The 56,147-nt window shown below is 72.2% G+C and carries 56 protein-coding genes (1 of these 56 running past the window's edge); 44 read left to right on the top strand and 12 right to left on the bottom strand.

From position 1 onward, the window contains the following. The 11 genes from RBH18_RS05745 to RBH18_RS05695 form a co-directional block, all read left to right on the top strand. Positions 1-601: the end of a sugar transferase gene (locus RBH18_RS05745; protein ID WP_306204928.1), read on the top strand. The gene continues 959 nt to the left of window position 1, outside the view; the window shows 601 of its 1,560 coding nt (coding positions 960-1,560); the start codon falls outside the window, past its left edge; the stop codon is at positions 599-601. A 32-nt stretch (positions 602-633) separates the two neighbouring features. Further along, on the top strand, positions 634-1,851 hold the full coding sequence (locus tag RBH18_RS05740; protein ID WP_306204881.1) for a sensor histidine kinase: 1,218 nt from the start codon (positions 634-636) through the stop codon (positions 1,849-1,851). Next, positions 1,848-2,591, top strand: a complete 744-nt coding sequence (locus RBH18_RS05735) for a LytR/AlgR family response regulator transcription factor (protein WP_306204880.1) — start codon at positions 1,848-1,850, stop codon at positions 2,589-2,591. Before RBH18_RS05740 ends, RBH18_RS05735 begins: the two co-directional genes overlap by 4 nt. A 194-nt stretch (positions 2,592-2,785) precedes the next feature. After that, positions 2,786-3,484, top strand: a complete 699-nt coding sequence (locus RBH18_RS05730) for a response regulator transcription factor (protein WP_306204879.1) — start codon at positions 2,786-2,788, stop codon at positions 3,482-3,484. A 29-nt stretch (positions 3,485-3,513) separates the two neighbouring features. Beyond that, complete coding sequence (locus RBH18_RS05725; RefSeq protein ID WP_306204927.1) at positions 3,514-4,644, top strand: HAMP domain-containing sensor histidine kinase; 1,131 nt, start codon at positions 3,514-3,516, stop codon at positions 4,642-4,644. Between the two features lie 133 nt (positions 4,645-4,777). After that, complete coding sequence (locus tag RBH18_RS05720; RefSeq protein WP_306204878.1) at positions 4,778-6,457, top strand: DUF4153 domain-containing protein; 1,680 nt, start codon at positions 4,778-4,780, stop codon at positions 6,455-6,457. 45 nt (positions 6,458-6,502) lie between these two features. Then, positions 6,503-7,015 (top strand): DUF485 domain-containing protein, encoded by a 513-nt coding sequence (locus RBH18_RS05715; RefSeq protein WP_306204877.1) that lies wholly within the window; start codon positions 6,503-6,505, stop codon positions 7,013-7,015. Then, entirely contained in the window at positions 7,012-8,637 is a 1,626-nt protein-coding gene (locus tag RBH18_RS05710) for a sodium/solute symporter (protein WP_306204876.1), read from the top strand. Before RBH18_RS05715 ends, RBH18_RS05710 begins: the two co-directional genes overlap by 4 nt. Before the next feature lie 104 nt (positions 8,638-8,741). Further along, positions 8,742-9,362 (top strand): RlpA-like double-psi beta-barrel domain-containing protein, encoded by a 621-nt coding sequence (locus RBH18_RS05705; RefSeq protein WP_306204875.1) that lies wholly within the window; start codon positions 8,742-8,744, stop codon positions 9,360-9,362. Positions 9,363-9,408: 46 nt separating this feature from the next. Beyond that, positions 9,409-10,185, top strand: coding sequence for an ABC transporter ATP-binding protein (locus RBH18_RS05700; RefSeq protein ID WP_306204874.1), 777 nt, complete (start codon positions 9,409-9,411; stop codon positions 10,183-10,185). Beyond that, complete coding sequence (locus tag RBH18_RS05695; protein ID WP_306204873.1) at positions 10,176-11,750, top strand: ABC transporter permease; 1,575 nt, start codon at positions 10,176-10,178, stop codon at positions 11,748-11,750. The genes RBH18_RS05700 and RBH18_RS05695 overlap by 10 nt, the downstream gene beginning before the upstream one ends. On the opposite strand, the gene trpS is transcribed toward RBH18_RS05695, so the two are convergent. Beyond that, on the bottom strand, positions 11,747-12,724 hold the full coding sequence (gene trpS, locus RBH18_RS05690) for a tryptophan--tRNA ligase (RefSeq protein WP_306204872.1): 978 nt from the start codon (positions 12,722-12,724) through the stop codon (positions 11,747-11,749). The genes RBH18_RS05695 and trpS overlap by 4 nt on opposite strands. Before the next feature lie 159 nt (positions 12,725-12,883). On the opposite strand from trpS, the gene RBH18_RS05685 reads away from it, so the two are divergent. From RBH18_RS05685 to RBH18_RS05640, 10 genes are all read left to right on the top strand, one after another. Then, a complete protein-coding gene (locus RBH18_RS05685) occupies positions 12,884-13,411 on the top strand; it encodes a flavin reductase family protein (protein WP_306204871.1) in 528 nt (175 codons plus the stop codon). A 106-nt stretch (positions 13,412-13,517) separates the two neighbouring features. Continuing rightward, the gene (locus tag RBH18_RS05680) at positions 13,518-13,853 is read left to right on the top strand and encodes a DUF485 domain-containing protein (protein ID WP_306204870.1); all 336 of its coding nucleotides are present in this window, start codon (positions 13,518-13,520) and stop codon (positions 13,851-13,853) included. After that, entirely contained in the window at positions 13,853-15,517 is a 1,665-nt protein-coding gene (locus RBH18_RS05675; RefSeq protein WP_306204926.1) for a solute symporter family protein, read from the top strand. The genes RBH18_RS05680 and RBH18_RS05675 overlap by 1 nt, the downstream gene beginning before the upstream one ends. Before the next feature lie 47 nt (positions 15,518-15,564). Next, positions 15,565-16,530 (top strand): NAD-dependent epimerase/dehydratase family protein, encoded by a 966-nt coding sequence (locus RBH18_RS05670; protein ID WP_306204869.1) that lies wholly within the window; start codon positions 15,565-15,567, stop codon positions 16,528-16,530. Between the two features lie 109 nt (positions 16,531-16,639). Then, entirely contained in the window at positions 16,640-17,926 is a 1,287-nt protein-coding gene (locus RBH18_RS05665) for an LCP family protein (protein ID WP_372338871.1), read from the top strand. A gap of 128 nt (positions 17,927-18,054) precedes the next feature. Then, positions 18,055-19,245, top strand: coding sequence for an LCP family protein (locus tag RBH18_RS05660; RefSeq protein WP_306204867.1), 1,191 nt, complete (start codon positions 18,055-18,057; stop codon positions 19,243-19,245). Positions 19,246-19,260: 15 nt separating this feature from the next. Then, entirely contained in the window at positions 19,261-19,596 is a 336-nt protein-coding gene (locus RBH18_RS05655; protein WP_306204866.1) for a rhodanese-like domain-containing protein, read from the top strand. Continuing rightward, positions 19,593-20,390, top strand: coding sequence for a glycerophosphodiester phosphodiesterase (locus tag RBH18_RS05650; protein ID WP_306204865.1), 798 nt, complete (start codon positions 19,593-19,595; stop codon positions 20,388-20,390). The genes RBH18_RS05655 and RBH18_RS05650 overlap by 4 nt, the downstream gene beginning before the upstream one ends. Positions 20,391-20,474: 84 nt before the next feature. Then, complete coding sequence (locus RBH18_RS05645) at positions 20,475-21,623, top strand: sensor histidine kinase (protein ID WP_306204864.1); 1,149 nt, start codon at positions 20,475-20,477, stop codon at positions 21,621-21,623. Between the two features lie 158 nt (positions 21,624-21,781). Then, entirely contained in the window at positions 21,782-22,666 is an 885-nt protein-coding gene (locus RBH18_RS05640) for a DUF5926 family protein (protein ID WP_306204863.1), read from the top strand. A 266-nt stretch (positions 22,667-22,932) separates the two neighbouring features. Here RBH18_RS05640 and RBH18_RS05635 read toward each other — a convergent pair whose 3' ends face one another. Further along, a complete protein-coding gene (locus RBH18_RS05635) occupies positions 22,933-24,147 on the bottom strand; it encodes an arginine deiminase (RefSeq protein ID WP_306204862.1) in 1,215 nt (404 codons plus the stop codon). Between the two features lie 332 nt (positions 24,148-24,479). On the opposite strand from RBH18_RS05635, the gene RBH18_RS05630 reads away from it, so the two are divergent. The 6 genes from RBH18_RS05630 (at position 24,480) to RBH18_RS05605 (ending at position 29,141) form a co-directional block, all read left to right on the top strand. Beyond that, positions 24,480-25,205 (top strand): hypothetical protein, encoded by a 726-nt coding sequence (locus tag RBH18_RS05630; protein WP_306204925.1) that lies wholly within the window; start codon positions 24,480-24,482, stop codon positions 25,203-25,205. A 147-nt stretch (positions 25,206-25,352) separates the two neighbouring features. Further along, a complete protein-coding gene (locus RBH18_RS05625; RefSeq protein WP_306204861.1) occupies positions 25,353-25,820 on the top strand; it encodes a transcriptional regulator in 468 nt (155 codons plus the stop codon). A 218-nt stretch (positions 25,821-26,038) separates the two neighbouring features. After that, positions 26,039-26,428, top strand: a complete 390-nt coding sequence (locus RBH18_RS05620; RefSeq protein ID WP_306204860.1) for an ACT domain-containing protein — start codon at positions 26,039-26,041, stop codon at positions 26,426-26,428. A 166-nt stretch (positions 26,429-26,594) separates the two neighbouring features. After that, on the top strand, positions 26,595-27,218 hold the full coding sequence (locus tag RBH18_RS05615; RefSeq protein WP_306204859.1) for a hypothetical protein: 624 nt from the start codon (positions 26,595-26,597) through the stop codon (positions 27,216-27,218). Positions 27,219-27,244: 26 nt separating this feature from the next. After that, entirely contained in the window at positions 27,245-28,198 is a 954-nt protein-coding gene (gene pheA, locus RBH18_RS05610) for a prephenate dehydratase (RefSeq protein ID WP_306204858.1), read from the top strand. Between the two features lie 211 nt (positions 28,199-28,409). Then, on the top strand, positions 28,410-29,141 hold the full coding sequence (locus RBH18_RS05605) for an AIM24 family protein (protein WP_306204857.1): 732 nt from the start codon (positions 28,410-28,412) through the stop codon (positions 29,139-29,141). Positions 29,142-29,313: 172 nt separating this feature from the next. On the opposite strand, the gene RBH18_RS05600 is transcribed toward RBH18_RS05605, so the two are convergent. Next, positions 29,314-29,655, bottom strand: coding sequence for a metallopeptidase family protein (locus tag RBH18_RS05600; protein ID WP_306204924.1), 342 nt, complete (start codon positions 29,653-29,655; stop codon positions 29,314-29,316). A gap of 244 nt (positions 29,656-29,899) precedes the next feature. Then, entirely contained in the window at positions 29,900-30,328 is a 429-nt protein-coding gene (locus RBH18_RS05595; RefSeq protein WP_306204856.1) for an OsmC family protein, read from the bottom strand. A 66-nt stretch (positions 30,329-30,394) separates the two neighbouring features. On the opposite strand from RBH18_RS05595, the gene RBH18_RS05590 reads away from it, so the two are divergent. The 4 genes from RBH18_RS05590 to RBH18_RS05575 all read left to right on the top strand — a co-directional run bounded on the left by RBH18_RS05590 (position 30,395) and on the right by RBH18_RS05575 (position 34,167). Next, a complete protein-coding gene (locus RBH18_RS05590) occupies positions 30,395-31,129 on the top strand; it encodes a hypothetical protein (protein WP_306204855.1) in 735 nt (244 codons plus the stop codon). A 34-nt stretch (positions 31,130-31,163) separates the two neighbouring features. Then, positions 31,164-32,444 carry a serine--tRNA ligase gene (serS, locus tag RBH18_RS05585; protein ID WP_306204854.1) on the top strand — a complete coding sequence of 427 codons (1,281 nt, stop codon included), beginning with the start codon at positions 31,164-31,166 and terminating at the stop codon, positions 32,442-32,444. Between the two features lie 101 nt (positions 32,445-32,545). After that, complete coding sequence (locus RBH18_RS05580; RefSeq protein WP_306204853.1) at positions 32,546-33,358, top strand: HAD family hydrolase; 813 nt, start codon at positions 32,546-32,548, stop codon at positions 33,356-33,358. Beyond that, positions 33,358-34,167, top strand: a complete 810-nt coding sequence (locus RBH18_RS05575; protein ID WP_306204852.1) for a Cof-type HAD-IIB family hydrolase — start codon at positions 33,358-33,360, stop codon at positions 34,165-34,167. The genes RBH18_RS05580 and RBH18_RS05575 overlap by 1 nt, the downstream gene beginning before the upstream one ends. Here the strand turns inward: RBH18_RS05575 and RBH18_RS05570 are convergent. Together RBH18_RS05570 and ddaH are read right to left on the bottom strand one after the other, a co-directional pair. Continuing rightward, on the bottom strand, positions 34,164-34,721 hold the full coding sequence (locus RBH18_RS05570) for a bacterial proteasome activator family protein (protein ID WP_306204851.1): 558 nt from the start codon (positions 34,719-34,721) through the stop codon (positions 34,164-34,166). The genes RBH18_RS05575 and RBH18_RS05570 overlap by 4 nt on opposite strands. Positions 34,722-34,768: 47 nt before the next feature. Beyond that, a complete protein-coding gene (ddaH, locus tag RBH18_RS05565; RefSeq protein ID WP_306204850.1) occupies positions 34,769-35,596 on the bottom strand; it encodes a dimethylargininase in 828 nt (275 codons plus the stop codon). Positions 35,597-35,663: 67 nt separating this feature from the next. Here ddaH and RBH18_RS05560 point away from each other — a divergent pair, with 67 nt between their 5' ends. Together RBH18_RS05560 and RBH18_RS05555 are read left to right on the top strand one after the other, a co-directional pair. Continuing rightward, complete coding sequence (locus RBH18_RS05560) at positions 35,664-36,122, top strand: Lrp/AsnC family transcriptional regulator (RefSeq protein WP_306204849.1); 459 nt, start codon at positions 35,664-35,666, stop codon at positions 36,120-36,122. A 36-nt stretch (positions 36,123-36,158) separates the two neighbouring features. Continuing rightward, on the top strand, positions 36,159-37,988 hold the full coding sequence (locus RBH18_RS05555) for a beta-propeller domain-containing protein (protein WP_306204848.1): 1,830 nt from the start codon (positions 36,159-36,161) through the stop codon (positions 37,986-37,988). On the opposite strand, the gene RBH18_RS05550 is transcribed toward RBH18_RS05555, so the two are convergent. The 3 genes from RBH18_RS05550 to mobA all read right to left on the bottom strand — a co-directional run bounded on the left by RBH18_RS05550 (position 37,985) and on the right by mobA (position 40,231). Further along, on the bottom strand, positions 37,985-39,070 hold the full coding sequence (locus RBH18_RS05550; RefSeq protein WP_306204847.1) for a T3SS (YopN, CesT) and YbjN peptide-binding chaperone 1: 1,086 nt from the start codon (positions 39,068-39,070) through the stop codon (positions 37,985-37,987). The two genes, RBH18_RS05555 and RBH18_RS05550, sit on opposite strands and share 4 nt — an antisense overlap. Positions 39,071-39,350: 280 nt before the next feature. Continuing rightward, positions 39,351-39,632 carry a DUF6457 domain-containing protein gene (locus RBH18_RS05545; protein WP_306204846.1) on the bottom strand — a complete coding sequence of 94 codons (282 nt, stop codon included), beginning with the start codon at positions 39,630-39,632 and terminating at the stop codon, positions 39,351-39,353. After that, positions 39,629-40,231 carry a molybdenum cofactor guanylyltransferase gene (gene mobA, locus RBH18_RS05540; RefSeq protein WP_306204845.1) on the bottom strand — a complete coding sequence of 201 codons (603 nt, stop codon included), beginning with the start codon at positions 40,229-40,231 and terminating at the stop codon, positions 39,629-39,631. Before mobA ends, RBH18_RS05545 begins: the two co-directional genes overlap by 4 nt. Positions 40,232-40,441: 210 nt before the next feature. Here mobA and fdhD point away from each other — a divergent pair, with 210 nt between their 5' ends. Further along, the gene (gene fdhD / locus RBH18_RS05535; RefSeq protein WP_306204844.1) at positions 40,442-41,269 is read left to right on the top strand and encodes a formate dehydrogenase accessory sulfurtransferase FdhD; all 828 of its coding nucleotides are present in this window, start codon (positions 40,442-40,444) and stop codon (positions 41,267-41,269) included. A gap of 104 nt (positions 41,270-41,373) precedes the next feature. Beyond that, positions 41,374-43,047, top strand: coding sequence for an alkaline phosphatase D family protein (locus tag RBH18_RS05530; protein WP_306204843.1), 1,674 nt, complete (start codon positions 41,374-41,376; stop codon positions 43,045-43,047). Here the strand turns inward: RBH18_RS05530 and RBH18_RS05525 are convergent. Both RBH18_RS05525 and RBH18_RS05520 read right to left on the bottom strand, forming a co-directional pair. After that, entirely contained in the window at positions 43,026-44,321 is a 1,296-nt protein-coding gene (locus RBH18_RS05525; protein WP_306204842.1) for a DUF4192 domain-containing protein, read from the bottom strand. The two genes, RBH18_RS05530 and RBH18_RS05525, sit on opposite strands and share 22 nt — an antisense overlap. 138 nt (positions 44,322-44,459) lie before the next feature. Next, positions 44,460-44,963 carry a GNAT family N-acetyltransferase gene (locus tag RBH18_RS05520; RefSeq protein ID WP_306204841.1) on the bottom strand — a complete coding sequence of 168 codons (504 nt, stop codon included), beginning with the start codon at positions 44,961-44,963 and terminating at the stop codon, positions 44,460-44,462. A gap of 56 nt (positions 44,964-45,019) precedes the next feature. Between RBH18_RS05520 and RBH18_RS05515 the strand changes: the two genes are divergently transcribed. From RBH18_RS05515 to RBH18_RS05495, 5 genes are all read left to right on the top strand, one after another. Next, complete coding sequence (locus RBH18_RS05515) at positions 45,020-45,901, top strand: fructosamine kinase family protein (protein ID WP_306204840.1); 882 nt, start codon at positions 45,020-45,022, stop codon at positions 45,899-45,901. Positions 45,902-46,095: 194 nt separating this feature from the next. After that, a complete protein-coding gene (gene moaA / locus RBH18_RS05510; protein ID WP_306204923.1) occupies positions 46,096-47,121 on the top strand; it encodes a GTP 3',8-cyclase MoaA in 1,026 nt (341 codons plus the stop codon). Further along, the gene (locus RBH18_RS05505; RefSeq protein WP_306204839.1) at positions 47,118-47,366 is read left to right on the top strand and encodes a MoaD/ThiS family protein; all 249 of its coding nucleotides are present in this window, start codon (positions 47,118-47,120) and stop codon (positions 47,364-47,366) included. The genes moaA and RBH18_RS05505 overlap by 4 nt, the downstream gene beginning before the upstream one ends. Positions 47,367-47,422: 56 nt before the next feature. Next, complete coding sequence (locus tag RBH18_RS05500; protein WP_372338873.1) at positions 47,423-48,766, top strand: metallophosphoesterase; 1,344 nt, start codon at positions 47,423-47,425, stop codon at positions 48,764-48,766. Between the two features lie 77 nt (positions 48,767-48,843). Next, positions 48,844-52,047 (top strand): UvrD-helicase domain-containing protein, encoded by a 3,204-nt coding sequence (locus RBH18_RS05495; RefSeq protein ID WP_372338870.1) that lies wholly within the window; start codon positions 48,844-48,846, stop codon positions 52,045-52,047. Positions 52,048-52,066: 19 nt separating this feature from the next. Here the strand turns inward: RBH18_RS05495 and RBH18_RS05490 are convergent, their stop codons facing one another. Further along, the gene (locus tag RBH18_RS05490) at positions 52,067-52,741 is read right to left on the bottom strand and encodes a prepilin peptidase (RefSeq protein WP_306204836.1); all 675 of its coding nucleotides are present in this window, start codon (positions 52,739-52,741) and stop codon (positions 52,067-52,069) included. A gap of 155 nt (positions 52,742-52,896) precedes the next feature. Between RBH18_RS05490 and RBH18_RS05485 the strand changes: the two genes are divergently transcribed. The 4 genes from RBH18_RS05485 to RBH18_RS05470 all read left to right on the top strand — a co-directional run. Then, the gene (locus RBH18_RS05485) at positions 52,897-53,628 is read left to right on the top strand and encodes an LppU/SCO3897 family protein (protein WP_306204835.1); all 732 of its coding nucleotides are present in this window, start codon (positions 52,897-52,899) and stop codon (positions 53,626-53,628) included. Positions 53,629-53,709: 81 nt separating this feature from the next. Then, positions 53,710-54,912 (top strand): ATP-binding protein, encoded by a 1,203-nt coding sequence (locus RBH18_RS05480; RefSeq protein WP_306204834.1) that lies wholly within the window; start codon positions 53,710-53,712, stop codon positions 54,910-54,912. 28 nt (positions 54,913-54,940) lie between these two features. Next, positions 54,941-55,483 carry a DoxX family protein gene (locus RBH18_RS05475; RefSeq protein ID WP_306204833.1) on the top strand — a complete coding sequence of 181 codons (543 nt, stop codon included), beginning with the start codon at positions 54,941-54,943 and terminating at the stop codon, positions 55,481-55,483. Positions 55,484-55,566: 83 nt separating this feature from the next. Beyond that, positions 55,567-56,147, top strand: a 581-nt coding sequence (locus RBH18_RS05470; RefSeq protein ID WP_306204832.1) for a glycosyltransferase 87 family protein, incomplete at its 3' end; no start/stop codon positions are given.

Raw genomic sequence — 56,147 nt, 5'->3', positions numbered from 1 at the left:
CGGCCCCGGCTGGCTGGTCAAGAACCTCATCGACCGCGTGGTCGCCTTCTTCGGGCTGCTGTTCCTCTCGCCGGTGCTCGCGGTCATCGCGATCGGCATCCGGCTCTCCGACCCCGGCCCGGTGTTCTTCCGCCAGCCGCGCGTCGGTCACGAGGGCCGCACGTTCCGGGTCTGGAAGTTCCGGACCATGTACGTGGACGCCGAAGAGCGCAAGGCCAGCCTCGAGGAGCTCAACGACTCCGACGGCATGCTCTTCAAGATGAAGAACGACCCGCGCATCTTCGCCTTCGGCAGCAAGCTGCGGAACACCTCGCTCGACGAGCTGCCGCAGCTGATCAACGTGCTCAAGGGCGAGATGTCGCTGGTCGGGCCGCGGCCGCTACCCGCCGACGACGGCGACTATCTGGGCGACGTGCGGCGGCGGCTGCTGGTGCGCCCCGGCATCACCGGCCTGTGGCAGGTGTCCGGCCGCTCCGACCTGTCGTGGGACGAGGCCGTGCGGCTCGACCTGTACTACGTCGACAACTGGTCGCTCACGTACGACCTGGGCATTCTCTGGCGTACGGTCGGGGTGGTCCTCAAGCAGAAGGGCGCTTACTAGCGCTTTGCCGCCGTTGCCGTCAGGATCTCCGCATGGGCGGACAGATCGGCAGCGCGGTCGCCGTCGTCGCCGTCCTGGTCGCGCTCGGCGGGGCGGTGGTGGCGGTGCTGCGGCTGCGGGCCCGGCGCGGGGTCGCGACGGCGGAGCAGCGGGCGACCTATGACGTGCTGCACTCGGCGTCGCTGGCTGCGGAGCCCTTGCGTACGGGCCTGACCGCCGCGACCGCCGGCAAGGCGGCCCGGCACCTGCGCCGGCTGGTCGGCGCGCCGGGGCTGACCGTCGCCGACGCGGAGCGGTGCCTGGCCTTCGACGGGCGGGGAAGCCACCACGGCGACCAGTTCGCCGAGGCGGCCCGGCGGGTCGTCACCGGCAACCGGTCGATCGTGCTGAGCGCCGGTGACCTGCCCTGCGACCGGGTCGACTGCATCGTGCGCGGCGCGGTGGTCGCGCCGCTGACCGGCGCGGACGGGCAGGCGCTGGGTGCGCTCGTCGCGGTCGCCGACAGTCATCCGGCGCCCGGGCTGGTCCAGGCGACCATGGAGACGGCCCGGTGGGCGGGCTCGCAGCTGGCGCTGGCCGAGCTCGATTCCTCCCGCGAGCGGCTGGCCCGGGCGGAGGTGCGCGCGCTGCGGGCCCAGATCAGCCCGCACTTCATCTACAACGCGCTGACCGCGATCGCCTCGTTCGTCCGCACCGATCCCGAGCGGGCGCGGGAGCTGATCCTGGAGTTCGCCGAGTTCACCCGCTACTCGTTCCGCGCGCACGGCGAGTTCACCACGCTCGCCGAGGAGCTGCGGTCGATCGACCGCTATCTGACCATCGAGCGGGCCCGCTTCGGCGACCGGCTGCAGGTGCGCCTGCAGATCGCGCCCGAGGTGCTGCCGGTCGGGCTGCCGTTCCTGTGCCTGCAGCCGCTCGTGGAGAACGCCGTCCGGCACGGGCTGTCGCGCAAGCCCGGCGTCGGTATGGTGAGCATCGAAGCCCGTGATGCCGGTGCCGAATGTCACATCACGGTCGAGGACGACGGGGTGGGCATGGATCCGGCGGCGCTGGCCGCGGGGGTCGCGCAGGCGGCGGCCTCGAACGGCAGGGGTGACGAGGCCGGGCAGCACGTCGGGCTCTCGAATGTGGACGAGCGGCTGCGCACGGTCTTCGGCGACCGCTTCGGGCTCGTCGTGGAGACAGCGCCGGGAGCGGGGACCAAGGTGAGCATGCGAGTGCCGAAATTCCATCCGGGGGTACGCGCGTGAGTCTCGTGGTCCTGGCCGTGGATGACGAACCACCGGCGCTGGACGAGCTCGCCTACTTGCTCAACGCCGACGCTCGGGTGGCGTACGTGCACCGGGCCGGCGACGCGACCGAGGCGTTGCGCGTGCTGCGGGACACCGAGGTCGACGCGGTGTTCCTGGACATCCGGATGCCGGGGCTGGACGGCATGGAGCTCGCCCGGATCCTGCACCGCTTCGCGCGTCCGCCGGCGATCGTCTTCGTGACCGCCTACGACGACGGGGCGGTGGACGCCTTCGACCTGGGCGTCACGGACTATGTGCGCAAACCGGTCCGGGCCGAGCGCCTCGGCGAGTCGCTGCGCCGGGTCGCGGGGCTGCGGGCCACGCCGGCGCCGGCGCCGCCGAAGCGGGAGGACGAGCCCAGCATCCCGGTCGAGCTGGCGGGCACGACCCGGCTGCTGCCGCGGTCGTCGGTGCGGTGGGTGGAGGCGCAGGGGGACTACGCGCGGCTGCACACGGCCGACAACTCCCATCTCGTACGCGTCTCGCTCGCCACCCTCGCCGAACGCTGGGCCGACGCGGGGTTCGTGCGCATCCACCGGTCGTACCTGGTCCAGCTCCGGCTGGTGCGGGAGCTGCGCCTGACCTCGTCCGGTTATGTGGTCAGCATCGACGGCGCCGAGCTGCCCGTGAGCCGCCGGCACACCCGCGAGCTCAAGGACCGCCTGATCCGGGCCGTGAAGAACGACTGGACGCGCTGAATCCACAGAGTTATCCACAGCCTCCACAGGTTGTCCCCAGAGTTATCCACAGGCTGCAGATCTTCACGGGTTGTCCACAACTCCCCCTCCGCGCCTGCACGACAAGTCAATAAGCTGCTCGGCGCAGGGGCGGGGTCGGCGCGCCACGGGGGCGCGCCGCACTTGTTCCTCCTGCTTCGAGGAGGTGGCACGAGATGACGGGTGCGCCCGACACGCCGCAACGGCGGGTCCTCGTGGTCGAGGACGAGCGGACGATCGCCGAGGCGGTCGCCGCGCGGCTGCGGGCCGAGGGCTTCGCGGTCGATCTCGCCGCCGACGGCCCCGGCGCGGTGGAGGCCGCCCGCCGCACCCGGCCCGATGCGATCGTGCTCGACGTCATGCTGCCGGGCTTCGACGGCCTCGAGGTGTGCCGCCGCGTGCAGGCCGAGCGGCCGGTGCCGATCCTCATGCTGACCGCCCGCGACGACGAGACCGACCTGCTCGTCGGCCTGGCGGTGGGCGCCGACGACTACCTCACCAAGCCGTTCTCGATGCGCGAGCTGACCGCCCGGGTGCACGCCCTGCTGCGCCGCGCGGTCCGCAACGCCGCGCCGGCCGCCCCGGAGCTGCTGCGCTTCGGCGACCTCGAGATCAATCTGTCGGAGCGCCGGGTGCTGCGCGCCGGGGTCGAGGCGCGGCTCACGCCGACCGAGTTCGACCTGCTCGCGCATCTGGCCGCCCACCCGCGCACGGTCCTGCCCCGCGAGCGGCTGCTGGCCGACGTGTGGGGCTGGGCGGACGCGTCGGGCACGCGCACGGTCGACAGCCATATCAAGGGCCTGCGCCGCAAGATCGGCGCCGACCTCATCCGCACGGTCCACGGCGTCGGCTACGCGCTGGAGGTGGCCCGGTGAAGCTGCCGGTCTTCCTGCTCGGCCGCCAGATGCGCCTGCCGGCCGTCCTCGTGCGCCTGCTGGGCCGGCTCCCGCAGCCGCTCGATCCGGTGCGCTCGATCAAGGCCAAGCTCGCCGGCGCCCTCGGCATCGCGGGCGGCGTGGGGCTGCTCATCTTCTGGTGGAGCCTCGACTGGATCCGCGTCGACGTCGCGTGGTTCGCCGTCGCGGTCGCCCTCGGCCTGGTCACGCTGCAGGTCATGGCGCACGGCGCGACCGTGCCGCTGCGGGAGATGACGATCGCGGCCAAGGCGATGGCCCGCGGCGACTACACCCTGCGGGTCCGCGCCACCTCCCGCGACGAGGTGGGCGAGCTGGCCACCGCCTTCAACCAGATGGCCGCCGACCTCGCCGCGGCGGACCAGCAGCGCCGCGAGCTGATCGCCAACGTGTCCCACGAGCTGCGGACGCCGATCACCGCCCTGCGCGGCCTGCTGGAGAACATCGTCGACGGCGTCTCGCAGGCCGAGCCCGACACCATGCGCACCGCGCTGGCCCAGACCGAGCGCCTCGGCCGCCTGGTCACCGAGCTGCTGGACCTGTCCCGGCTCGACGCGGGCGTGGTGCCCCTGGTCCGCAGGCCGATCGACGTGCCCTCCTTCCTGGAGGAGGTCGTCCGCGAGGCCCGGGTCACCGCCGACGGCACCGGCCGGGAGGTCCACTTCGAGGTCACCGCCCCGGCGTGCACGATCGGCGGCGACCGCGAGCGGCTGCACCAGCTCTTCGCCAACCTGCTCGACAATGCCGCCCGGCACAGCCCGCCCGGCGGCACGGTGACGGTCCGCGCTGAGCGCCACGACGACTGCCTGCGCATCGCCGTCTCCGACCAGGGCGACGGCATCCCGCCGGCCGAGCGCGAGCGGGTTTTCGAGCGCTTCACCCGCGGCGAGCGGGCCACCGGCGGCGGCACGGGCCTCGGCCTGGCCATCGCCCGCTGGGTGGCCCAGCTCCACGGCGGCTCGATCGCCGTCGCCGACCCGCCGCCCGGCGGCCCGATCGCCGTCGCCGACCCGCTGCCCGGCGGCCCGATCGCCGTGGCCGGCCCGCTATCCGGCGGCCCGATCACCGTGGCCGACCCGCTGCCCGGCTGCCACATCCACGTGCGTCTGCCGCTCGCCTGACCCCAGCGGCCCGGCCGCTGTACACATCTTCATCCAGCCCTTCTTCCAGCCCACGGCCTTTCCGCGCCGGTCGTGGGACGGGATCCGCTGTCCCTTTCTCCGGGACAAATGCCACGCACAGGGGGATAAAGCCATGTCCAATCCCACCGGACGACCGCAGCCGGCCGCCGCCCTCGCCACCAAGCCCCCAGGGGCGCAGCACGGTGGGAAGGGCCCGGGCGGAGCTCCGCCGATGCCGCCGATCCTGGGTCCGTGGCCGCACTTCTCCGTCTGGGGGCACAGCTGGCCCGGTCCCGGCCGCCCGGCCGCCGCGCCCACGGCCTGGTCCCTGCTGGCCGCCGCCGCGGTCGCCGCGGTCAGCGTGCCGCTGTCCCGGGGCGGCGCCGGCTGGCTCGTCGCCGTGGCCGCCGGCCTCGCGGCGCTGACCGTGGCGCGTCTCGTGCCGCAGCGCCCGTCCGGCGGTCCTCCGCCGCTGGTGCCCGGGCCGGCCCGGGCGCTCGATCCCGCGCGGCACGTGTGGGCCAGCGCCACCGTGCTCCTGATCGCAGTGGGCACTGTCCGGGCGGCCGGCTGGCTGTTCGTGCTGTGCCTGCTCACCGCCATGCTCACCGGCGCCCTCGCCGCCGGCGGGTCGCCGGGCCGGAGCCTGGCCCGGGTCCTGCTGCTGGCGGCGTGTTCCCCGTTCCGGGCCGCGCCGTGGGTGGGGCGCGGGCTGCTGACCGGTCGCCCGGCCGGCGGTGCGTCCGTGCCGGGCGAGGGCAGCGGCGGCGGGTCCGAGCCGGCTGCGGGCAGCGGCGGGTTGCGGCTGGGAGTCACCGTGGTCGTCTCGCTGGTGCTGCTGGTGGTCTTCGGGGCGTTGTTCGCCTCGGCGGATGCGGCGTTCGCGGGCATTTTGCGGACCGTCGTGCCCGACGTCGACGCGGTGACGGTCGTGCGCTGGGTGTTCGTCTTCGCCGTCGCGGGCGGAGTTCTCGGGGGTGCCGCCTATCTCCGGGCCGCGCCGCCGGCCGCCGGGCGCAGCGCGCGCACGCCCCGCCGGGTGCGGAGGCTGGAGTGGGCGGTGCCGCTGTCGCTGCTCGTCCTGCTTTTCGCGCTGTTCGTGGCGGTGCAGCTGACCGTCCTCTTCGGAGGCGCGCAGCACGTGCTGGTCACCGAGGGCCTGACCTACGCGGAATATGCCCGCAGCGGCTTCTGGCAGCTGCTGGTGATCACCGGGCTGACCCTGCTCGTGCTGGCCGGCGCGGCCCGCTGGGCGCCCCGGAGCGCGCGGGCCGACCGGATGCTGGTCCGGGTCGTTCTCGGCGCACTGTCGCTCCTCACGCTGGTGATCGTGGCCTCGGCGCTGCACCGCATGGACCTCTACGCAGACACCTACGGGCTGACCCGGCTGCGCGTTCTGGTGATGCTCTGCGAGGCCTGGCTCGGCGCGGTCTTCCTGATGATTCTCGGCGCCGGGGTGCGGCTGCGGGCGGCATGGCTGCCCCGGGCCGTCGTGGCCGCCGGGGTGCTCGCCCTGCTGGGCCTGGCCGCCGCCGACCCCGATCGGCTGATCGCGGACCGCAACGTCGCGCGTTTCGAGCAGACCGGCACCATCGACACGGCGTACCTGGCGACCCTGTCGGCCGACGCGGTTCCGGCGCTGGACCGGCTGGCTCCGGAGCAGCGGGCGTGCGCGATCGCGCCGATCGCCCGGCGGCTGGCCGCGAGCAGCGACGACTGGCGCGGGTGGAACAGCGGGCGCGAGCGGGCCCGCGAGCTGCTCGCCGGGCGGGCGCCGGGGCGGGAGGTCGGGTGCCCGCCCGTCCGGTATTGATCGACGGGGCTTGACTTCGGGCGCGGGGCGGCAAGACTGCCGGACATGAGTGAGGAGCCGGCGACCGAGCCGCGGCCACCCCGGCGGACGCGCGTCGTCCTCGGCGAGGTGGCCGCCGCCGCAGCGCAGCGCCGTCCCGCTCAGCGCACCGCGAGCGCGGAGAGCGGGGGCCCGGGCGGTGTCACCCCGGGCGGAGCACGCGGGCCGGGAGCGGATGACACGGGCCGGGAGGAACCGGCACGTCAGGACCCGACGCGGGCGGACCTGGAGGAGCTGACGCCGGTGGGGGAGGCACTGGTCGTCGGGCTGGTCCGGGCGCAGCTGGCGCTGGCCGTGCGGCTCAGCCTGGTCGTGGCAGCAGGCCTCGGGGCGTTGCCGCTGTTGTTCGCCGTGGCGCCGGCGGTCGGCCGGGCGAAGGTGCTCGGCATCAACCTGCCGTGGGTGCTGCTGGGCGTGCTCGCGTTCCCGTTCCTGGTGCTCGTCGGGTGGGCCTACGTGCGCTGGGCCGAGCGCAACGAGCAGGACTTCGTCGCCGTCATCAGGCGGCCGGAGTCGTGAACCCGTACGTCGTCCCCGGGCTGGTCGTGGTCGTCCTGATCACGGTCGGCATCGGGGCGTACGGCCTCCGGTTCGCCCGCACCACATCGGACTTCCTCGTGGCGTCCCGCTCGGTCAGCCCCGCCTGGAACGCCGCCGCGATCAGTGGCGAATACCTGTCCGCCGCGTCGTTCCTGGGCGTGGCCGGGCTCGTCCTGCGGTACGGCGTCGACGTCCTCTGGTACCCGGTCGGGTTCGCCGCCGGCTACCTCGCGTTGCTGCTCTTCGTGGCCGCACCGCTGCGCCGATCGGGGGCGTTCACGCTGCCCGACTTCTGCGAGGTGCGCCTCCGGTCGCCTCTGTTGCGCCGGCTCGCCACGGTGTTCGTGATCTTCATCGGCTGCCTCTATCTCGTGCCGCAGCTGCAGGGGGCGGGACTGACCTTCACCACCGTGGCGGGCGGCCGGTACGAATGGGGAGCGCTGCTGATCGGCGCCGTCGTCACGGCCAACGTGGCCCTGGGCGGGATGCGGGCGATCACGTTCGTGCAGGCGTTCCAGTACTGGCTCAAGCTGACTGCTCTGGCCGTACCCGTCATCTTCCTGATCCTGCAGTGGCAGGCGGACGGGCGACCGGCCGTCACCCCGCCCAGCGGCCCGGTCTTTCCCGCCGCGACGACCGTCGTGGTGCGGCAGGACGCCGTGCTGGACGGCACGCTGACCGTCCGCGCGGGCGAGCGGCTCACCTTCGCCGAGGGCGACCGGGTCCCGCGGGTCAGCTCGGTGGACACGGCCGAAGGCGCCGCATGGCTGCTGCCCGGCGGCGACACCGGGCTGTTTGCGACCTACTCGCTGATCCTGGCCACGTTCCTGGGCACGATGGGGCTGCCGCACGTGCTCGTCCGCTTCTACACGAACCCGGACGGCGCCTCGGCCCGGCGCACCACCCTGGTCGTGCTCGCGCTCGTCGGGCTCTTCTACCTGCTCCCCACGTCGTACGGCGTCCTGGGCCGGATCTACACCCCCCAGCTCCTGATGACCGGCAGCACCGACGCCGTGGTGCTCCTCCTGCCCGAGGCCGCCCTGGGCGACGGGCACCTGGGCCAGCTCCTCGGCGCGCTCGTCACGGCCGGGGCCCTGGCCGCCTTTTTGTCGACCTCGTCCGGCCTGCTCACCAGCGTCGCCGGGGTGATCTTCACGGACGTGCTGCACGCCGAGCGGGGCGGCTCGGTGCGCGACTTCCGGCTGGCGACGGTGCTGGCGGCCGCCGTACCGGTGCTGCTGTCCCTGCAGGTGGCCGACCTGGACGTCTCGCAGGTGGTGGGGCTGGCCTTCGCGGTGGCGGCGTCGAGCTTCTGCCCGCTGCTCGTGCTCGGCATCTGGTGGCGCGGGCTGACGGACGCCGGGGCGATCGCCGGGGTGCTGGCCGGCGGCGGCGCGGCCATCGCGTCGGTGTTACTGACCGTGCTGGGATCTCCGCTGCCCGGCTGGCTGGCCGGGGTCGTCGGGCAGCCCGCCGCGTGGACCGTGCCGCTGGCCTTCGCCGTCATGATTTCGGTTTCCCTGCTGACAAAGAGACGCGTTCCGCGGGACATCGGCGCGACGATGCGGCGGCTGCACACGCCGGAATCCTTGCGACTGTAATGAACCTTTCGAGGTCGACGCTCCGTACTGAAGCGTGCCACCCCAGGGGCCCATCCCCAGAGCTGCACCCGAGCAGCGCGGCCCCGGACGCAAAGGAGCAGGGCATGTACTCGAGGCGCAGGAACAGCCGCACCCGCAAGGTGATCATCGGCATCGCGGCGGCGGCGCTGGCCGGCGGGGCGTTCGCGGTCAGCACGGGTCTGAGCAGCGCCGGGGAGAACTGCGCCGGGCTCGATCAGGCGCTGCAGAACAACCTGAACTTCATCGCCGACCAGAAGGCGAACCCGGACGCGCTCTCGGACGCCCGCATCGCGAACCGCCAGGACGTGGTCAACCTGATCAACCAGCGCCGGGCGGCCGCGGGCTGCACGGGTGACGTGGAAGCCGCGCCGCCGGCCCCGGCCACGACGGCGCCCACCCAGCAGGCGACCACGCCGCCGCCGGCACAGGAGGAAGAGCAGGAGCAGGGCGCAACCGGCGATGTGGTCTGCAAGGGCTCGACCGTGACGCTTTCCGGCGAAGCGGGCGCCCCGGCGGCCTCCAGCGGCACCTTCCCGATCGGCACCACGCTCAAGGTGACCAACCTGGACAACAACAAGAGCATCACCGTGAAGGTCGCCACCCCGTCGGGCAGCTGCGTGCTGCTCAACAACGCCGCCTTCGAAGAGGTACGCGAGGCCGGGAAGTTCCTCATCCGCCGTGCCGTGATCGAGCGCGTCGGCTGAAATGTCCGGCTGGCCCCGAGCCTGACCAACGGTTAGGTTGCGGGATGTGACGATCCCCCAGCAGCGCGCCAGCGCCGGTCCGGCGCTCGAGCTGCGGGGGCTAGCCAAGCGGTTCGACCGGAAGGTCGCGGTTGCCGGGATCGACCTCGATGTCCCCGCGGGTTCCTTCTTCGGCCTGCTCGGCCCGAACGGCGCCGGCAAGACGACCACCCTGTCCATGGCCGTCGGGCTCCTGCGGCCCGACGCCGGACAGGCCCGCATCCTGGGGCACGACGTCTGGGCCGACCCGCCGGCCGCCAAGTCCCGCATCGGCGTCCTCCCCGACGGCGTCCGGCTCTTCGACCGGCTGACCGGCACCGAGCTGCTCGCCTATCACGGCCTGTTGCGCGGCATGCCCGCCGACGTGGTCGACCAGCGCAGCCGCGAGCTGCTCGACGTCCTCGAGCTGGGCGCGGGCAACAGGACGCTGGTCGTCGACTACTCGGCGGGCATGAAGAAGAAGATCGGGCTGGCCTGCGCGCTGCTGCACGCGCCCCGGCTGCTCGTGCTGGACGAGCCGTTCGAGGCGGTCGACCCGGTGTCGGCCGCGCTCATCCGGGACATCCTCCAGCGGTACGTCTCCGGCGGCGGCACGGTCGTCTTCTCCAGCCACGTCATGGCCGTGGTCGAGCGGCTGTGCAGCCACGTCGCGATCATGGCCGGCGGCGTGATCCGCGCCAACGGCCCGCTGGCCGGGGTGCGGGGCGACCGGTCGCTGGAGGACGTCTTCGTCGAGGTGGTAGGCGGGCGCACGGCGACGGGGTCGGAACTCGCATGGTTGTGAAGTTCGTCCGCCTCAAGCTGCGGCTCATCGCCGGAGGGCTGCGGGCGGGCGGCTGGCGGGTCGGGCTCTTCGTCCTCGGCACGCTGCTCGGCGTCTTCGCGGCCGTCCTCGGATATGCGCTCTTCAGCCTGCCCGGGCTGGTCGGTGAGCAGCGGACCGCGGAGCTGATCGCCACGGCCGGCGGCAGCCTGATCGTGCTGGGCTGGGTGTTCCTGCCCCTGCTCTACTTCGGCGTGGACGAGTCGCTCGATCCCGCCCGCTTCGCGTTGCTGCCGCTGCGGCGCCCGACGCTGATCCGCGGCCTGTTCACGGCGGCCCTCGTCGGCATTCCACCCCTGGCCACGTACGCGGCGACGCTCGGCATGGTCCACAGCGCGGCCGCCCTCGGCGGGATCCTCGCCGGCGTCACCGAGCTCGCCGGCGTGACCCTCGGACTCGGCCTCTGCGTCGCGTTGAGCCGGGCCATGACCAGCGCCTTCGCCACGGGGCTGCGCAGCCGGCGCTCCCGGGACCTGGCGACTGTCGTGCTCGCGTGCACCGCCGCGCTGCTCGGCCCGATCCAGCTCGGTGCCGCCTCGGCCGCCGAGAACGCCGACTGGCGCGGCGTCGCCCGGGTCACCAGCGTTCTCGCGTGGACCCCGCTCGGGGCGCCGTACAGTCTCGGGCTCGACGTCGCGGCGGGGCGGGCGTGGGCCGTACCCGTCAAGGTCCTGATCGTCGCCGGCAGCCTCGCGCTGCTGCTGTGGTGGTGGTCGGCGACGCTGGAGAGGGCGATGCTCGGCGCCGCGGGCAGCGGCGGCACCCGGCAGCGCGTCTCTTCCCGCACCCCGGTCGGCCAGCTTGTGCCGTGGTGGCTGCCGCGGAGCCGATTCGGGGCCCTGGCCGCGCGCGAGACCCGCTACTGGTGGCGGGAGACGCGGCGGCGCACCACGCTGATCAGCTTCGCCGTGGTCGGTGTCTTCGTGCCGTTGCTGCTGCTCAACGACGGGTCCGAGCTCGGCATGGGCGCGATGCTGGTGTTCATCGCGGCGCTCGGGGCGGTCAGTCTGGCGAACCAGTTCGGCTTCGACCGCAGCGCCTACGCGGCCAACGTCGTGGCCGGCGTCCCCGGGCGCGTCGAGCTGGCGTCGCGGGTCGCGGGCTTCTCCGTGTACGTCCTCCCGGCGCTGCTGGTCATCACGATCGTCATGGGCGTCGTCGGGGACTGGCTCGCCGGGGCGCCCGCGGTGTTCGGGACGGTCGTCGCCGCGTACGGCTCGGGGCTGGCGATCGTGCTGCCGCTCTCCGTCCGGGCCGCCTACGCACTGCCCGACTCGACCAGCCCCTTCGCCATGAACTCGGGCGCCGGGCCGGCGAAGGCGCTGCTCAGCTTCGCGGCCCTGGCCGGCGCCGCGCTCGCCACGCTGCCGTTGCAGCTCGCCGGCTGGCTGCTCGCCGACGCGTGGCGGTGGGTGGGGCTGCCGGTCGGGGTCGCGTACGGCGCCGGGGCGCTCGCCCTCGGACTCCGCCTGGCCGGTCCGCTGCTGGACAGGCGGATGCCCGAACTCCTCGCCACGGTCAGCTAATACACCGTGCCCATCGCCGCGCGTACCTCGGCGAGGGTCTGCTCGGCCAGCTCGTTCGCGCGCTCGTTGCCGCGGCGCAGCACCTTCCGGACGGTGTCAAGGTCCTTCGCGTACGCCGCCCGCCGCGCCCGCATCGGCGCGAGGAACTCGTTGACCACCTCCGTGACCGTCCGCTTCAGCGCGGCCGCCCCGGCGTCACCGATCTCGGCGGCCACCTCGTGCGGATCCCGGTCGAGGCAGAGCGCGGCGAGCTGCACCAGTCCCGAGACGCCGGGCCGCACCGAAGGGTCATAGGTGATGTGCCGGTCGGCGTCGGTCGTGGCGCCCCGGATGAGGCGGGCGGTCTCGTCGGGGGTGGCGGAGAGGGCGATGGCGTTGCCGCGGCTCTTGCTCATCTTCTTGCCGTCCGTGCCGGGGAGGACCGGCGCGACGCTGAGCAGGCCCTCCGGGATCGGGAAGACCGGGCCGTACCGCTCGTTGAAGCGCCGCGCCACCGTCCGGGTGACCTCGATGTGCGGCATCTGGTCCTGGCCCACGGGCACGAGGGTGCCCTTGCAGAACAGGATGTCGGCGGCCTGGTGCACCGGGTAGGTGAACATCAGCCCGCTCACCGAGCTCTGCCGCGAGTGCTGGATCTCGTCCTTGACCGTGGGGTTGCGCTGCAGCTCCGGCACGCTGACCAGGCTCAGGAAGGGCAGCACCAGCTGATTGAGCGCGGGCACGGCGCTGTGCGCGAAGACCGTGGTGCCCTCGGGGTCGAGCCCGGCGGCCAGGTAGTCGAGCAGCAGCCCGTCGACCGTCTCCCGGAGCCGCTCGGCCACGTCCCGATCCGTCAGCACCTGGTAGTCGGCCACGATGACAAACATGTCGGCGCCGCGCTGCTGCAGCTCGACGCGATTGCGCAGCGTCCCGAAGTAGTGGCCGAGATGCAGCGGCCCGGTCGGGCGGTCGCCGGTCAGCACTCTGGCTGTCATTTTGTTCTCCTTTGTCGGGTCCGCGGGCGACCCCGGGCAAAGAAGAAGGGCCGTCCGTCCGGACGGCCCTGAGCGCGTGGCAGGTCAACCGTCTCTAGGACGGCCGCCAGCTCTGCACGCAAGTCATGCCCCGATCCTACCCCGCGGCAAAATGATGGCGTGACTCCTGAGAACGGCGGCTTCATCCACTCCAGCGACCCGTTCGCCACGCCCGACGGGGACAAATCGCCCGTCCGGCGGCTGCGGGGGCGACTCGCCTCACCGGTCACGCTGTGGACGGCGCCGGGGCCGGCCGGGCTCACCGTGTCGTCGATGCTGGTCGCGGACGGCGACCCCGGGCGGGTGCTGGGCCTGGTCGACGAGGAGAGCGAGTTCTGGGACGCCGTCTCGGTCGCCAAGCGCTTCGCCGTGATTCCGCTCGAGCCCGGCGACCAACAGCTCGCGGACAAGTTCGCCGGGCTCATGCCGGCCCCGGGCGGGCTCTTCGCCGCGGGCGACTGGACCGGCACCGAGTGGGGGCCCGTGCCGGCGAACGCGACCACCTGGGCGGGGTGCCGGCTCGACGGCGAGCGTCCGTACGGATGGGCCCTGCTCGCCGAGGCCACGATCGAGACCGTCACCGTCGCCGGTGATCTCGAGGGCCCGCTGCTGCACTTCCGGGGGCGCTACCGCTCGTTGAACCGGTAAGCGCACGCCGCACACCGCTCGGCGCAGCCGCCGACCGGTGACGCGTGGGGAGGAGCGCCGCTACGTACGGTGCCCGCAAATGACCCCACGAAGGTGGTGAGCCACGTTGACGACCGAAGCGACTCCGACCGAGAAGTACGTAGCAGTCCAGAACTCCCCGGAGTTCGGGGAGCTGCGCCGCAAACTGCGTTCTTTCGTGTTCCCGATGACGGTCGCGTTCTTCCTCTGGTACGCGCTCTACGTCCTGCTGTCCGCGTACGCCCGCGGCTTCATGGCGTTGAAGATTGCCGGCAACATCAACGTCGCGCTGCTGTTCGGCCTGCTCCAGTTCGTGTCGACGTTCCTGATCGCGTGGTACTACTCCCGCTACGCGGCCCGTGAGCTGGACCCGCGCGCGGACGCGATCGGCGCCGAGCTGAGCGGCCCCGAGGTGACCAAGTGATGCTCGAAGCCGCGGAGGCGAGCACCTCCACCAGCCGTACGCTCACCATCACGCTCTTCCTCGTGTTCGTCGCGATCACGCTCGCCATCACGATCTGGGCGAGCCGGCAGACGAAGACGGCCACCGACTTCTACGCGGGCGGCCGGCAGTTCTCCGGCTTCCAGAACGGCATGGCGATCGGCGGCGACTACATGTCGGCGGCCTCGTTCCTGGGCATCGCCGGCCTCATCGCGCTCTACGGCTACGACGGCTTCCTCTACTCGATCGGCTTCCTGGTCGCGTGGCTGGTCGCCCTGCTGCTGGTCGCGGAGTTCCTGCGCAACTCGGGCCGCTACACGATGGCCGACGTGCTCGCCTTCCGGATGCGGCAGCGGCCCGTGCGTACGGCGGCCTCGGTCTCGACGATCGTGGTGTCGATCTTCTACCTGATCGCGCAGATGGTGGGCGCCGGCGCGCTCGTGTCGCTGCTGCTGGGCATCAAGGCGGACACGACCTTCCTGGGCATGGACGCGGGCACGGCCAAGGTCGCCACGATCATCCTGGTCGGCGCGCTCATGATCGTCTACGTGGTCGTGGGCGGCATGAAGGGCACCACGTACGTCCAGATCGTCAAGGCCTTCCTGCTCATGTCGGGCGCGCTGGTCATGACGCTGCTGGTGCTGGCGCACTACAAGTTCAACCTGTCGAGCCTGCTGGGCGACGCCGCCGAGCAGTCCGGCAAGGGCGCCGCGTTCCTGGAGCCAGGACTGCGCTACGGCGTGGAGTCGGACAGCGCCTCGGCCACCTTCTACAGCAAGATGGACCTGCTCTCGCTGGGCATCGCGCTGGTGCTCGGCACGGCCGGCCTGCCGCACATCCTGACCCGCTTCTACACGGTTCCGACGAGCCGGATCGCCCGCAAGAGCGTGCTCTGGGCCATCGGCATCATCGGCACCTTCTACCTGTTCACGCTGGCCCTGGGCTTCGGGGCGGCGGCGCTGGTCGGCGGTCAGGCGATCACCGCGCAGGACAAGGCGGGCAACACGGCGGCGCCGCAGCTCGCCCAGCAGCTCGGCATCGACTACCTGGGCGGCGAGACCGGCGGCGCGGTGCTGCTGGCGATCATCGCGGCGGTCGCCTTCGCCACGATCCTCGCCGTGGTCGCCGGCCTCACGCTGGCCTCCTCGTCGAGCGTGGCGCACGACTTCTACGCCAGCGTGATCAAGCGCGGTCAGGCCGCCGAGCGCGACGAGGTCCGGGTCGCCCGGATCTCCGCCTTCGTGATCGGCGCGGTCGCGATCGTGCTGTCGATCTTCGCGCAGAGCCTGAACGTGGCCTTCCTCGTCGCGCTGGCGTTCGCGGTGGCGGCCTCGGCCAACCTGCCGGCGATCATCTACAGCCTGTTCTGGAAGCGGTTCAACACCTCCGGGGCGCTGTGGTCGATCTACGGCGGGCTCATCGCGGCGGTCGTGCTGGTGTTCTTCTCGCCCGTCGTGTCCGGTTCGGCGACGGCGATGTTCCCCGACCACGACTGGCACTGGTTCCCGCTGTCGAACCCGGGCATCATCTCGATCCCGATCGGCTTCCTCTGCGGCTTCATCGGCACGCTCGTGTCGAAGGAGACCGATCCCGGCAAGTACGCGGAGCTGGAGGTCCGGTCGCTGACCGGGCACGGCGCGCACTGAGCACCCAGCGAGAGGGGCCGCCCGGCCCCTCTCGCTACAGTGAGCACATGGCAATCGAGCAGCGGTTCGGCGCGGGACATCGGATTCTGGTCAGCGGAGGCGCCGGCTTCGTCCCGTCGCACGTCGTCGATGCGCTGCTCGCCCGCGGCTGCGAGGTCGTGGCCGTGGACAACTTCATCACCGGCTCCCGCGACAACGTCGCGCACCTGGCGTCGGAGCCGCGGTTCACGCTCGTCGAGGCGGACCTGACGCACGGGTTGCCGAGCGACCCGGCGCTCACGGAGCGTTTCGACGCGATCATGCACATGGCGTCACCGGCGAGCCCGACGGACTTCGCCAAGCTGCCGCTGGAGATCCTGAAGGTCGGCTCCGTCGGCACGCTCGCGCTGCTGGACCGGGCCGTTGCCGATTCCGCCCGCTTCCTGATGGCGTCGACCTCGGAGGCGTACGGCGATCCGCTGATCCACCCGCAGCCGGAGAGCTACTGGGGCAACGTCAACCCGGTCGGCATCCGCTCGGTCTACGACGAGTCCAAGCGGTTCTCGGAGGCGGCGGTCATGGGCTACCACCGGTTCCACGGGCTCGACACGGCCATCGTGCGCATCTTCAACACGTACGGGCCGCGGATGCGCCCGGACGACGGCCGCGCCATCCCCACCTTCATCAGCCAGGCCCTGCGCGGGGTGCCGCTGACGGTGCAGGGCACCGGGGCGCAGACCCGCTCGATCACGTACGTCGACGATCTGGTCCGCGGCATCCTGCTGCTGCTCGACTCGGCCGAGACCGGCCCGATCAACTGCGGCACCGAGCACGAGCTGTCGATGCTCGACCTGGCGCAGCTGATCGTGAAGCTCTCCGGCAGCAGCTCGCCGATCGAGCTCGTCGAGCGCGCGGCGGACGACCCGGAGAAGCGCCGGCCCGACCTCACGCTGGCCCGCACGCTGCTGGGCTACGAGCCGCGGATCGGCCCCGAGGAGGGCCTGCGCCGGACGATCGACTTCTTCGCAAAGTGAATACTTTGTCACGGTAGTGAACGTTGCACGGGGAGTAGTTGTCTCCTCCCTTCGTGCCACGGGTCTCCGATGCACCGTTTGCCTGGCTCGGTGTCTCTAATCTGAAGTCATGTCTGCGACTTCGTCCCCCTGGGGTGGTCCCGCCGGCCGGGCTTCGGTGCCGGGCCCGTTGGGTATTCCCGGCGCCATGGATCGATCTTCGGTGCCCGGTGCCTCCGGACGGGCCGGAACGGCTCGTCCGGGTGGTGGCCCCGCATATGGACAGCGTCCGGCCGGTGCTTACGGCGGCCGTCCGGCGGTCGACGACCGGGAGTGGCCGCCGCGTGGCTCGTCCGGGTCGGGCATGGGTCCGGGCGGGCCGATCGAGCCGCCGCGCGGACCGGGACGCGGCCGGCCGTACTCGGGCAAGCGCAAGCCGCGCTGGGGCCGCATCGCCCTGGTCGCCGGTGCCGTGGTGCTGGTGATCGCGCTGATCACCGGCTTCTCGCTCTACGGCTATGCGAACAACCTGAACGACGACCTCAAGCGGACCGACGCGTTCGCCGACATCACCGACGGCCGGCCGGCCAAGACGGTGGACGGCGCGCTCAACTTCCTGCTCGTCGGCAGCGACTCGCGGGACCCGGACGCGTCGAAGGAGGACGCCAACTCCTGGCGCGCCGACACGCTGATGATCATGCACATCCCCGAGGACCACAAGAGCGCGCAGCTGATGTCGATCCCGCGCGACCTCTACGTGCAGATCCCCGCCGCGAACGACGCCGACTGCGACAGCGGCACCCGTAACAAGATCAATGCGGCGTTCGCCTTCGGCGGGCTGCCCCGGGCCGTCCGCACGGTCGAGTGCCTGACCGACGTCCACCTGGACCACGTGCTCGCCATCGACTTCGGCGGCTTCAAGGAGGTCACCGACGCGCTGGGCGGCGTGGACCTCAAGGTCGACCAGAGCATCACGTCGATCCACAAGCCGTACCGGAAGTTCACCAAGGGCACCATGCACATGGACGGCGCGACCGCGCTGGACTGGGTGCGGCAGCGCAAGCAGTTCCCGCGCGGCGACTTCGACCGGATCCGGCACCAGCAGGAGTTCCTGAAGGCGCTGATGGACAAGGCGGCCAGCGGCGGCACCCTGAGCAACCCCGGCAAGCTCAACGACTTCCTCAAGTCGGTGACCAATGCGATCACCGCCGACAAGGACTTCTCGCTGACCGACATGGCGGTGCAGTTCCGCAGCCTGCGCGGCGAGAACCTCACCTTCATCACCAGCCCCAACAAGGGCAGCGAGACGATCGGCGGACAGAGCGTCGTGGTCCAGGACAAGGAGAAGCAGGCCGCTTTGTTCAAGGCCCTGGCGACCGACAAGATGGATGAGTGGATGTCGGCCAACCCCAGGTAATCGGACGAAAAGCGCGGGACGGCGGATATCGCCTCCCGCGCTTTTTCTTGTCCGGAAAGTAAACAGGGACGAAACAGCGAAGGACTTATAGTGTCTTCCGCCGTTCACCCTTGACCTTGGGAGCGCCCATGACCGTCCAAGCCCCCCGGCGCCCGCAGACGTCGCCGGATCCGGACGGTCGCCGACGCCCCTCGATCTCGGCGGCGGAACTGCTCGCCGACCACAAGAAGCGCACCAGGAGCCCGCTGTGGGCCAAGCTGAGCGTCGCCTTCGGCGCGGTGCTCCTGGTCGCCGGGGGCGGCGGTGTCGCGGGCACGAAGTACTTCGTGGCGAGCGCTTCCAACGCCGTCACCCAGCAGACCCTGATCTCGGGCGACGTGGCCAAGAGCGACGCCGAGGGCGGCGGCGACATCGACGGCGCGGTCGACATCCTGCTCATGGGCGTCGACGCGCGCAAGCGCTGGGCGGTCGACGACCTGCGCTCGGACACGATCATCGCGCTGCACATCCCGGCGAGCCACGACCAGGCCTTCCTCATCTCCATCCCGCGGGACACCGAGATGCAGGTGCCGGCGTTCGCCAAGGCGAAGTACGCGGGCGGCGTCGCCAAGGCCACCGAGGTCTTCTACTGGGGTGCCCAGAACGGCGGCGGCTGGGAGGGCGGCGCCCAGCTGATGGCGCAGACCATCAAGCAGAACACGGGCATGACGTTCGACGGCGCCGCGATCATCGACTTCAACGGCTTCAAGAGCGTCATCGACGCGCTCGACGGCGTGAACATGTGCGTCGACCAGCGGGTCATGTCGCACCACATCCAAATGGTCGACGGCAAGCCGCTCTACCTCGCCGACGCCCGTAAGACCGCGGGCAAGCACGAGGAGATCTGGTACGAGAAGGGCTGCCAGGACTTCGAGGGCTGGCAGGCGCTCGACTACGCCCGGCAGCGCTACGGCCTCAAGAACGGCGACTACGACCGGCAGCGGCACCAGCAGCAGCTCATCAAGGCCATCGCGAAGAAGGCGGCGAAGAGCGGGGCGCTGACCAATCCGGTCAAGGTGAACAACCTCATCAAGGCCGCCGGCAAGGCGTTCGTGCTCGACACCGGCAACGTGCCGGTCGCGGACTTCATCTTCGCGCTCAAGGGCGTCGCGGCGAACGACATGGTGCTGCTGCGTACCAACAACGGCACCTTCGCCGGCAACGGGAACGGCCGGGAGACGATCACGCCGAAGAGCCTGGAGATGTACAAGGCGGTCAAGCAGGACAAGCTGTCCGAGTTCATCGTGGCGAACCCGGACGTCGTGGCGAACGAGAAGTAGTTCTACGCTTTACCCGTGTTCGGACCGCAGATTCCCAGCGTGACTCCCGGCCAGGTCGAGCCGGCCGCCTACCTGCTCGATGTGCGCGAGCCCGACGAGTGGGCCGCCGGGCACGCTCCGCGGGCTCACCACCTGCCGATGATGGAGGTCCCGGCCCGGCTCGCCGAGATCCCGACGGACGCCGAGGTCGTGGTGGTGTGCCGCTCCGGCGGCCGCTCCGGCCAGGTCGTGAACTATCTGATGGGCAACGGCTGGGACAACGTGCGCAACCTCGACGGCGGCATGAAGGCCTGGGAGTCCGAGGGCCGCGAGGTCGTCAGCGAGAACGGACAGCCGGCCCGCGTGCTGTGAGCGCGCGGCGACCGCTGGTCTTCGCCCATCGCGGCGGCGCCGACGCGCTGCCGGAGCACACCCTCGCCGCGTACCTTCGTGCGCTCGACGAGGGTGCCGACGGCGTGGAGTGCGACGTCCGGCTGACCCGGGACGGGCATCTGGTCTGCGTGCACGACCGCCGGCTCAACCGCACCTCCAACGGCACCGGGCTGGTGAGCTCGAAGACGCTGGCGCAGCTGGAGGAGCTCGACTTCGGCTCCTGGCACTCGTCGGCGGCCGTCGAGGAGCAGAGCACCGAGCACACGCGCCTGCTCACCCTCGACCGCCTGCTGGGTGCGCTGCGGGCCTGGGGGAGGCCGGTCCGGCTGCTGATCGAGACCAAACACCCCTCCCGGTACGGCGGGGAGGTCGAGCGCCGCCTGGTCGAGCTGCTGCGTCGCTACGACCTCGCGGAGCCCCGCCCCGGCGATCCGATCCACGTCACGGTGATGTCGTTCGCCGCCTTCGCCCTGCGCCGGATCCGCGCGCTCGCCCCGCAGCTCCCCACGGTCTACCTGCTCGAGATCCTGCCCCCGGTCATCCGCAAGGGCCGGTTGCCGTTCGGCGCCCGGATCGCGGGTCCCGGGGTCGCCCTGCTGCGCACCCGGCCGGCGCTCATCCCGACCTTCCGGGCAGCGGGCAACCAGACGTACGTGTGGACCGTCAACGACGAGCCCGATCTCGACCTGGTGCTCGCCCAGGAGGCGGACGGGATCATCAGCGACCGGCCACGTTTCGTGATCGACAGGCTCGGCGGCGCACCCCGAGTGTGACTCCGGCCACCTCCGGCCGAGAAAGTTCATGATCCACACGCGCCGCCCTGCCCAAAAGGCCGGAAGCGAGGCAGACTCGCAGACATGCCGGTTCCACCCGACTATGCGGCGCTGACCCGGGGGCAGATCGCGCTCCTCGATCGGATCAACGCGGGCGACACCGGGCTGGCCGTGCTCAACCAGGTCGTGCAGCTCGCCACGGCCGTGCTGGGCGGCGCGGGCGGGAGCTTCACGGAGTTCGCCGCCGACCACGGCCGGATCGTCGCCGCCACGGGCGAGTGCTCACGCACGCTGGGCCGCCGCGTCAGCCGCACCGAGTTCACCAGGTCCGGCGTCGCCTGCGAGCTCAACGGCGTGGCCGTCGGCCGGCTGCACGTCTGCGGCATCGACCTCGCGCCCGAGCAGCGCACGGTGCTCGAGCTGCTGTCGGCCACCATCGCCCAGCTCTATGCGGCGCGCGCCGGCCTGCCCGTGCACACCGACGGCCCTCAGCCGGTCTCCCGGCTCCGCGCCGAGGTCAGCGACCGCGACGGGCTCGTCGAGCACTGGAAGCGCCGCCACGAGGACAGGGACCTGTTCGTCGCGGTCACCAGCCACGAGCTCCGCACCCCGGTCACCGTGATCAAGGGGTACGCCGACACGCTCACCAACCACTGGCAGACCCTCGGCGAGGACGGCCGCCGGGAGGCCGCCCGCGTGATCGGCGCGCGTGCCGGAGAGCTCGCCCGCCTGGTCGACCGGCTGCTGTCGGCCACGAGCGAGGAGTCGGGTGACGCGCCGCCGGGGCCCTTCGACCTCGTCGACGCCCTCCGCTCGGCCGCCGCCGGCCTCCCCGAGGACCTGCGGAGCCGGCTCGTGCTCGCCGACCTGCCCGGCGACCTGCCCAAGGCCTACGGCGACCGCGACGCCATCGCCACCGTGCTGACCGAGCTGGCCACCAACGCCGAGAAATATTCGCCGCCCGGCACCGAGGTGACCGTGAGCGCCAGCTGCGACGAGACGACCGTGACGTTCCAGGTCGCCGACCGCGGCTACGGGGTGCGCCCCGAGCACGTGGAGCTGGCCTTCGAGCGCTACTGGCAGGGCGAGCCGGCCTCGGGCGGCCGGAATCCGGGCGCCGGGCTCGGGCTCTACCTCGTCCGGCGCACGGTCGAGCGGCGCAACGGGTGGGTCTCCCTGCGCCCGCGTCCCGGCGGCGGGACCATCGCCGAGGTCCGGTTCCCCCGGGCATGACCCGCTCCCAGGTCCGGTTCCCGGGGAGTGACCCGCTCCCAGGTCCCATTCCCCGGGCAGGACCCGCTTCCGGATCCGGTTTCCCGGGCACGACCCGCTCCCGGGTCCGGTTCCCCCGGGCGTGACCGCTGTCACCTCGCCGCCTAGGCTGGTTCGCCGTGAGCAAGCGTCGAAACAACCCCCGAGCCGCGTCGGCGGCGCCCAAGCGTGAGAAGGTCCGGGACATCTTCGTGGCCCGGCCGTTCGAGGGCCTGGCCGACGAGACCGAGTGGATCGCGCTGCGCGAGCTGGTCCCGGCCGCTTCCGCGCCGCTGACCCTCAAGCCCGAGATCATCGAGGAGTACGGGGACCGCCCGGTCACCCTCTCGACGGTCCTCCCGATGGCGTGGCCCGCGATGACCCGGCAGGACGGGCGCATCTTCGTCGGGCTGCAGCGCCACATCCAGTCCGGCGACGTGTCGCGCGACGTCGCGGTCGCCGTCCTCAACGCCCTGCAGACCGAGCCCGGCGCCACCGTGCCCGTGCCCGCGCTGCCCGGCGAGGGACCCCGGCTGCAGGACATCCTGGCCGACGGTCCGCTCGACGTGACCGTGCACGACGGCTTCGAGTACTGGCTCGACGCGCAGCAGGCCGAGGACCCGAGCGTGAAGGCGTCGCTCGAACGGGCGAACGCGTCGATCTACCCGACCGTACGGATGTCGGCGGCGCACGCGGCGTACTGGTGCCGGGTGCCGGAGAAGTCGCACGTGCGCTGGGTGCTGCCCGAGCCGGAGGACACCGCGCTCGACGCCCTGGCCCGCCTCTCCGCCGCCGGTGACCTGCTGCTCGGCGAGGGCACCAAGTTCGCCGGGATGTTCCGGGCGCACGGTCTGCTCGTACCCGTGTGGGATCTGCCGCACGACCTGGAGGCCGGCGACTGGGAGGCGCCGCTCGCGGACTTCGCCAAGCGCTACACCGACATCCTCGCCGAGACCGGCCCGCTCGACGCCGCCGCCCGGCGTGCCAAGCAGGGTCTCGTGGGTCGTCAGCTCACCCTGCGCTGACCCGCCCTCCGCCGTCGCCGGGGCCGCGCTCGTCGCGGCCCCGGGTCGCGCTCGTCGCGGCGCCAGGTCGCGCTCGTCGCGGCGCCAGGTCGCGCTCGTCGCGGCCCCAGGCCGGCCTCTCCTTGTTCGCTTCCGGCCGACGCTTCTCACCGTCCGTCGGGCGCGCTCGATCAGACCTCTCCGCCGAGCGGCGTGCGCTCAATCAAGCCTCTCCGCCGAGCGGGGTGCGCTCAATCAAGCCTCTCCGCCGAGCGGGGCGCGCTCAATCAAGCCTCTCCGCCGAGCGGGGCGCGCTCGATCGGGCAGGACATGCAGCGCGGGCCGCCGCGGCCGGAGCCCAGCTCGGAACCGCTGATCGCGATCACCTCGATGCCGGCCCGCTCCAGCTGGGCGTTGGTCTCGACATTCCGCTCATAGGCGACACACAGCCGGGGCGCGATGGCGAGCGTGTTGTTGCCGTCGTCCCACTGCTCGCGCTCGGCGGTCACCGGGTCGAGGCCCGTGTCGATGATGCGCAGCCGGTCGATCCCCATCGCCTCGGCGGCGGCGTCCACGAACGGCCGGGCCGCCCCGACCCGCGGCTCCCCGTCAAAGCCCGAGGTCACCGGGTACGCCCGCAGCGTGTCCGCCACGTTCGGATACATGACAACGGCATCGCTGTCGACCATCGTGCAGACGGTGTCGAGGTGCATGGTGGCCCGTTCCTGGGCGATCGGCACCGCGAGGATCGTATGGGCCAGTCCCGCGTCGAAGACCCGCCGGGCCAGCCGCTCGGCGCCCGCCGCGGTGGTGCGCTCCCCGACGCCGATGGCGAGCACCTCCGGGGCGAGCAGCAGCACGTCGCCACCCTCCACGTTCTCCAGTCCCGGGGTGTAGAGCAGCTCGGTGCCCGCGAAGCGCGGGTGATGCGTGTAGATCGCCCGGGTGAGCGTGGTCTCCCGGCTGCGGGCGGGCATCGCGAGGCTGGTGACCGCCACCTGGTCGCGCACCCAGGCGGATGAATCCCGCGTGAAGAGCAGGTTGGGCAGCGGGTCGATGACGAACTCGTGGCGGTCCATGAGCTCGTAGACCAGCCCGCCGGGCTTGCCGGGGCCGGGTTTGACCTCCTCGTGCGCGAGGCCGGCCATGAGGACGTGGGCGAGCTCGCGCGGGTCGAGGTCACTCAGATGGGCGGCCACCCGGGAGCGAAGGTTGTCACCCAGCCGGGGGTCGGCCAGGACCGTCTCGGTGAGCAGGGCACGCGCGTCCGGGACGTCCAGGGTCTCCTCGAGCAGCTGCCCGAGATAGAGCACCTCGACGCCGCGGTCGCGCAGCGCCTGCGCGAACTGGTCGTGTTCCTCCTGTGCCCGGCCCACCCAGGGGATGGCGTCGAAGAGCAGGGAGTCGTTGTTCCGGGGGGTCAGCCGGGCCAGCTCGGCGCCGGGACGGTGCAGCAGGACGGTCGCGAGCCGCCCGACCTCGCTGTCGACATAAGGGGCCACAAGACCGAGACTAGGTCGCGATCGGCGGGTCGGCGCGGCGAGCGCGGCCTTTTGTCCGCTACCGTCCGCATGCGTCCTGTGACCTAGCGCCAAGATCCGGGACAAGGCTGCGCTGCGAGTGAGGGCACGCTAACTTGTCCGGAGGACGTTTCGGATTTCAGGGGAGCCCTAGGTCGCGTCATGCACCATACGGAAAAACGCCTTGGCCGTGAATGTGGCATTCATCCCCACTCATTCCGCTTTCTTTCCGGCGCTACGGCTTGCTTGAGTACCGGGGCAGACACTTACCGTAGTGGAAAGAGAGCCCGATGGACCTTTTGCCGGAGGTCGCTGTGACTGTCTTCCCCGCACGCCCCGCCCTGCCCGCCACCTATTCGCCCGCCCCCTCCGAGTCCCGCCCGGGCACTGCGCTCGAGCCGGTCCGGCCGAGCCCCGTCGAGTGGGCCCGCCGCCGCCGCGCCGAGCGTGACGCCCGTCGCCTCGAGGCGGCCGGGACCCGTGCCCTGACCCGCCTCGATCGCCTGGGGCCCGCCTGGCACATCGTCGACTGGCCGCGCACCGACTCGCTCGGCTACGAGCACGACCCGAGCGACGACCGCGCCGGGTTCCTCGCCATCGGCCCCGGCGGCGTCTATGCCGTCACCGTCGCCGACCACGGCCGCGCCCGGGTGCTCATCGCCGGGGACGTGGTGCAGATCAACGGCAAGCGCCCGGCGTACGTCGCCGAGGCCCGTCGCGACGCCAAGCGCGCCGGCCGGGCCATGAGCGCCGCCGTCGGCCTCACCGTGCCGGTCACGCCCGTGCTCGCCTTCGTGGGCTCCGGTGTGATCAGCGTCCACGGCCTGCCGAAGGACTGTCTGGTCGCCACGCACAAGGAGCTCGACCGGCTGCTGATCGCCGGTGGTTCGCGCATCTCGCCGGCCACCGCGAGCAAGCTCTCCGCCGTCGCGCAGCACCCCGCCACGTGGGCCAACGCGCCCTACCGCCCCGCCTCGAGCGAGTACCGCTGGTACGCAAACGGCCAAACGGCCGCTGACAAGCGGCCGACCCGCCGGTAACGTTCCTTCCGGTGCACCGCATGCCCGCAAGGGTTGACGGACGCGACGCCGGCCGGACACTCGAAGAGTCGAGACCGTTCGTCTCGGCCGTCGGTCCGGCCGGAGTCCGGCTTCGAGCCGGCGGTGCCGATGATCAGGGAGGTGCGGGTGGCGCACGTCGAGCTCTCGTTGTCGGGAGCATTCGTGCCACAGGCGCGCACGCCGGTGGAGTCCGAGTTCGTCTCGAACATCGACCGGTGGGCCGCGACGGTCTGGCAGGCCGTCGAGCCATGTCTGGTGATCGACAATCACCACACCGTCGTCGCGGTGTCCCCGGCGGCCAGCGATCTGCTGAACCTGCCGAAGGGCGCCGATGTCGTGGGCAAGCAGCTGCTGGGTGACGGGGCCTTGCGCCTCGTCGACTTCACGGCGGGCGGCAGCGAGCTGGACCTGCCGGAGCTCGAGAAGATTCCGCCGATCCTGGCGCTCAGTTCCGAGCGGCTGGCCCGCGGCCTGCTCCGCATCCAGCCGCCAGGTGACGAGCGACACATCACGGTCGACGCGATCGCGACGCCGCTCATGGAGAACGGGCACGTGATCGCCTCACTCACGTTCTTCTCGGAGATCCGCTACTGACGTCGGCGTCGCGGACCGTTCGTGCTTGACGGACCTCCGTCGCCGATCGTCGTCACCGCTGAGGCCGGGCACCGGGTCGGGTTGTCGGCCGGGGCGCAGGTGGTGGGGCCCGGCTCCCCGGAGACTCGCTGTGATCTCCCGTTGCAGATCGTTCGTGTGGCGATGAACGCACCCGTCACCCATTGGGGTTAACAGGGTCCGGACCGTAGTGTTCCCTCATGCTCGACCTCGACCTGCTGCCCGACGACTATGCGGTGTGCCGGCTTCCCGGCGGATCCGCGCTGCCCCCATCGCTGAGCACCGGGCCCGACGACAAGAACGTCATCTCGGTGACCTGGGCGCCGGACGAGGTCTCGATCATCTGCCCGAGCGACCGCGTGCCGCCCGGCGCCACCCATGAGGCCGCCTGGCGCTGCTTCCGCGTCGCCGGCCAGGTCGATCTCGCGCTGACCGGCATCCTGGCGTCGCTGGTGCAGCCGCTCGCCGACGCGCGGGTCAATCTGATCGCCTTCTCGACGTACGACACCGACTACGTGCTGGTCCCCCAGGTCCGCCTGGAGGAAGCCATCGGCACGCTGACCGCGGCAGGCCACCGCATCGCCGCCTGACCGCCCACCACTCCACCGGTCGCCTGCCCGCCGACCACTCCACCGCATCGCCGCCGTCCGCCGCGCCCGCCGCCTTGCCGCTCGACCGCCGCCACCTCGGGTTTGATCGGGTCGCCGCCGAATTGTGACGTTCATCTATCCGGTTCGGCGCCCTACGATGGTGGCCGTGGTCCGCGTCCTTCGCCTGCCGATGATCGCCGGGGCGCTCGTCGCCTGCGGTGCTCTCGCAGCCTGCGGCGCACCGCCGGAGCCGCCCGCGACCGCGCCGCCCCTCCCCACCGGCCCCGGCCCGTCGGCCTCCCTGTCCCTGCCGCCACCGGTGCTCACGCCGATCCAGCCGACGCAGACGACGCCGGGCGGGCTGCCGACGACCACACCGGCCTGGCCCACGCTTCCGGCCACGACGACGACCCCGGTCTACACGCCGCCGGTCACGCCGACGACCACCATCCCGACGCCGGCGACGCCGGCGACGCCGGGGCAGTCGTCGGCGCCGAAGTGCACAGCCGGGCCCACGGCGGCGCAGCTGATCGCCGTCGTCGAGGGCACGAACGGCATCCCCGACCGGCCGCTCAAGGTGGTGGACGGGCCGTTCTGCTCGGGCTCGTGGCAGTTCTCCGTGATGGAGATCGAGGCCGAGGACGCCGGCGACAAGTTCGAGCCGCTCGCCGTGGTCACCAAGGGGCAGCCGGCGGCGCTGCAGCTGGTCGAGGCGGGCACCGACGTGTGCAGCCTGGTCGTGCAGAACGAGGCTCCGGCCGGCATCCGCGTCCGCGCCTGCGGCGCCTGAGCCTCGGGTCGCCCTAAGGTGGGGGCATGCCCGGAACCCCACCCACCCGGTTCGTCTACCTCGGGCCCGAGGGCACCTTCACCGAGCAGGCGCTGCGCACCATCCCCGCCGCCGAGCACGGGGTGCGGACCCCGGCGCGCAGCGTGCCCGAGGCGCTGGAGGCCGTGCGGTCGGGCGAGGCTGACGCCGCTCTGGTCCCGCTCGAGAACTCCGTCGGCGGCTCGGTGCCCGTCACCCTGGACGAGCTGGGCACCGGAGGCCCCTTGGTGATCACCCGCGAGGTGGTCCTGCCGGTCAAGTTCGTCCTGGCCTCGGCGTCGGCAACCCCGCTTTCCCTGGTACGCACGGTGGCCGCGCACCCGATGGCCTCGGCCCAGTGCCGGGGCTGGCTGGCCGCGAACGTGCCGGACGCCGCCGTGGTGGACGTCCTCTCCAACGCCGCCGCAGCGCTGGCCGCCGCCGAGGGCGAGTACGACGCCGCCATCTGCGCGCCGATCGGGGTGCCCCGGAACCACCTGACCGTGCTCGCCGACAAGATCGCCGACCGCCCCGACGCCGTGACCCGCTTCGCGCTGCTGACCCGGCCCGGGCCGCCCGGGCCGCCGACCGGTGACGACGTCACGTCCCTCGCCGTCTCGATCCCCCACGACCACGTCGGCGCGCTTCTCTCGGTGCTGACCGAGCTGGCGGTCCGGGGCATCAACCTGTCCCGCATCGAGTCCCGGCCCACGGGCGAGCAGCTGGGCGTCTACGTGTTCTTCCTGGAGTGCTCGGGCCACGTGGCGGAGCCCCGGCTGGGCGAGGCGCTCCAGGGGCTGCGCCGCATCTGCGCGGAAGTCCGCTTCCTCGGGTCCTATCCCCGGCACCGCTGGTCGGAGCAGGCCGGCGCCGAGCAGCCCTCGCAGCCCGGTCTGACCAATGAGGACTTCGCGGACAGCGCCGCCTGGCTCGCCCGCCTCCGCTCCGGCGACATCACCTGACCCGCCTCCGCCCCGGCGACATCACCTGACCCGCCTCACCGCGCCGAGCCGAGCGAGTCGGGTGAGCCGAGCAAGCCAAGCAAGCCGAGCGAGTCGAGCAGGCCGGGCGAGCCGAACGGGCCGGGCGAGCCGGGCGAGCCGAGTCGCGTTCAACCTGCGGGAACGTTGCTTCCGCTCCGTACCATGAAGACCCACTTCACAGGAGGACTCGATGCGCAGCGAACTGTTCTCAGCCGACAACCTCGAGAAGGAATCGGCCCAGCCCGGCCTTCGGCTTCAGAACTCCAAGCTGCTCAAGGCCGAGCTGAACGGCGAGTTCATGGCCCGCGTCGGCTCGATGGTCGCCTACCAGGGGCAGGTGCAGTTCGAGGCGCTCGGCTCGGGCGGCCTCGGCAAGTTCCTCAAGCAGAAGCTGACCGGCGAGGGCGTGCCGCTGATGCGCGTCCGCGGCCAGGGCGACGTGTTCCTCGCCGAGAACGCCGCCGACATCCACCTCATCGACCTCGAGCCGGGCGACGGCCTCTCGATCAACGGCGCGAACGTGCTGGCCTTCGACTCGACGCTCAACTACGACATCAAAATGGTCCAGGGCGTCGGCGCGGCCTCGAACGCGGGCCTGTTCAACTGCGTCTTCACCGGGCACGGCCGGATCGCGGTCACCACCAAGGGCACCCCGGTGGTGCTGACGGTCGACCAGCCGACGTACGTGGACCCGCAGGCCGCGATCTGCTGGTCGGCGAACCTGCAGACCGGCTACCACCGGGGCGAGCAGTTCGGCCTCGGCACGCTGCTCGGGCGCACCACGGGCGAGCGCTTCACGATGAGCTTCTCCGGCCAGGGCTTCGTCGTCGTCCAGCCCTCCGAGGAGCCCCCGGGCGGCCTCGCCGGCGCCGCGGGCGGTCAGCAGCAGAGCGGTGGCCTGCTCAACCAGCTCTTCGACTGATCGCTTGCTCCCGCGGGCGCGACCGACCGCGTGCCCCAGGGGGCGGCGACCGATCATCCGGCGCCGTCGGGGCGGCAACTGACCGCCCATCCCCGGCAGGTGGTGGCGATCGCGCGACCCCGGCAGGAGTTGACGATGGCGCGACCCCGGCGGGCGGTGATGCTTGCCGGGGTCAGCCCCAGCCGAGCTCGTGCAGGCGGTGGTCGTCGATGCCGAAGTGGTGGGCGATCTCGTGGACCACGGTGATCGCGACCTCGTCGATGACGTCGGTCTCGGTGTCACAGACGGCGAGCGTCGGGAGGCGGTAGATGGTGATCCGGTCGGGCAGCACGCCGGCGTAGTCCCAGCCGCGGCTGGTGAGGTCGGTGCCCTCGTAGAGTCCGAGCAGGCCCAGGCTGCCGTCGGGTGGCAGATCCTCGACGAGGATGACCACGTTGTTCATCATCTTGAGCAGCTCGGGCGGGACCTCGTCGAGGGCCTCGCCGACGAACTCCTCGAACCGCTCTCGGCTCATCTCGACCGGCACGCGACCATTGTGCGCTCCCGGCCCGCGCCCCGGCCATCCGCGCGCCGCCGCCGAAGCGGCACCCGATCGCCGAAGCGGCCACGGTCACCGAAGCGACACCCGATCATCGATGCGGCCACGGCTGCCGAAGCGGCACCCGGCCGTTGAAGCGGCACCGGGCTCTAAAAGGCGGCGCCCGGTCGCGCCGGCCGGTGTGGCCGGGCCGGCGCGCGGGGTGCTGGGTGCGGGTGGCTCAGGAGAGCGTCGCGTGCAGCGAGATCTGCGCGCCCGGCGCGAGGAGCCGGGAGATCGGGCAGTTCTCCTTGGCGTCCGCGGCGATCTTCTGGAAGGTGTCGTTGTCGACGCCGGGAACCTCGCCGACCGTCTCGAGCTCGATGCGGGTCACGCCGAAGCCGGCGTCGTTCTTGTCCAGGTGCACCCGGGCGACGGTCTCCACCGACGTGGGCGTGAAGCCGGCGTCGCTCAGCGCCTTGGAGAACGCCATCGAGAAGCAGCCGGCGTGCGCGGCGCCGATGAGCTCCTCGGGGTTGGTGCCCTCACCCTCCTCGAAACGGGACTTGAAGGAGTAATTCCCCGTGATCCCGCCCTTACCGGTCTTGATGGTGCCGGAGCCCTCGGTCAGGTTGCCCGTCCACCGGGCGGAAGCTTTGCTAATAGGCATACTCGGCACGCTAGTCCATCTCCGGGACGGTGGCCGGGTGACCGCGCGCAGGCGATTATTGTTCACATGTCGCACCCCGAGGAAGCGGTCATCGAGTTCGGCCCGGCGGAGTCCGCCGACGAGCCGGACGAGTCGCGCCGCCGCGCCGGGGGCTTCCTCGCCGGTCTCGGCCGCGACCGCCGGCTGGTCCCGCTGACCGCCGGGCTGGGCGCGCTCGCGCTCTTCGCGTCGCTGGTCTCCGAGTGGCAGATCACCACGCTGGACGCCCGGGTGTTGCAGGGCGGCAACTCCGGCGCCCGGCCGTTCGCCTCCACGGTGGCCGAGGTCACCGGCTGGGGCCCGGCCTATCTGGTCGGCCTGTGCCTGCTGGTCGCGGCCGTCGCCGTCGCGCTCTTCGGGCCGGCGCCCGGCCGCCCGTACGCCCGCCTCGCCGCCCTCGGCACGGGCGGTGTCCTGTTCGTCGTGGTCGCGGCGGCGTACTCGGCGTTGACGGAGACGTCGCAGGTGCTGCGGCCGATCGAGGCGCTCGTCGGCTTCGGGGAGCAGGACATGCGGATCGAGGTCGGCCGGGGCGTCTGGTGCGCGCTGGCCGGCGTGGTGCTGGTGACCCTGGCCACGTACCTGTCGGGGCGCCTCCCGGAATCCGCCGCGGCGGAGAGGCGGCCGTGGCGCCGGCCGCGGGCGGAGGCGGAGGACGACCCGCGGCCGGAGACCCCGTTCGAGCTGGAGGTGACGGCGGCCAAGCCGTGGCAGGCGACGGGCGACAGCCGGGACAAGCCCGGCGAGGGCATATCGGGGTGAAAGGCGGACACCCGCGCCGGTAGGCTCATCAATCGTGATTGACCTGCGACTGCTTCGCGAAGAGCCCGAGCTGTTCCGTGCCGGCCAGCGGCGGCGCGGCGAGTCCCCCGACAAGGTCGACGAGCTGCTGCGCGCCGACGAGTCCCGGCGGGCCGCCACCCAGCGCTTCGAGGCCGTGCGGGCGGAGCAGAAGTCGCTGGGCAAGCAGGTCGCCAAGGCCTCCGGCGACGAGCGTGCGGCGCTGCTGGCCCGCACCAAGGAGCTGGCCGCCGAGGTCAAGACGGCCGAGGCCGAGGCCACCGCCGCCGACGAGGCGCTGCGCAAGGCCCACCTCGCCGTGCCCAACCTGGTGCAGGAGGGCGTGCCGGAGGGCGGCGAGGACGACTTCGTCGTGCTGCGCGAGGTCGGCGAGCTCCCGGCCATCGACAGCCCGAAGGACCACCTCGAGATCGGCGAGGCGCTCGGCGCGATCGACACCGAGCGCGGCGCCAAGGTGTCGGGCTCGCGGTTCTACTTCCTGACCGGGGTGGGGGCGCTGCTGCAGCTCGCCCTCTTCAACATGGCGATCGCCCAGGCGGTGGAGCACGGCTTCATCCCCTCGATCACGCCGTCGCTGGTCCGGCCGGAGTCGATGGAGGGCACGGGCTTCCTGGGCGCCCACGCGAGCGAGGTCTACCGGCTCGAGGCCGACGACCTGTTCCTGGTGGGCACGTCGGAGGTGCCGCTCGCGGCGTACCACTCGAACGAGATCCTCGACCTGTCGGCCGGGCCGGAGCGGTTTGCCGGCTGGTCGACGTGCTACCGCCGCGAGGCCGGCTCGCACGGCAAGGACGTGCGGGGCATCCTGCGCGTGCACCAGTTCGACAAGGTGGAGATGTTCTCCTTCTGCAAGCCGGAGGACGCCGTGGCGGAGCACCAGCGGCTCGTCGCCATGGAGGAGGAGATGCTGGCCAAGGTCGAGATTCCGTACCGGGTGATCGACGTGGCGACGGGCGACCTCGGCTCGAGCGCGTCGCGCAAGTTCGACTGCGAGGCGTGGGTGCCGTCGCAGGGGCGCTACCGCGAGGTGACGTCGACGTCGAACTGCACGACCTTCCAGGCGCGGCGGCTCAACATCCGCTACCGCGACGAGGACGGCAAGCCGCAGACCGCCGCCACCCTGAACGGCACGCTCGCCACGACCCGCTGGCTGATCCCGATCCTGGAGAACCACCAGCAGCCGGACGGCTCGGTGCGCGTCCCGAAGGCCCTGCAGCCCTTCCTCGGCGGCCGGGAGGTCCTCGAGCCCACGGCGAAGACTGCCGCTAACGCGTGATACATCATCCGGCTACCAGAAGTCATGGCTGCTGGTAGCCGGATCGGTGTACCGTTTTCCTTCCGCCCTCCGCGGGGGTCTTCCGCCCTCGGAGGTATTCGATGACCCGTGCCGGCCTGCCGAAGCTCATCGCCACCGATCTCGACGGCACGCTCGTGCGCAGCGATGACACCGTCTCCGCGTACACCCATGCGGTGCTGGACCGGGTCCGGGCCGCCGGCATCCGCGTCGTGGGCGCCACCGGCCGCGGGCCACGGCTGACCGAGCTGACCCGCAACGACATCCGGGACGCGGACTTCCTGGTGCTGGCGCAGGGCGGCTGGGTCATCGACCAGCAGGAGTCCCGGCTGCTGCGCAGCGCCCGCCTCCCCGGCCGCGACCTGGCCCTCGCCCTGCAGGCCCTGGAGGCCAAGGTCGGCCCGCTCTCGGTCATGGTGGAGGCGCTCGAGCACGACGACTCCCCGCTCTGGGGTGATTACGACCCGACGTGGCGCTATCCGGTGACGGTCGAGCCCCGGAGCCGCGAGGAGTGCCTGACCTCGGACGTCATCAAGGCCTTCGCCCGTTCCTTCGAGCGCGATGTCGACGACGTTCTCGCCGCGGCCCGCCGGGTGGTGCCGCCGCACGTGGCCTCGGTCACCCAGGCGGGCCTGAACTACGTCGAGATCTGCCCGCCGGAGGTCGACAAGGGCACCGGCCTGGCGGTCGTCGCCCAGGCGGTCGGCGTGGACCCGGCCGACGTGCTGGTCTTCGGTGACATGCCCAACGACCTGCCGATGTTCGCGTGGGCGGGGTGGAGCCGGGTCGCGGTGGCCAACGCCCACCCGGAGCTGCTCGCGGTCGCCGACGAGGTGACGCTGACCAACGACGAGGACGGGGTGGCCGTCTACCTCGACAAGCTACTGTCGAAGTGATGCAGAAACCGTTTCGCCTCGTCGCCTCGGACATCGACGGCACCCTGATCCGCAGCGACGGCACGCTCAGCCCGCGCACCATCGACGTGCTCGACCGGCTGCACGCCGACGACGTGCCCACCGTCCTCGTGACGGGCCGTCCCGTGCGCTGGTTGCGCCAGCTCTACGACCAGATGGCCGAGCCGCTGCCCGCGGTGTGCGCCAACGGCGCCGTGGTCTACGACCCCGACACCGACGCCATCCTGCGGGCGGCGCCGATCTCGACCGAGCTGCTGCTCGACGTGACGGCCCGGCTGCGCGAGGCCGTGCCCGACGTGACCATGGCCGTGGAGGTCGAGGACGGCAGAGGCTTCTGGTACGAGCCGGCCTGGCCGTTGCACTGGGACGGCGAGATGGAGGGCGTCCGCGTCATCGGCACCCCGGACGAGCTGACCAGCGTGCCGGCCGTGAAACTGCTGGTCCGCTCCGCCCACCACCAGCCGGACGAGTTCGTGGAGCTGGTGAGCCGGACGCTCGGCACGGCGGTCGAGGCGACGCACTCGTCCACGTCGGCGCTGGTCGAGATCTCGGCGGCGGGCGTGACGAAGGCAGCCGGGCTGGCGTGGCTCTGCGAGCAGCGCGGGCTCACCGCCGCCGACGTCGTGGCCTTCGGCGACATGCCGAACGACCTGCCCCTGCTGACGTGGGCAGGCCGTTCCGTGGCGATGGGGAACGCGCATCCGGCCGTCAAGGAGATCGCCGACGAGATCGGTCTGACGAACGACGAGGACGGCGTGGCGGCGTACCTGGAAAAGGTTTTCGATCTTTAGAGGTATTGCCCGGTGTTGCCCTCGGCGGCGCCGGGGGCGGTCATGCCGGGGATGACGCCGTGCGGTCCGACCGGGAGCGCCGGCCGGCCGCCGGGGCCGCGCATCTGCTCGAGCTGCAGCCGGGCCGCCATCTGCTGGGCGACCAGCGCGGCCTGGATGCCGTGGAAGAGCCCCTCCAGCCAGCCCACCAGCTGCGCCTGGGCAATGCGCAGCTCGCCCTCGCTCGGCGGGGTCTCGCCCTCGAAGGGCAGCGACAGCCGCTCGAGCTCCTCGCGCAGCTCGGGCGCCAGGCCGTCCTCCAGCTCCTTGATCGAGCGCTGGTGGATCTCCCGCAGCCGGCCGCGGCTGGCCTCGTCGAGCGGCGCCGCGCGGACCTCCTCGAGCAGCTGCTTGATCATGCTGCCGATCCGCATCACCTTGGCGGGCTGCTCGATCTGGTTGCCGGGCTCCTCGGGCTTCATGCTCCCGTCGGACTCCACCGTGCCCATCGGACGGCCGTCCGGGCCGACCACGATGACGGAGTCTTCCTGCTTGGCTTCGGTGTCGTCGCTCATGCGAACCATTTTCTCTCGCCCGCGCTCGTCCGCCGCCCGCGGGGCGGTCACCTCCTGAGTTCGGCCACCACGCATTTCACGCTGCCCCCGCCGCGCTTGAGCTCGCCGAGCTCCACGTGCACGGGGGTGTAGCCGGCCGCGCGGACCTTCGCACCGAACGCCGTCGCCTCGGTGTTGAGGATCACATGGCGGCCGTCACTGACCAGGTTGAGCCCGAACGCCTCGGCGTCGGCACGGTCGGCCAGGACGGCGTCGGGGAACAGCTGGGCGAGGACGCGCTGCGAGGCGGGGGAGAACGCCTCGGGGAAGTACGCGACGTGGCGGTCGTCCAGCGCCGCGAGGGCCGTGTCGAGGTGGTAGAAGGCCGGGTCGACGAGGCGGAGCGACACCACCGGGCGACCCAGGACCTCCTGCGCCTCGGCGTGGGCGGCCGGCTCGGTGCGGAAGCCGTAGCCGGCGAGGATCGTGCCGCCGTAGGCCCCCGGCAGGTACGCGAAGTCGCCCTCACCCTCGTTGACGTGCGCCGGAGCCGCGTACGACCAGGTGTCCGCCGTGTAGAAGAGCCGGTGTGCCTCGGCCTCGTCCGCGCGCTGCGGATAGCGGAAGCGCGCGCCGTAGACGGTGCCGTCGACGGAGAAGGCGCCGTTGGCCGCGTACACCATGTCGGGCAGCCCGGGGCGGGCGTCAAGCACGTGCACGGTGTGCCCGAGGTCGACGAGCGTGTCGCGCAGGAGCGTCCACTGCTTGCCCGCGAGGCCGGCGTCGACCGGCACGGTGACGTCCATCCATGGATTGATGACGTAGTCGACCGTGAAGTGGTCGGGCGGACACATGAGATATGTCCGCATACGCGGCAACCGCTCGGTCTGGCTCATGAGGTACAGGGTAGGTACGCTGGGACGGGCGAAACAGCTCTTTCTCTTGCCCGCTGGAGGCGAATCGTTGCGTATGGACGCCGTGGACCAGCGAATCGTTGCGCACCTCGTGGCGGACGCCCGGGCGTCGTACGCGGAGATCGGCGCGAAGGTCTCCCTGTCGGCCCCCGCGGTCAAGCGCCGCGTGGACAGGCTGCGCGCCGACGGGGTGATCAAGGGATTCACCGCCGTCATCGAGCCGGCCGCCGTGGGATGGACGACCGAGGCGTTCGTCGAGCTGTTCTGCACCGGCCGCACGACTCCGGCGCAGCTCACCGTGGCGACACGGCGGCACCCCGAGGTGGTGGGGGCCTACACGGTGTCGGGCGAGGCGGATGCGCTCGTGCATCTGCGGGCGGCGGACATGCGGCACCTGGAGCAGGCGCTGGAGCGGTTGCGGGCGGAGCCGTTCGTGACGTCGACGCGGAGCATGGTGGTGCTGTCGCGGCTGGTCGAGACGCCGACGTCCGTACCGGGGCCGGTCTAGGGGGAACCGCGCGGCCGGGCGGCGCGTCCCACCCCCATGTCACGCCGTCACGTGTTCTGCGCCACCGCACTCGCCGTCGCGCTTCCGCTCGCCGGCTGCACGTCGTCACCGTCCCCCGCGCCCACTCCCGCGCCCTCTTCCGGGGGGCTGAAACTGGTCTCCTACGACTCGTGCGAGCAGCTGGAGAAGGACGTCAAGCAGGCGGCCAAGGCCAGCGTGGGACCCTACGGGTTTCCGGGCGCGGGCGGCGTACCGGAAGTGGCGGTCGAGCGGGGCGGGGCCCGGACCATGGCGGACGCCGCCGCCGTGCCCGCCGCCGGGAAGTTCTCGGGCACCAACAACCACGAGGCGGACGCCGACGAGCCCGACCTGGTGAAGACGGACGGCCGGCGCATCGTCACGGTGTCCGGCTCGACGTTGCGGGTCGTGGACGCGGCCCTCAGGAAGCAGACGGGCTCGCTCGACCTGGGCATCCGCGGGTACGGGACCGGGCCGACGCTGCTGTTGTCCGGCGACGCCGCGCTGGTCCTGTCCACCGAGGTCGGCGACGGCGGCGTGATCGATCGCAAGATCGGCGTGCCGGTCGCCGGTCGCAGCGAGGCGCTGCTGGTGTCCCTGAGCGGCGCGCCGCGGATCGTCAGCCGCTGGCAGGGCGACGGCCGGCTGATCGACGCGCGGCTCACCGGCGGCACCGCGCGGGTCGTGCTGCGGTCGGCGCCGCGGATCACGTTCCCGGATTCCGGTCGCAAGAGCGATCCGACCGGCGCCAACCGGAAGGCGATCGAGCAGGCGGACGTCAGCGCCTGGCTGCCGGCATGGTCCGTGACCACGGGAAGCGAGACTTCGCAGGGTACGGCCGACTGCTCGCGGGTCACGCGGCCGCCGTCGTTCTCGGGCGGGTCGCTGGTCAGCATCCTGACGTTCGACTTGTCGCAGCCGACGCTGGGCAGCGGCGACGCGGTCACGGTGGCGGCGGACAGCGACACCGTCTATGCCACGGGCAGCAGCATGTATGTGGCGAGCGATGAGCGATGGCAGGTCACGGCCGGGGTGGGTCGCGCCGATCTGCCGGTACGCGAGCAGACCGACATCCATCGGTTCACGATCGACGGTACGAAGCCGCCGGCGTACGCGGCGTCCGGATCAGTGCCCGGCTATCTCGTGAACCAGTACGCTCTGTCCGAATCGGATGGTCACCTCCGAGTCGCTACGACGTCGTCCGGGGCTTCCGCGGTCCGCGTGCTGGCTGTCCGGAATCTTGCCCAGGTCGGAGTGGTCGACGGGCTGGGCAAGGGCGAGCGGATCTACTCCGTGCGGTTCCTGGGGCCGGTCGGCTATGTCGTCACTTTCCGGCAGACCGACCCGCTCTACACGATCGACCTCAGCGACCCCGCCAAGCCACGGGTGACCGGCGAGCTGAAGATCACCGGCTACTCGGCGCATCTCCAGCCCGCGGGCGAGGGGCGTCTGATCGGCGTCGGCCAGGAGGCGGACACGTCCGGGCGGGTGAGCGGGACGCAGGTTTCGCTTTTCGACGTACGCGACCCCGGGGCCCCGCGGCGCCTCACCCAGCACCAGGTGCCGGGCGGGCAGTCGGAGGCCGAGTGGGATCCGCACGCGCTGCTGTGGTGGCCGGCGACCCAGCTGCTGGTCCTGCCGGTGTCCTCCGTCAGCGGCGGGCGGGTGACGGAGGGTGCGCTGGCGCTGCGGGTGACCGACCAGGGCGTGACGCAGGTGGGCATGGTGAGCCGCCCGGGCGTACGCCGGTCGCTCGTGGTCGGTGACGTGCTCTGGACCGTCACCGACGCCGGGTTGCAGGCCTCGTCGCTCGCCACGCTGGACGAGCAGGCCTGGATAGCTTTCTAGAGATACATGCCGGGGCGGTGGGTGTCCGACGTGTCGGGCGCCTTCGCCGGGGTGGGCTTGTCACCCTCGCCGAAGAAGCGCTTGCCGCCGAACTCGCCGTGCAGCCGGTCGTCGAGCTCGTCCGCGAGGCCGGTCATGACCTGGACGGCGAGCATGAGGTGGGTGGCCTGGAAGTTGCGGCCGAAGACCGGGATCGAGGCCCACACCGTGTCCTGCGCGCAGTAGAGGCGGCCGATCGGCATGCGGTTGGTCAGCTCGGACAGCTTCACGTAGAGCTGCTCGGTGGGCTCGACCTCGGTCAGGATCGGCGAGAAGACGTCCACCAGCGGCGGGTTGTCGCGCACCCGGACGAAGACCATCGCCGAGCCGGCCCGGATGCCGATGTCGCCGTCGGTGTCCACCTGCAGCTGGTCGACGGTGGTCTTGGACATCGTCGCGACCACCGTGCGGACGCGCTCCTCGAGCGGCACCTCCTCCGCCGCGTTGGCCAGCGCCGCGGAGAGCAGGCCGTCCTCGTCGAGATCGTCGAGGTTGAGCTCCTCGTCGATGCTGGGCTCGTGCCGCGCGGTGGCCAGGGGCGCCGTGTCGATCGGCTCGTCCTCCTCGTCGTGCACCAGGTACACGAGGAAGGCGGGGTGCGGCGCGCCGTAGACGTCGCGCAGCGTCCGCGACACCACCGTGGCGAACTGCTTCGCGCCGGCCGTCGTCGTCCGCAGCCCGAACGAGTCCCCCGACCCGGCCAGCACCCCGGGCGGCGACCACCCGAGCGCGACCAGGTCGGCGACGGCCGAGCGGTCCATCCGGTAGCCCTCGGGCAGCGCGGCATTGCCCACCGCGAGCGCCTCCACCACCCCGTCGGGCAGGAGCCGGATGCTCACCGAATAGACGGCCGTGCCGGTGCCGGACGCCGTCGGGTCCAGCGTGATGTCGATGTGCGCCCCCGGCTCGAGCGAGGGCAGGAGGCCGGCCAGGGCGCCGGCGAACTCGCGCCACGCCTCCGTGACCTTGGCCCGCAGATCGGCCGTGGTGGGCTCGTCAAGAAAAATGCCCTCGGGCTGGTCGGCCGGGTTGTCCGCCGTCATGATCGCACCTCCGCCCCGTCACCCTATCGAGCCCGCCGGACGCGCATCGGCCCCGTCTCATTCCCGACGAGCGTTGTTCCCGTTTGCGGCGATTCGGTCCCGGCCCGGATCTTCGGCCCCCAAGGGCCAGCGGCCGTCTCCCGGTCGGCGTGGCGCGGGCTGAACCCGGTCGGCGTGGCGCAGCTCCGGGCCGGCGTGGCTCGCGCTCAACCCAGTCGCCGTGGCGCAGCTCCGGGCCAGCGTGGTGCGAGCTCAGCTCCGGGCCGGGTGTGGCGCGGGCTCAGCTGCGGTCGGCGTGGGTGGCTTCGGCCGGCGGGGCGGTGGTCTCGGCCGGGGCGGGCCAGGCGGTGGCGAGGGCGGACAGCTTGGCGGCGGCCTCGGTGGGGTCGGCACCACGGCCCACGGCCAGGCCCAGGAGGTACGCCGTCACGGGCGCGCCGGGGCGCACGACGTTGTGGGCGACGTCGCGGGCCACGTCGAGGATGAGGTCGCGCCGGACGTCTTCCGGGGCGAGACCCAGCTCGGCGGCCGCCGCCCCGAGCCACTCGTCGAGCACGTTCACCGCGCCCACTCCTCCGCCGTACGCAGGTCGTCGTCGGTGTCGCAGTCGAACCACGGCGGTGGACCGGGGCGCCGCCAGGAGACCTCGATGAAGTTGAGATGCGTGAGCAGGGCGTGCATCGGCGCACCCTGGAGGCTGCCCCGTTCGCCGGCGAGCCGGGTGAGCGCCTCGCGCAGGGCGGGCGTACGCCAGACTCCGCACAACGACTGTCGCCGGCCCTCCGCGTCCCGGTAGACCGCGCCCTGCATCATCGGCGCCGACTCGACGGTGAGGCGCAGCACGTCCATCGCCTCGCCGGTCAGCAACGGCAGGTCCGCGGCCAGGAGCGCGGTGAAGCTGACGTTCTCCGGCACCAGGGCGAGCCCCGCCGCGGTGGCCGCCACAGGGCCGCCCCCGGGTGGCTGCTCGCTCGTCGAAGCGACCTCGACGGGCAGGTCCGGCGGCACCCGGCCGACCACCACGCGGGGGTCGGCGTCGTGCACAGCGGCCAGCACACGGGTCAGCATCGACTGGCCGGCGACCGGGATGGTGGGCTTGTCCGCCCCACCCATCCGACGCGCCGCACCGCCGGCCAGCACCACCGCCGCGAATCCCCCCACGCACGTACCGTATCCCGCCGCGCCCGCGAGCGTGACCGCTGCCTTCCCGGCGCGCGCTGTTTCCGGCTCTTTGTGCCAGCTCAGCACGCTCTCGCACGGTTTTGTCACGCCGACCGGCACCCGGGGCCGCATGTCGCCGGCATCCGCCCCGGCGGCCCGGCGAGGTCGCGCGCCGTGCTGCGGGCGGGGGCGGCGGCCTACGCTCGTTCCATGGCGCGCACGATGAACCGGCGACCGGTCATGAAGATCAACCTCGACACGACCGCCGAGCCCCGGCGCCGCCCGGACGATCTCGCCGCGGAGGAGCCGCTCGAGATCCGGCTGCGCAAGGAGCCGCTCGCCGTGACGATGCGGACGCCCGGGCAGGACATCGACCTCGCGATGGGCTTCCTGCTCACCGAGGGCATCATCCGCGCGGCCGGCGATGTGGTGACCGCCCAGCTGTGCGCGGGCACCGACACCCCGAACACGTACAACGTGGTCGACATCGTGCTCGGCGCCGACGTGCCGCCGCCGGTGACCGACCCGAGCCGGAATTTCTACACCACGAGCTCGTGCGGGGTGTGCGGCAAGGCGAGCATCGACGCCGTCCGCACGCGTTCGCAGTTCGACATCGTCCCGGATGCGACCTCCGTCACCGCCCGCACGCTCGCCGACCTTCCTGACAAGCTGCGGGCGGCGCAGCGCACCTTCGACCGTACGGGTGGCCTGCACGCGGCCGGTCTCTTCACCGCGGCCGGCGAGCTGGTCGTGCTGCGCGAGGACGTGGGCCGGCACAACGCCGTCGACAAGGTGATCGGCTGGGCGCTGCGTGCGGGCCGGCTGCCCCTGACCGATCACGTCCTGCTCGTGTCGGGGCGGGCCAGCTTCGAGCTGACCCAGAAGGCCTGGATGGCGGGCATCCCGGTGCTGGCCGCGGTGTCCGCCCCCAGCACCCTCGCGGCGGAGCTCGCCGACGAGGCCGGGATGACGCTGGTCGGCTTCCTGCGCGGGCCGTCCATGAACGTCTACGCCGGAGCGCAACGCGTAGTGGTCTGATTTCGCTCTGTGTTCCGACGCCATTAAGCCGCCCAGCGCGCCCGGGACATTCACACTCATGAGGCTCTTCTGCGTCCACAGTCCAGGAACGCAGGGAGCTCCGCATGTCGTTGTCACGACGTTCCCTCCTGCTCAGCGGCGCCGCGGCCGGTATCGCAGCGGCCGCTGTGCCGTCGGGTGCCACCGCGGCCACCGTCTGGCCGTTGACCTCCACCGCCCGGTACCGAGGCCCGCTGAGCACCGACCCCTTCACCCTCGGCGTGGCGTCCGGTGACCCGGCGTCGGACGGCTTCGTGCTCTGGACGCGGTTGGCGACCTCGCCGCTCGCGGAGGACGGGCTCGGCGGGATGCCCGGCCGCGACGTGCCGGTCCAGTGGGAGCTGGCGGCGGACGAGCGCTTCCGCAAGGTGCTCCGGCGGGGCGTCACCGTGGCCCGGGCGTCCGCCGCGCACTCCGTCCATGTGGAGCTGACCGGCCTCCTCCCGGCGCGCGAGTACTTCTATCGGTTCAAGGCCGAGCGCTACGTCTCGCCGATCGGCCGCACCCGCACCGCGCCGCCCCCGTGGGCGATGCCCGCCGCGCTCGCGATGTCCTTCGTCTCCTGCTCCCAGTACGAGCACGGTTACTTCACCGCCTATCGCCGTCTGGCCGAGGACGAACCGGACCTGGTCCTGCACCTCGGCGACTACCAGTACGAGTACGCGCCCGACACCTACAACATCCCGGGCGGCAACCCTCGTGATCACCAGGGCCCGGAGACCGTCACCCTGGCCAACTACCGTCAGCGTCACGCCCAGTACAAGACGGACGCCGACCTGCAGGCCGCGCACGCCGTCGCCCCCTGGGCCGTGGTGTTCGACGACCACGAGGTCGAGAACAACTGGGCCGACGAGGTGCCGGAGCAGCCCGACCCCAACTTCCTGGCCCGGCGCGCCGCCGCTTTCCAGGCCTACTACGAGAACATGCCGCTGCGCCGCACCTCCGTTCCTCGTGGCATCGACATGCAGCTCTACCGGCGCCTGCACTGGGGCCGGCTGGCCACCTTCCACATGCTCGACACTCGCCAGTTCCGCGACGACCAGGGCTGCGGCGACGGCTACAAGGACTGCCCCGCCGCCCTCGACCCGGCCCGCTCGATCACCGGGCCGGAGCAGGAACGGTGGCTGCTCGACGGCTTCCACCGCTCCTCCGCCCGGTGGGACGTCCTCGGTCAGCAGGTCTTCTTCGGCCAGCGTGACAACAACTCGGGCCCGGCCTCGGTCGTCAGCATGGACTCCTGGGACGGGTACGCGGCCTCACGCGACCGCATCACCCGCGGCTGGATCGACGCGGGCGTCCGCAACCCGGTGGTCCTCACCGGCGACGTCCACGCCCACTGGGCCGACGACCTGAAGCTCGACTGGACGGATCCCACCTCCCGCACCGTCGGGACGGAACTGGTCTGCTCCTCGATCACCTCCACCGGCGACGGCGCCGACGTGGTGCCGGGCACCCATCCCTGGGCCGCCTGGAACCCGCATCTGCGCTTCTACAACAACCAGCGCGGTTACGTCCGCACCACGATCACCCCGGCGGACCTGACCGCCGACTTCCGCGTGCTGCCCTACGTCACCTCTCCCGGGGCGCCGGCGCACACCCGGGCCACATTCGTCATCGAGGACCGGGTGCCCGGCCTGCACCAGACGGCGGACAACCCGACGCCCGGCGCTCCGGCGGCCACGATGCGCTCCGGCGACCTGGGTTCGGCGACGGTGCGTCAGGAGACCGAGCGGCCCTGAACCCGGCCCGGGTCCGTCCGCCGGCGGGGATGCCGGGGCACGTAGCGGAAGTCGACCCGGCGGTTGGTGCGCGGACCCGGTCCGCTGCCTCCCCGCCGGGCGACCGGTGCCATCGGCCCGGCGAACCGGCCGGCGGGCACTTCCGCCGCTGAGGCGTCGACAGTGACCCCGGTCGGCGGACCCTCGTCGGGCGGCTCGTCGGCTGCCTTGGAGAGGAGGTCCCGGGCGGGGAAGCCGGCGGCGAGCGCCTCGAGCACCTCGCCGGTCAGCCCCGGGATCTCCGGCCAGCCGTCGACCATCGCCGGAGGGATCGCCAGGGCGAGCACGTTGTGCATGATCCGGGCCATCGGATAGTCGGGGTCCGCGGACAGTGCGCGGGCCACGGCGACGCTCGCGAGCGCACCCTGGTTGGCCCGCCAGGCCACGAAGGCGAGCAGGCCGGCGGGTGCGGCGACGTGGGCCGGGCTGGTGCGGCGGGTTATGTCCGACCAGAAGGCGAGCTGCCACTCGTCGACGCCCGTCCGGGTCCACGCATAGTCGCGCACGCCGGCGTGCTCCAGCACGAAGACCAGCCAGGCAACCTCGTCGTCGCTCAGCCTCCCGCCGGTGCGATAGGACTGCTCGGCCTCGCGGACAGCCGTGCGCCCCGTCCGGAGCAGGAACTCGTCGAAGCGCCTTGCCCGCTCCGGGTCCGAATCGTGCGGCTCCTCATCGACCGCCGAGCACGACTGGCGGAGAAGCCGGGCGAGGGCGCGCACCTCGGCCCTGTCCATGGCGACGCGTGCCGCTCCGGACAACGGTGCCAGGGACGCCACCAGGTCTTTCCGGCTCGGCAAGGCGACCGCCCCCGCGAGGGTCGCCTCGGCTGCCAGCACGGAGTCGGGCGGCGGGCACGGCAGGCCCTCCGCCGGGCAACAGCCCGGGTCGTCGCACAGCAGGGACCAGTAGCGCCCGTTGTCGACCCGCAGCTCGTCGAGGACCGGGAGACGCACACGGGCGAAGGCGGCTTCGAGGCGCTTGACCGCGGCGGTGACCGGTGTGCTCCGGCCGTACCCGATGATCAGGACCCCGTCGGGCCGGTGCTGGGCGACGGTGGCGGCCAGATGCCGCAGGATTACCCATGATTCGCGCTCCGGCAGGTCGATGCGCGTGGTGAAGCCGAGCCGATGGTCGTAGACGGCGACGACGACCAGGCTGTGCTCGGGGTGGAAGCCCACCAGGTAGGGAACCAGGCTCAACAGCTCGGATGGCGAGCTGACGCTCAGCGATGTCATGGCCGGGAAGCCTGCCCCGGATCCGCCCCTCCCGCCCGGCCCCCTGTGGATAACCGGCGCCTGTGGATAACTCCGGGCGGGCGGTCGAGGGTCTGGCAGGCTCATCGCTCATCGCGGGCCCGTCCGGGCCACCCGACCTCAGGAGCGGAATTGAAGCGTGTGCAACTCCAGGCCGTCCTGCTGCCACTCGTGCGTCTGGCTGTCGAGGTGCATCGTCAGCTCGATCGACGACACCACGTCATAGCCGGCCGCGTGCAGGCTGCGGATCGCCTCCACATTGCGCGAGGAGGGCGAGATCGTCAGCGACTGCATGTTGCGCTTCTTGGCCTCCTGGGCCACGTGACGCAGGAGCTTGCGGCCCACACCCTTGTGGCGGTGGGTCGTCGTCACCACGACGGGCTCCACCTCGCCCGCGCGGCCCCGGATGATCAGGCCCACGAGCCCGACGACACCGTCGTCGGCGTGGTCGGCCACCCAGAGCCCGCCCAGGTCGAGCCGGGTCAGATACTCCTCGAAGCCCGCCCCGCCGTCGTCGGGCCCCTCGCCGTACATGCGGTTGTGCTGCGCGGTCAGCTCCGACCACAGACGGCGGCCGGCGCTGTGGTCGCTGGGCCGGTACGAACGCACCGCGACAGGTGTCATGCCGACATTTTGACTCCGAATCGGGCACGCCGTAACCCGAAGTGGAAGATAAGGAGGTGGATCTGGCGTATCTGCGCGCGCACCCGCAGCATCTTTCGACATTTCTCGCTCACCAGCGGATTCGAGAGACCCCGGTGGGGGGTGGCGACGTGTGCGCCGCAACCCGGCTGACCTTGGACGACGGCACGTCGCTCTTCGCGAAGTCGTGGCCGTCGGGCAGCGCGCCCGAGCATTTCTTCCGGACCGAGGCAGCCGGCCTGAATTGGCTCGCCGAGGCCGGCGCCGCGCCTGTTCCGGAAGTGATCTCGGTGACGGATGATCTGCTCGCCCTGGAATGGATCGAGGCCGGTCCGCCGTCCGCCGCGGCGGCCGAACGCTTCGGGCGCGAGCTCGCCGGGGTGCATCGGGCCGGCGCCGACGGGTTCGGGGCGCCGTGGCCGGGCTTCATCGGGCCGTTGCGACAGGACAACACGGTGTCCGAGGGCACGTGGGGGACCTGGTTCGCGGAGCGGCGACTGCGGCCTTACCTGCGGATATCGGTTGATCGAGGTGCCCTCGACGCCGACGACGCCGCCTTGGTGGAGCGGGTGCTGAGCCGGATCGACGCGTACGGCGGAGGCGAGGCGCCGTCGCGGCTGCACGGCGACTTGTGGCCGGGGAATGTGCTGTGGGGTGCCGACGGGCGGGCCTGGTTGATCGACCCGGCGGCGCACGGCGGGCATCGCGAGACCGACCTGGCGCAGCTCGCGCTCTTCGGCGGGGCGCCGCAGCTGGACCGGATCGTGGCGGCCTACCAGGAAGTGTGGCCGTTGCAGGAAGGGTGGCAGGGCCGGGTGCCGCTGCATCAGCTCCAGCTGTTGCTCGTGCACACGGCGGCCTTCGGTACGGGATATCGCGGCGCGGTGGTGGCTGCGGCGGAGGCGGCGTTGCGCGGCTGAGGAGCGCTGGAGCAGCCGGCGGACGGTTGGCTCCTGAGGGCCAACGACGGATGGCGCACGCCATCGAGGCGGACGACGGGATGGGTGAGGAGAAAGTAGTGGCTTGCATAACGGCGAACGAGGCATTCAAGAGCTACTTTCGACCAGTGACCGAGCTTGCTGCGCCCGTGGTGATTCCGCGTGGTGGCGCGCCCGTGGGGGATGCGCCGCGCGCCGGGTTGCTTGCCGACCGGTTCGGGCGGGTGGCGACCGACCTCCGGGTGTCGCTGACCGACCGGTGCAATCTGCGGTGCACCTACTGCATGCCGGAGGAGGGGCTCGCCTGGATGCCGAAGCAGCAGCAGCTCTCCGACGACGAGGTGGGGCGGCTGCTTCGGGTGGCAGTCGAGCAGCTGGGCGTGACGGAGATCAGGTTCACCGGCGGTGAGCCGCTCATCCGGCGCGGGCTCGTGGGGATCATCGCGGCGGCGGCGGAGTTGCGACCGCGGCCGAAGCTGTCGATCACCACGAACGGCATCGGCCTGGACCGGATGGCCGGCGCGCTGCGGGACGCCGGGCTCGATCGCGTGAACGTCTCGCTGGACACGCTGTCGCCCGCTCGCTTCAAGGAGCTGACCCACCGGGATCGGCACGCCGACGTGCTCAAGGGCATGGCGGGCGCGGCGGAGGCGGGCCTCACGCCGGTCAAGATCAATACGGTGCTGATGCGCGGGATCAACGACGACGAGGCGCCGGAGCTGCTGCGTTTCGCCCTGGCGCACGGCTACGAGCTGCGGTTCATCGAGCAGATGCCCCTCGATGCCCAGCACCAGTGGGACCGGCAGGAAATGGTGACCGCGGCGGCGATCCTGGCGGCGCTCGAGCCCTTCGGGCTGGAGCCTGATTCGGTTTCACGTGGAACAGCGCCCGCCGAAACGTGGCTTGTGCCCGGATATGTCGACGCGGCGGGGAACCCGGCACGGGTGGGAGTCATCGGCAGCGTGACGCGGCCCTTCTGCGGCGACTGCGACCGGACCCGGCTGACGGCCGACGGTCAGGTGCGGAACTGCCTCTTCGCCACCGGGGAGACGGACCTGCGCGGGCTGGTGCGCGGCGGGGGCTCCGACGAGGAGATCGCCGCGGCGTGGCGGACGGCCATGTGGGGCAAGAAGGCCGGGCACGGCATCGACGACCCCAGCTTCCTCCAGCCGGCCCGTCCCATGTCGGCGATCGGCGGGTGAGCGGCGTGGTGCAGGTGCGGTACTTCGCGGGGGCACGGGCGGCTGCGGGCGTCCGGGAGGAGAGCGTCGAGGCCGGCTCGGTCGACGAGTTGGTCGGCGCGCTCACCGAACGGCACGGCGAGCGGCTGGCGGTTGTGCTGAAGGCGGCGAGTTTTCTGGTCGACGGGCTGGCCTGCCATGATCGACAGGCGGCGCTGGCCGCCGGGGCGACCGTGGACGTCCTGCCACCGTTCGCTGGGGGTTGAGGTTGTTCGCGTTCGTCGGGCTGATCATCGTCGTCATCGGCCTGATCCACTTCTATCTGTGGAAGCGCCTGGTCAAGGACACGTTCCGCGGGCGCCGGGCCCGGCTGATCGGCGGTGTGATCACCGTCGTGCTGGCCGTCCTCGTCCCGGCGACCCTCATCGGCGTGCGCGGCGGGCACGTGAAGTGGCTGGCCTGGCCGGGCTACCTCTGGCTGGCGCTGATGTTCTACCTGCTCGTGGTGCTGGCTGTCGTAGAGCTTCCGCGGCTCGCGGTCGCACTCTGGCTCCGCGCGCGGGAACGGCGGGGGGAGAACACGGCCAAGGCGACCACATCGAATCCGGCGGCCGAGGCCACCACATCGGGTCCGGCGACCGAGGCGATCACAGCAACTCCGGCGACCGAGCCGGCGAAGGCGACCACGGCAGCGGCTCCGGCGACCGAGCCGGCCGCGGCAACGACCACGGCGACGACCACGGCAAGCGCAGCGACCGAGGTGGCTGCGGCGACAAGCGCCACGACCATGGCCGCGGGCGGCGCGGGAGGTAAGGCGCAGGAGGCGGGCGACGGCGGGCGGCCGGGTGTCGAGCGGCGGTTGGTGCTGGCGCGGGGCGCGGCGATCTTCGCGGGGCTGACGGCGGCGGGGATCACCGGCTACGGGGTGAAGACGGCGCTCGGCGGGCCTCGGCTGGACCGGGTCCGGATGCCGATCGCGAAGCTTCCCGCGAGCATGGACGGGACCCGGCTCGCCGTGGTGTCGGACATTCATCTCGGGCCGCTGACCGGGGTGCGGCACACCGAGCGGATCGTCGCCGCGATCAACTCCGTCGACGCCGACATCGTGTGCGTGGTCGGCGACCTGGTCGACGGGAGCGTGGCCGAGCTGGGCCGCTTCGCGGAGCCGCTGCGGGGGATCCAGTCGCGCCGGGGCGCCTACTTCGTGACCGGGAACCACGAGTACTACTCGGGCTACCAGGAGTGGGTCGACGAGGTGGCCCGGCTCGGGATGCGGCCCTTGCGGAACGAGCGGATCGAGCTCGACGGGCTGGACCTCGCCGGGGTCAACGATCTGAACGGCGCCGACCAGGGCGACGCGCCGGACTTCGAGCGGGCCCTCGGCGATCGGGATCCGGCGCGGCCCGTGGTGCTCATGGCGCATCAGCCCTTGGCGGCGAAGGACGCGGCACCCTACGGCGTCGACCTGCAGCTCTCCGGGCACACGCACGGCGGGCAGATGGCGCCGTTCAACCTGCTGGTCCCGCTGCAGCAGCCGGTGACGAGCGGGTTCGGCGAGGTGGACGGCGTTCCGGTCTACGTCACCAACGGCGCCGGCTTCTGGGGGCCGCCGGTCCGGGTCGGGGCTCCGCCGCAGGTCTCCGTCATCGAGCTCCGTTCCGCCTGACGCCCGGCGACGCGGCAAGGGACGAGGAACAGCAACGTGCTTGCGGCGTGGAGGCGTCGGTCAACGGCGGGTAGGTTATGTCACTTCCTGCGTGGCGACTTCAGGCTTCCCGCGCACTCGTGACAGGATGCAGCGTGCCCTCGGACAGCGCAGGGTCCTCGGTTGCCGCGGACACGTACGTCGCGGATCTGCACATCCACTCCCGCTATTCGCGTGCCTGCAGCCGTGACCTCACCCTTCCCAACCTGGCCTGGTGGGCCCGCCGCAAGGGCATCGCCGTGCTCGGGACCGGCGACTTCACCCACCCCGCGTGGTTCGACCACCTGCGGGAGAGCCTGCAGCCCGCCGACGAGCCCGGCCTCTTCCGGCTGAGCCCCGACGCCGAGCAGGACGTGACCCGTCGCCTGCCCGGGTCGCTCCACGAGACGAACGCCGCCCGCTTCATGCTGAGCGTCGAGATCTCGACGATCTACAAGCGGGACGACCGTACGCGGAAGGTGCACCACCTCGTCTATCTGCCCGACTTCGCCGCGGCGACCAGGTTCAACACCGCGCTCGGCCGGGTCGGGAACCTCACCGCGGACGGCCGGCCGATCCTCGGGCTGGACTCGCGGGACCTGCTGGAGATCGTGCTCGAGGCGAGCCCCGAGGGCTATCTCGTGCCGGCGCACATCTGGACGCCGTGGTTCTCGGCGCTGGGCTCCAAGTCGGGCTTCGACGCGATCGCCGACTGCTACGCCGACCTGGCCGAGCACATCACGGCCGTCGAGACCGGCCTCTCCTCCGACCCGGAGATGAACTGGCGGGTCTCCAGCCTCGACCGCTACCGCCTGGTGTCCAACTCGGACGCCCACTCGCCGCAGGCCCTCGCGCGGGAGGCGACCCTCTTCACCGGTACGCCGTCCTACGAGGCGATCCGCACCGGGCACACCCTCGCCGGGACGATCGAGTTCTTCCCGGAGGAGGGCAAGTATCACGCCGACGGGCACCGCGCGTGCGGCGTGAACTGGGAGCCGGCGAAGACCCGGGAGCACGGCGGCCGCTGCCCCGAGTGTGGCAAGCCGCTGACCGTCGGCGTGCTGAGCCGCGTCGAGGATCTTGCCGACCGGGATGCCGAGCCGCGCCGGGAGACCGTCGAGCACCTGATCCAGCTCGCCGAGATCCTGGGCGAGATCAACGGCGTCGGCCCGAAGTCGAAGACCGTCGAGGGCCAGCTCAACCACCTCGTCGCCCAGCTCGGCCCCGAGCTGGACATCCTGCGCAAGGTGCCGGTCGACGACATCGGCCAGCACGGCGGCGAGCAGCTGCGCGAGGCGATCACCCGGCTGCGGCGCGGTCAGGTGCGGCGCATCCCCGGCTACGACGGCGAGTACGGCGTGATCACGCTCTTCGAGCCCGGTGAGCTGCGCAACGCGAGCAGCGCCCCGCAGAGCGAGACCCTCTTCGACCTGCCACAACAGCGCAAGCAGCCGGCCCCCGCGAAGGCGCCGAAGCCGGTGAAGAAGGCCACGCCACCGCGCAAGGCCGCCCCGCCGCCGCCGATCCCGCAGCCCGCGTCGCCGCACGAGCCGTTCGAGCCGATGCTGGCCGGGATGGAGGAGGTCGGCACCGGCCTGCTCGACCGCCTGGACGCGATGCAGCGGGTGGCCGCGTCGGCGCCGGGCGGGCCGCTGCTCATCGTCGCCGGCCCGGGCACGGGCAAGACCCGTACGCTCACGCACCGCATCGCCTACCTCTGCGCGGAGATGAACGTCTTCCCGCACCGCTGCTTGGCGATCACGTTCACGCGCCGGGCCGCCGAGGAGATGCGCGAGCGGCTCGACGCGCTGATGGGCGAGTCGGCGCAGGACATCACCGTCGGCACCTTCCACGCGATCGGGCTGACCATCCTCAAGGAGAACGCCAAGGCCGCCGGGCTCGGTGCGGCCTGGCGGATCGCCGACGACACCGAGCGGGCCGCGGCGCGCGAGGAGGCCGGCGAGGACGACGCCGCGTACACCAAGCTGCTGCGTCAGCAGGACCTGGTCGACCTGGACGACCTGCTCACGGTGCCGGTGGCGCTGCTGCGCGACGACCCGGCGCTGGTCGAGCGGTACCGCAAGCAGTGGCAGTGGATCTTCGTCGACGAGTACCAGGACGTCGACGAGACCCAGTACGAGCTGCTGCGCCTGCTCAGCCCCGCGGACGGCAACCTGTGCGCGATCGGCGACCCCGACCAGGCGATCTACTCGTTCCGGGGCGCGGACGTGGGCTACTTCCTGCGCTTCAACGAGGACTTCACCGACGCGCGGCTGGTGCGGCTGACCCGCAACTACCGGTCGTCGGCGCCGATCCTGGCGGCGGCCGTGCAGGCGATCGCGCCGTCGTCGCTGGTCAGCGGTCGGCGCCTGGATCCCGCGCGGGTCAATCCCGAGTCGCCGCTGCTGGGTCGCTACTACGCGGCGAGCGTCGCGGACGAGGCCGACTTCGTCGTCCGTACCGTGGACGAGCTGGTCGGCGGCCTCTCCCACCGGTCGCTCGACTCCGGCCGGGTCGATGCGCGCGCGGTGGCCCCGGGTTCGTTGTCCTTCTCGGACATCGCGGTGCTCTACCGTACGGACTCGCAGTCGCAGGCCGTCGTCGATGCGCTGTCGCGGGCCGGCGTACCTGTGCAGAAGCGGTCGCACAACCGCCTGCGGGACCGGCCCGGCGTGCAGCTGCTCGCGCGGGAGCTGCGCCACGCCGGCGGTCAGGGCACGCTCGCCGCGCGCGTCAAGGCCGCGTCCCAGGCCCTGGCCCAGCGGTACGCCGCCCCGACGCTCGACGCCGACACGGTCGCCCCGGAGGACATCTGGACCGCGGCCGACCTGCTCATGCCGCTGGCCCGGCGGATGGGTGACGACCGGGAGCGCTTCCTCGCCGAGATCGCGACGGGTGCCGAGGTCGACGCCCTCGACCCGCGCGCCGAAGCGGTGAACCTCCTCACGCTGCACGCCGCCAAGGGCCTCGAGTTCCCGGTCGTGTTCCTGGTCGGCTGCGAGGACGGGCTGCTGCCGCTGCGCTGGCCGGGCGGCACGCCGACGGACGACGAGATCGCCGAGGAGCGCCGCCTGTTCTTCGTGGGGCTGACCCGCGCGCAGGACCGGCTCTATCTGAGCCACGCGGCGCGGCGCTTCCGGCACGGCAAGGAGCGCGACCAGGCGCCGAGCCCGTTCTTCGACGCGATCGACGCCGGCCTCTTCGAGCGGATGGGCGACACCGTGCCCGCCCGCCCGAAGGACCGGCAGCTGCGCCTGATCTGAGCTGGACGGCAAGTCCGAGCTAGACGGCGAGGCCCACCACGGCCCCGGCGAGCAGCGCGGGTCCGAACGGCAGCGACCGCCCCCGGCGGGTGATCAGCAGCACGACGGCGGCGGGCCCGTTGATCAGGTGCGGGGCGAGCAGGCCGGTCAGCACGGCCGGCCAGCCCGCGAAGCCGAGCAGGAAACCCAGCACGGTGGCCAGCTTCACATCACCGAACCCCAGGCCGCGGCCGGGGAGCAGGGCGATCGACAGGTACGCGACCCCGCTGAGCCCCGCCGCGGCGACCGCCCGGGGCAAGCCGCCCGGAGCGACGAGCGTGAGCGGCACCACGGTGACAAGTGCCAGCGCGGCGACGAGTCGATCGGGCAGTCGCCGGCACCGCACGTCCACCACGGCCAGCAACACGCCAAGTGCCGTGGCGGGCAGGACCACGAGCAGCAGCGGCGACGGCCCCAGGGCGGCGGCGAGCGCGCCCGAGGTGAGCGCCCCGGCGCCGACTGTCCACACGGGTGCTCGGCGGCAGGGACATGATGCTCCGGCGCGTACCCAGGAAGGGGTGGGCTGGTGGCAGTGCGCGCAGGCGGCGCGGACGGGAGCGTGCCGGGGGACGGCCAGGCGATGCGCGACACGCGGGACGAACGACGCGGCGGCACCGCCGAAGAGCGCCGCGCAGAGGACGAGGGGGAGCGACATGGGCAGCGACGGTATCCCCGTGCGGGCGACCTCGACCCGTCCGGAAGCCGACACTCGAAGCGACTTGCCGTCTCACGCGCGCGATTCCGGGAGGGTTTGTCCGCTGCCCGCACGCTACGGTGGCGTACAGCGTTTCCGCCCTGGAGGAAGTTCCGATGTCGCAGAACGGCCCGTACCCCGGCCAGGGCTGGCCGGCCGGGGGTCCGCCGGGAGCCGGCGAGCCATATGCGGAACCCGCCGATCCGTGGGGTGCCGCCGAGCCGCCGGATCCCTCCTGGGGCGGCCGGCCCCACTCGGTGCCGCCCGACCCGCCGGCCTATGACCCGCCGGCCTATGACATGCCCGCCTATGACCCGGCCGCGTTCGGCCCGCCGCAGCAGGCCTATCCCGCCGCGCCGCTGAACACGCCGCCGCCGTGGCAACAGCCGCCACCTCCGCCGCGGCGCCGCCGCAACGCGCCGATCGTGGCGCTCGTGGTCGTGCTCGGCCTGCTCATCTGCGGTGGCCTGGGCACGACGGCCTACCTGGTCAGCAGGGCGGACACGCCCACCATCGGCGCGACCGGGGAGACCGCGGCGCCGTCCGGCACCCCCACCCGGGGCGCCGCCGTGCCCGACCCGGCGACCAGCCAGGACGCGCGGTTCGTCGGCAAGGGGGAGTGCGTCCGCAACCAGGGTGACGCCGACGACAGTCCCGATCTCAAGATCGTGCCGTGTGCCAGCGGCACCTACGAGGTGCTCAAGCGGGTCGACGGCCGCACGACCGGGGAGCCCGACGCCGAGGGCAAGTGCAGCAAGGTGGCGAACTACACGAAGTGGTACTTCTACGACAGCGAGCTGGACAGCCTCGACTTCGTGCTGTGTCTCCGCGAGTATCCAGCTAAATAGCGTCGTCTAGCGCAAAGGCTAGAAAACGCTAGACGAGGCAAGTCTAGCGATACAGCTAGATGGCCCGATACGGTGCAATGCGTGGATCCGGTCCGGAACCCGTACGCCCCCGGCGCCGGCCAGCGCCCGCCCGAGCTGGCCGGACGCGGCCGTGAGCTGGACGCCTTCGACATCGTGCTGGAGCGCGTCGCCCGCGGCCGCCCCGAGCGCAGCCTCGTCCTGACCGGCCTGCGCGGCGTCGGCAAGACCGTGCTGCTCAACACCCTGCGCAGCGCGGCGATCGGGCGGCTCTGGGGCACCGGCAAGATCGAGGCACGCCCGGACCAGTCGCTGCGCCGCCCGGTGACGGCCGCCCTGCACATGGCGATCCGCGAGCTCGCCCCGCACCACCGCAACCCCGACCGGGTGGACGAGGTGCTCGCCGTCCTCAAGGCGTTCGCGCTGCGGTCCAACGACGCGAACGCCAAGCTGCGCGACCGCTGGGCGCCCGGCATCGACGTGCCGCCCGCCCGGGGCCGGGCCGACTCCGGCGACATCGAGATCGACCTGGTGGAGCTCTTCACCGATGCCGCGTCGCTGGCCACCGACGTCGGCACGGGCATCGCCCTGTTCATCGACGAGATGCAGGACCTGGGTCCCGCGGACGTGTCGGCGCTCTGCGCGGCCTGTCACGAGTTGTCGCAGCTGGGCGCCCCGCTGATCGTGGTCGGGGCGGGGCTGCCGCACCTGCCGGCCGTCCTGTCCGCGGCGAAGTCCTACTCCGAGCGGCTCTTCCGCTACCAGCGCATCGACCGCCTCGACCGGGTGGCCGCCGACCTCGCCCTCGGTGCGCCGGCCGCGCGCGAGGACGTCGAGTACGAGCCCAAGGCGCTGGACCTGCTCTACGAGAAGTCGGGCGGCTACCCGTACTTCGTGCAGGCCTACGGCAAGGCGACCTGGGACCACGCTCCGACGTCGCCGGTGACCGCGGAGGACGTCCGGGTGGCCGCGCCCGAGGCGGAGGTGGAGCTGGCCGTGGGCTTCTTCGGCTCCCGGTACGAACGGGCGACGCCGGCCGAGCGCGAGTACATGCGGGCCATGGCCGCCCTCTCCCTGGACGAGGGCAACGACATGGACGCCGCCGTCGCCACGTCGGAGATCGCCTCCTCGCTGTCCCGCCGCCCCGCGAGCCTGTCCCCCGCCCGGGACGCCCTGATCAAGAAGGGTCTGATCTATTCCGGCGAGCGGGGCACGGTGGCGTTCACCGTTCCGCACTTCGGCCGGTATCTGCGGACCCAGCCTTGAGAGACCGTTCGATGGGTATAACGGGGGGATGAAGCCCGTACGCGCCGCCGCCCGCGCCATGCTCGGCGCGATCTTCGTGATCAACGGAGTTCGTGTCGCGATCGATCCCGACTCCCGCGTCCCCGCCGCCAAGCGGGTCACCGACCGGGCCGCGCCCCTGATCGAGCGCGTCGACCCGCGGCTGCCCAGCGACGCGCGGTCGCTGACCCGCATCAAGGCGGGCGCCGACGTGGTGGCCGGCACGCTGCTCGCCACGGGCCACTGGACCCGGCCGGCGGCGGCGGTGCTCGCGGCGGGCCTCATCCCGACCACGGTCGCCGGGCACCCGTTCTGGTCGGCACCCCAGGCCGAGCGCCGCCAGCAGGAGACCCACTTCTTCAAGAACCTGGGCCTGCTGGGCGGCTTGCTGCTCGCGGCGGCGGACACCGAGGGCCGGCCCAATCTGCGCTACCGGACCAGCCACGCGCTCGAGCGCTCGCAGCGGTCCGCGCGGCGTGCGGTGCGGACGGCCCGGCGCGAGGCCCGGATCGCGGCCCGCTCGGCCGTGGCGGCCCGCAAGCTCCCCGGCTGATTGCGGTTTGAAGATCACCAAACGACCCTCGCGGCGTTTAACCAGGCAGTAGACCTGGACAAACGAGCCGTCGGAGGTCGGGCATGCCCGCGACGCGGACCCCGGCACACCCGGCGATCGGCCGGTCCGTCGTGGTCACCCTGGCCTGCGCCGGGATCCTGGCCGCGATTTCCACGATCGCCCAGAGGTACGGCTTCAGCACGCTGGCCGTGGCCCGCGGCGCCGTGGGCGGCGGGCTGGACGGCCTGTACGCCTACCGGGCGCCCGGCAGTCACCTCGGCACCGACCTGACTCCGCCGGCTGCCCTGCTCATGGCGCCGGCGGCGGTCCTCCCGCTCGCCGTCGCCGGGTGGCTGCTGGCGCTCGCCGGTGTCGCCGCGCTCGCCCTCGCCCTGATCGTCCAGGCGGGTCCGATAGCCCGGCGGCACGGGCGGCGTCCGTGGCCGGTGGTCCTCGCCGTCGGGGCGCTGGGTCTCACGCTCGAGCCGATCCGTGCGGTGCTCGGGCTCGGCACGCTCGACCTGCTCGCGTACGGCCTGGTCACCGCCGACCTGGTGGCCCTGCACCGCGCCGCTCGCACGAGACGCTGGGCCGGCGTGGGCATCGGCCTGGCAACACGATCGACGCCTTCGCCCTCGCCGCGGAGCTGGGCGTCAAGGCGGAG

This window comes from Actinoplanes oryzae (assembly GCF_030757795.1).
Classification (GTDB): Bacteria; Actinomycetota; Actinomycetes; order Mycobacteriales; family Micromonosporaceae; genus Actinoplanes.
Note: the sequence above shows the minus strand (reverse complement) of the source record. Positions and strands in the feature narration are given on the sequence as shown.

Bases quoted from the DNA above. Each gene is read 5' to 3' on its own strand.
- RBH18_RS05670 (WP_306204869.1), top strand. From the start codon at position 15,565: ATGGCAATCGAGCAGCGGTTCGGCGCGGGACATCGGATTCTGGTCAGC.
- RBH18_RS05490 (WP_306204836.1), bottom strand. From the start codon at position 52,741: ATGTCGCTCCCCCTCGTCCTCTGCGCGGCGCTCTTCGGCGGTGCCGCC.
- RBH18_RS05520 (WP_306204841.1), bottom strand. From the start codon at position 44,963: ATGACACCTGTCGCGGTGCGTTCGTACCGGCCCAGCGACCACAGCGCC.
- pheA (WP_306204858.1), top strand. From the start codon at position 27,245: ATGCCCGGAACCCCACCCACCCGGTTCGTCTACCTCGGGCCCGAGGGC.
- RBH18_RS05620 (WP_306204860.1), top strand. From the start codon at position 26,039: ATGCTCGACCTCGACCTGCTGCCCGACGACTATGCGGTGTGCCGGCTT.
- RBH18_RS05660 (WP_306204867.1), top strand. From the start codon at position 18,055: ATGACCGTCCAAGCCCCCCGGCGCCCGCAGACGTCGCCGGATCCGGAC.
- RBH18_RS05550 (WP_306204847.1), bottom strand. From the start codon at position 39,070: ATGACGGCGGACAACCCGGCCGACCAGCCCGAGGGCATTTTTCTTGAC.
- RBH18_RS05595 (WP_306204856.1), bottom strand. From the start codon at position 30,328: ATGCCTATTAGCAAAGCTTCCGCCCGGTGGACGGGCAACCTGACCGAG.
- RBH18_RS05495 (WP_372338870.1), top strand. From the start codon at position 48,844: ATGTCACTTCCTGCGTGGCGACTTCAGGCTTCCCGCGCACTCGTGACA.
- ddaH (WP_306204850.1), bottom strand. From the start codon at position 35,596: ATGAGCCAGACCGAGCGGTTGCCGCGTATGCGGACATATCTCATGTGT.
- RBH18_RS05645 (WP_306204864.1), top strand. From the start codon at position 20,475: ATGCCGGTTCCACCCGACTATGCGGCGCTGACCCGGGGGCAGATCGCG.
- RBH18_RS05485 (WP_306204835.1), top strand. From the start codon at position 52,897: ATGTCGCAGAACGGCCCGTACCCCGGCCAGGGCTGGCCGGCCGGGGGT.
- RBH18_RS05525 (WP_306204842.1), bottom strand. From the start codon at position 44,321: ATGACATCGCTGAGCGTCAGCTCGCCATCCGAGCTGTTGAGCCTGGTT.
- RBH18_RS05580 (WP_306204853.1), top strand. From the start codon at position 32,546: ATGACCCGTGCCGGCCTGCCGAAGCTCATCGCCACCGATCTCGACGGC.
- RBH18_RS05600 (WP_306204924.1), bottom strand. From the start codon at position 29,655: ATGAGCCGAGAGCGGTTCGAGGAGTTCGTCGGCGAGGCCCTCGACGAG.
- RBH18_RS05715 (WP_306204877.1), top strand. From the start codon at position 6,503: ATGAGTGAGGAGCCGGCGACCGAGCCGCGGCCACCCCGGCGGACGCGC.
- RBH18_RS05675 (WP_306204926.1), top strand. From the start codon at position 13,853: ATGCTCGAAGCCGCGGAGGCGAGCACCTCCACCAGCCGTACGCTCACC.
- RBH18_RS05570 (WP_306204851.1), bottom strand. From the start codon at position 34,721: ATGAGCGACGACACCGAAGCCAAGCAGGAAGACTCCGTCATCGTGGTC.
- RBH18_RS05720 (WP_306204878.1), top strand. From the start codon at position 4,778: ATGTCCAATCCCACCGGACGACCGCAGCCGGCCGCCGCCCTCGCCACC.
- RBH18_RS05740 (WP_306204881.1), top strand. From the start codon at position 634: ATGGGCGGACAGATCGGCAGCGCGGTCGCCGTCGTCGCCGTCCTGGTC.
- RBH18_RS05725 (WP_306204927.1), top strand. From the start codon at position 3,514: ATGCGCCTGCCGGCCGTCCTCGTGCGCCTGCTGGGCCGGCTCCCGCAG.
- RBH18_RS05705 (WP_306204875.1), top strand. From the start codon at position 8,742: ATGTACTCGAGGCGCAGGAACAGCCGCACCCGCAAGGTGATCATCGGC.
- RBH18_RS05555 (WP_306204848.1), top strand. From the start codon at position 36,159: ATGTCACGCCGTCACGTGTTCTGCGCCACCGCACTCGCCGTCGCGCTT.
- RBH18_RS05590 (WP_306204855.1), top strand. From the start codon at position 30,395: ATGTCGCACCCCGAGGAAGCGGTCATCGAGTTCGGCCCGGCGGAGTCC.
- trpS (WP_306204872.1), bottom strand. From the start codon at position 12,724: ATGACAGCCAGAGTGCTGACCGGCGACCGCCCGACCGGGCCGCTGCAT.
- RBH18_RS05530 (WP_306204843.1), top strand. From the start codon at position 41,374: ATGTCGTTGTCACGACGTTCCCTCCTGCTCAGCGGCGCCGCGGCCGGT.
- RBH18_RS05575 (WP_306204852.1), top strand. From the start codon at position 33,358: ATGCAGAAACCGTTTCGCCTCGTCGCCTCGGACATCGACGGCACCCTG.
- fdhD (WP_306204844.1), top strand. From the start codon at position 40,442: ATGGCGCGCACGATGAACCGGCGACCGGTCATGAAGATCAACCTCGAC.
- RBH18_RS05665 (WP_372338871.1), top strand. From the start codon at position 16,640: ATGTCTGCGACTTCGTCCCCCTGGGGTGGTCCCGCCGGCCGGGCTTCG.
- RBH18_RS05730 (WP_306204879.1), top strand. From the start codon at position 2,786: ATGACGGGTGCGCCCGACACGCCGCAACGGCGGGTCCTCGTGGTCGAG.
- RBH18_RS05695 (WP_306204873.1), top strand. From the start codon at position 10,176: ATGGTTGTGAAGTTCGTCCGCCTCAAGCTGCGGCTCATCGCCGGAGGG.
- RBH18_RS05475 (WP_306204833.1), top strand. From the start codon at position 54,941: ATGAAGCCCGTACGCGCCGCCGCCCGCGCCATGCTCGGCGCGATCTTC.
- RBH18_RS05605 (WP_306204857.1), top strand. From the start codon at position 28,410: ATGCGCAGCGAACTGTTCTCAGCCGACAACCTCGAGAAGGAATCGGCC.